The organism is Parasutterella sp. St.1A3 (assembly GCF_059728705.1).
The window spans coordinates 115344-173014 of sequence record NZ_BAAGFK010000002.1 but is presented as its reverse complement, the minus strand read 5'-3'; the positions used below and the strand labels follow the sequence as shown (position 1 = coordinate 173014).

Here is a 57671-nt window from a genome sequence, read left to right as displayed (position 1 = left end):
CCAGAACATCACAATGAGCCAAATCCAGCAGCCTTCGACGCTGGTCGGTTTGTACCACCAGAGCGCAAGAAGACCGATGATGTTGCAGATTGCCATGATTGTGGTGACGCGGCCGCCTCTGATCTTATCGGAGACTTTACCCGCTCCTACACGGGAGAGTGCGCCGATGACCGGGCCGAGCCAAGCTAGAGCGACTGCGCTCGGAGCACCTCCGATACCTGCGAATGTGTGGTTGCCGAGCAGGGCAAGCTGAGCGCCGAGGCCTGCGAAAGTCGCAAAGGTTCCGTAGTAGAAGAGGGTCATAAACCAAGTATGTTTATTGCCGAAAATCTTCCACTGATCTTTAAAGTCTGCGGTTACCGGGACGGAGCGCAGGCAGAACCAGGCAAGAATTGTCACGATTGCGACAAGCGGAATCCAAATCCATGCGGCGTTCTGCAGCCAATAAGTAACGGTCTTGCCATCAGCAAGATGCGCGACTTGACCGTTTCCAAGGACGGAGAGGGCGGAGAAGCCGATCACAAGAGGCGTCACGAACTGCACGAGACCGGTACCGAAATCGGAGAGGCCGCCTTGGACGCCGAGTGCGAATCCGCGCTTATCTTTAGGGAAGAAGTAATTGGTACTTGCCATGAGGCCCGAGAATGTACCGCCGCCGATACCGCTCAGCAGAGCGAATCCTAAAAGAACCCAGTAAGGGGTATCAATATTTTGCACGGCATAAACCCAGCAGAAAAGCGGTATGAGCAGTAAGCCGGACGAAAGGGTGACCAGATAGCGCGTGCCGATTATCGGAGGAAGGAAGGTCCACACGATACGAAGCGTACCGGCGGAGAGACCGACCATGGCAACAAGCCAATAGAGTTCCCTGTGCGTCAGGGAGAAGCCAATTTCATTAAGGCGCGGAGCGAGGGATGGTACTAAGAACCAAGCGCAAAAGCCGAAAGTCAGGCTGAATGTACTGATCCAAACTGTTGTCCATGCGAGCGTCTTGTTCCATTGGGCCGGATTTTCAGGATTCCAAACCTTGATATCTGGACGCATATTATTTCCTTATCAAATATTCTGTTCCCGGATGTTTTATTCGGGATTACTCTTAGAATTCTAAAAGCTGGTCGTCCTTTGTAACTTATTGTTGTATCAATTTGAGCAGATTTTGCGGATATACCCGTAGGTTTTTAGATAGGATCGACTCAATTGAATAGGACAAAAAAACATGACTCCTGAATTAAAAGCCCTTGGGTGCCTTCTGCTGTATCCGGATGCGAATCTCATAGAAAGCTTGGGAGAGATTCAAAACTACATTGAGCGCTCATCTCTTATTTCTGAAAAATGGAAGACAGCGTTATCAGTGCTGATGCGCAGCATGCAAAAGGTTCCGCTCTCGGATTTTCAGAAACAGTATGTCGCAACGTTTGATATCGGCAAGCGGGCGAGTTTGAATCTTTTTGAGCACATGCACGGAGATTCACGCGATCGCGGTGCGGCAATGCTGAATCTAAGGCGGCTCTACTCGGATCATGGTTTAGAGGTTTCAAGCAATGAGATGCCGGACTTTCTTCCGATGCTTTTAGAGTTTCTGTCGGGACTCAGTTCTGAGGAAGCGATGGTTTATTTAAAGAGCGCAGCAAAGCACATTGTCAAAATTGATCAGCAGCTGCAGAGAGAGGAATCTCCGTGGGAGGCGGTGACCGGTGCACTGCTTTCGTTAGCAGGTGAGGAACCAGACAGTGCTGAGATGACGCGAGAAGATCTTCTGCCGAGTCTGGAAGCCGAATCTTTTGATCAGCCGGTTAAGTTTGGATCATCAGCTGACCCGGTTCAGCAGGGCGTACATTTTAGGAAGTAACAGAGATTGAGTATGAATAAGCAGCTTCTCGGGATGGGGATGGCGGCACTTGCTGCCATATTTTGGGGAGCGATGGGGTCAGCAGGACAATATCTGCTTCAAAAATGCGGATTTGTGCCGCTGGATTTGATTTCTATCCGCATGCTTTTAGCGGGGTCTCTTTTTGTCGGGCTGGAGCTCTTTTTAAATAAAAGCAAAGTGTTTGCGCCGTTCCGCAGAGTTTCTTCTTTTGTACAGCTTTTAATTTATACCGCGACGATTATCGGGACGCAGCTCACTTACTTTGTGTGTATTCAGTACAGCAACGCGGCTGTCGCAGGAGTCCTGACGGCTACGGTTCCGCTTTGGGTGATGCTTTTTATGGTGGTGTTTCAGCACCAGAGACTTTCTCTTAAAGAGATTCTTTGCGGTGCGGCTGCCGTCATCGGTGTTTTTCTGATCGTCACGGGCGGCTCATTAAAGAGTCTGAATGTTTCGATGATGGGGCTGATAATGGGACTTGGTTCAGGACTTACTGGAGCGCTGTATGTCATTCTTCCACAGAAGCTGATCAAGCAGGTTGGGTCCGGCACGGCAACGAGCTGGGCGCTTTTGCTGACCGGTATCGTTGTGACGTTCTTCAATCACTTTTGGAATGAGTCGCTTAATTGGTCGTTCGGTGCGGTATTGGCTTATGCCTTTATTGTCATTTTTGGGACGATTGCGGCGTTTTGGCTTTTTCAGGCGGCTGCCGAACTGATTCCTTCCGACGTTGCGGGGATGATGGAGACGTTGGATCCGGTTTCAGCGACCGTTCTGGGTGTTCTGTTTCTTGGTTTGACAGTGAATATCTGTGAGCTGATCGGAGGCGTTTTGATTTTAGCGACAGTCGTCGTTTTGGCGATTCCTTCGAAACATCCAAGTCTGTATAAGCACAGACGGAATAAAGGCAGTTGACACTAGCTAGGAGCAATATTGCTTCTTCCGATGAAATCTATTAGTGAAAAAACTGATCTTGGTTTTACTCAGGTTAATCCCGTATTCATGTCATAAATAAAAGATGAAATTATTTAAAAACTAAAATAGTATCCATTATGTAAGGGTACAAATAAAATTAAACTAACAATTTATTTCTCTCTGTTAATTACTTAGTTTTCATCCATTATTTTAATAAATTATTCTAATTCAATAGGATGATATTTTCATACACCTATTGTCCTGTCATTCTGTGAAGTTATTGTAGTAATTGGTGAGAAAAATATTAATACCTAAAATGTGTGATGATAATGTTTTCATCATATCTGACAGAGGGTTTTTAGTTAAGTTGCATTGAGCTTCAGCTGATATAGAATCAAAGACATAAATAATACAAAACCTGAGGTAGAAAAATGCATAATCGCAATCGTGTTGCGAGCCAAGCGTCTGTGTGCATGCGCAGCGGATCGCATCTTCATAATTATATTCATCAACATTTTCTTTCATCTCACCTCCATGAAAAGCACGCGAGTGGATTAGAGAATTCTGTTCGTTCGTCTCGCCCGTCGGTTAATCGTCTTGCTTTAGCGGTATTTTCGGCTTTTGGTTTGCTTGTTGTGACTCCGGGGATAGCGGTTCCAATTTTTGCTGCAGATTGGGACGGCAGTCAAGAATCTGTACTCAAAATCGATGATCCCCAGCTTGGCGATGTTCACACTATATTTAAAGAAGCTACTTCTGGTGACCGTTTTGATTTGGACTCTGGTCAGCATAATTGGTTATGGACGACACAGAATACAGAAAAGCCGACACTCAAAATAACAGTCAACGGGATTGTGACGGGTACTCAAAGCGCGGGAGGGGGTAACTTCTCTGACCCTTGGAATAATACAAACGCTTTATGGCTTACTGCAAGCTTGAAAACAATTCTTACTGGTTCCTCCTACGGTAATGACAATTCTGCTTTGTTTCAGGCTTTGGCCAATGCAGTTACTGCCGGAGATAATTTCAGTTCAACAACAAATAATTCCAGCGTCATTCTTAATTTCGAATCCGGATCCGGTCTCTTGGCGAAAGTTTATGGCGCAAGAAATGACCTTGGCGGAGGTCTTTCTGTGGATAGTTATGATTCGAAAGCAGGAGAGGCCAATTACAACACTGTTGAAGTGAATATGGCAAGTGATTCGAAATTCTATGCGAAGCTTGTTTTTGGAGGTCGGTCCGCTCAGCTCGATGGAATAACAGTTCCCGTTCATGCAGGATTTGACACCAACTATAACACTGTAACCATCAACAATGGAATTGGGGATAAATCTGCTGAAGATCTTGATTGCGGGGATACTTTAATAACAGACTTAGGGGTTGTTGTTTCAAAAGGCATTTTTGGAGCGGAAGGCTATAGGACGAATAATAACAAAGTGGCGCTAACAGACGCAGTTATTGTTTCTGGTATGCCGACGGCAAGAAAACTTGGACTTGTTGGCGGGCGAGGTCTGTATTACTACAGAATTAACGCTGCATCCAATGATTTTGTTAATGGGACAGAAATATATAGTGATGGCAGTGGTAAGAAGGTTTCTGCGATTGCCAACAACAATGTCGTCTCAATCAAGAATAGCTATATCGGTTATTACATTTCCAAGAATGATAATGATTGGAATACTAACTGGGCGAATTCAACTTATCCGGAAGCAGATGCAGACCACTCATCCGTCGGATTTACAGTGTACGGAGGGTGGTCTACCGGCATTGCCTCAAATAACATTGTTGCTGTGGAAGACTCGGTTATCAATGGTAACGTCATTGGAGGTTTTGAGTTCCGAGATCAGTTGCAGGTTAACAAGGACAGTCTTAGAGATTTGAGTACGAATATCGTTTCCCTTAAGGATACAGTGCTGAAAAAGGGATCCTCGATATATGGAAGTGCGACGGCTGTAGGGACATCCTCATCCAAAGGGGAAAATTTCCTTCAGGAAGATTCCACAAAGTTGGTTAACCGTAGAAGGGGTGTGGCATATATTGCTGGTAAAGTTGCGGCAGATTCTGCTTATGTACGATATATCTCCTTTGGACAATATCTAGAACTTGACAAGTTAAATAATGAAGTTAGCTATACGGTTTCTCAAGGATATTACCCTACTGAAGGACAGGACGTAGAACTGGAAACTTCGCTGAATAGCTCATTAGAATCCGGTTCATTAGAATCCGTAACTAAGCACCTAACGGGAAAAGAGGAAAGAAGCATCCACCTTGGACAGCAAGTAGCGCAATCCTATCTGATTAATAGGAATGGCTACCACTCTAGCTTAGCCCCGTCTAGTACAGACAATGGAATTTCGCAGAGTGATGTGACAAAGGGACAGCACAATTTCTGGGTCGGGGCATATGCAAACTTGTCTGATTCTGTCAATGGGGATGGAACCTCCTTTGATACGAAAGTAAAACTGTTTAATGATGAGGAAAATGTTAATCATGGTTACGCGGGCGGCGAATTATCTCTTCTGACGCATGATGACGGCATGTGGTATGACTACACTTCCAGAGAACAGGATGGTAGTCTTGGGGCTGAAAATTCCAATCACAGACCGGCATTAATGCATCAGTTTAGATATCACTATCAGGGCCTCGTACTATATTTAGGTGTTAATGATGGAGAATCCGGTGAGCCTGTAGTTCAGATTTCTTTTGATGAAATTGCAAACTTCAGAAAAGAACAAAATCAAAATACTAATGCTTTTGGCAATACGTTTATTGGCATTATCAAAGATGGCACTGTTTACCAAAAGGGTTCAAATGAAGAGGGAAACAAGACTGTCGACGCGAGTCTTATGACTTTTGATGTTCCTGGTTTTGAAATCAACCAGGGCGGAGATCATGTCGCTGACGCAACTTATGCTTTCTATAAGTACATGCATTTCGATGGGCACGATGGAGAGTTTGAAGATGAAAATGCAGCTGGCGAAAAGATAAGCGTAAGCGGTAAGGTTTCAGATCCAGGAGAGGCCGGTGTTGGTATAAAGTACTGGCTTAAGAGTGTCAACATTCTTCCCGGGAAGCTGCTGGTTTTGAATGGTAAATTAGAAAATTCCGAGCTTTATGTTGAAGATTTCCAATCCGGAGATACCTCAAAACCCAAACAGGAGCTCTTTACTCTATCAGCAGAACTTACCGGCGCGGGCGGAGTCGCTATCGCAAAGAACTCAACGGTGATTATCGGTAGTCCGGATACTATCTACAATATCGATGTTGGCAAAACAAATACTGAGCCGAGCGTTTCCGGAAACGGACAAGCTCTTTATGAAGTCGTATCTAAAGCTCCCCAACCAAACTCCTATACAGGAAATACAGTAGTCGATGAAGGTGCGATGCTGGTTCTTGGAATTGACGGTGCTTTGGGAACTCAGGGAAAGAGTGATACAGAAGATAGGTACACCTCAATTCTCCATATAGGCTCTTTTGAAGCAGGCAGCAACCCCCCCCAGCAAGTGTATATCTGCAGGGGCATATCCAAACAGTAGGTGCGTTGAGAGTTGCGGAGGGTTCCGTGCTTGACTTTGACCAAGCGGCACCGATTTCATTTGAAGGGGACGACTCGGAGGAGTATCAAGCGAATATGGGTCCAACAGGCGGGGAACTTACCGTCAAGAATAAGAACCAGAATTCCGACTCAGATCAGCAGAAAAATGGAACATGGGTTGATGCTATTGACGGAAGCCTCAAAGGAAGTGTTTCTTCGAAGCTAATATTTATCGACAGAAAGCAAGCATCCATAAATTCTGATAACCCGAGTTTTTATGGCACAGTTGAGCTGAAAGCTTCCAATGTTTATCTCACATCTTCGGAAGCCCTGATTAGCGCAGTTGCTCATGTCGATAAGGATTCTTCTTTGTATTTTGATATTCAGAAGAATACATCTGCACAGATGAATAGTTTGCGAACAAGAGCGAATTCCGAAAGGGGGAACTACACAGCGGCCGTAAGAGGAATTCAAAACAATGGCTCCGTATATTTATCTCATCAGGTTAGCGGAGATATGTTGAACCGCAGCGCAGCGGCATCAGATGTCTCCTTAAATAAGGTTCATGTCGGCACTTACACGGGAGGAGCCGGGTCAAAACTTTTCTATCAAGGTTTTGTACAGGGAACAGGGAATTCTGATGTTGATGTTGTATATGCGGATACGGCTTCCGGAGAGTCAACAGTTTACTTTATCAATGAAAATGGCAAGTTTGGCGCTCTCTTGAATTCAAGAGGAGAGTACGTTGGCGCTGGTGATAAGAATGGCATTCTTGTTTTCGAAGTAGAGGATCCAGATGCGAAAGTGAAGCTTTCTCTCCCGGCAGAAGAGGGAGGAGTGCTCAGAGTAGTCGCCAAGGATAATGAGAAATATGTTTGGGAATACAGCCTTGCGCAACAAGGTGAAGATGGCAATGACTGGTATCTGGTGAATCGCAGCGAGGATCTGAAACCGGCTGAGTCGCCGGTGCCGCCGATGCCCGATGCAGATGATCTGCGCCCCGAGGGAGGAGCTTATATGGCCAACTCTCAGTCTTGGGCCAAGATGCATATGCGCCTGCATGATCGCTTCGGTCAGGCTTACTACATCGACCCGTTTGATGGAGAAGAAAAACGGGCGGCGGCTTGGGTTCGTCAAGTCGGAAGTCACTCGCACTTTAGATCTGACGGCGGGGCTAGCAAAACTCATGCTCGTACTGCTGTCTCTCAGATTGGCGCGGACCTGATTCGCAATGAGATCAACGAGGACTGGAAGTACATTGGCGGTGTCTTTGCCGGAGGCCTCTATCACAGAGCTAATACCAGAACGTTTGCTGAGGCCAAGTCGCGTTCCGACGGCTACGCGGTTGGTATCTACGGAACCCTCTATACAGGCAACAGCCCGGATGACGGTTTCTATGTAGATTCCTGGCTGCTGTACGGTCGCTATGACAATAAGCTGTGGGGCGGAATGACGCCGACGTTTGACTACAAGTCTCACGGCTGGGTTTGGTCGGTGGAAAGCGGATACACAATTCCTCTGGGCGAGTCCGGTACGAAGGATTTCAATAAGGTGATTTGGACCTTCCAGCCGGAGGTTCAGCTGGTGTGGGACGGAGTCAAAGCCAAGGACGGCTATGATGCAACCGATACTAAGTACAAGCAGCTTGGTAAGGACAATGTGTCGATAAGAGTTGGTGCCAGAGTTCACGGCAATTACATGAACAAAGGTCTTGGATTCATTGAAGGAAACTGGATCCACAATACTAAGAAGACCGGTGTCCAGATGGGCAGTGCGAAGACTTATATGGACGGAGGGCGCAATTTAGGCGAATTCCGCATGGGTCTAGAAGGCCATATCACGCGCAATACGCTGGGTTGGGCGACTGTCGGAGTTCAGGCCGGTAAAGCCGGATATCACAACGAAACTGCTCAAATCGGCATCAAGTACATGTTCTGATCTTCGGGAAACGAAGGAGGAGGGTTCCTCCTCCTTCTCCCGGAACACCAAACGGAATCCATATCATGAAAAAAGAAATCAAATTATTTGGAATGACCATTTTGTCAGCGGCTGTACTTGGTCTGAGCGCCTGTGCTTCCTATGATCATAAGGACTACCCGCGAGAGAGCTGGTTTGCGAAGCCGACTCAGGTCATCGAGGCGGATCACTTTAAAAAGGCTGAAGAACCTCTGAAAGTCTCTCTGGTTGTTAACTATCTCTGGGAAGGTCGTCCTATCGTGACAGAGCCCTTTGAAGAGCGTCCTGCTGATTGGCGTGAACAGTACGGATTGTGGTTCGCAGCAGAACGCTATTTAGAGGAAACCGGCCTCTTTAAGATCGTTAAGGAGGACGATAAGGAAAAACAGGGCGTGATGACGATTGACGTGACTCGCGCCATGAGTGAGAAGACGAAAGCGGCAGTTGCGGCTAAAAAAGCGGATCCGGATAACCATCCTGAGAAGATCGTCTACGAATACGACATGACGATGAAGATGGACCTCTCGCTTGCCGACGGCAAGAAGTTTGAAGCGATGCCTAAGACGGATCATATGTTTATCGGCCATGAAGATTCGAAGGAAAGAGAACTTGGTCAGGATCCGAAACGCTTTACGTTCTCGTACTTTAACAACATGGATTTCCATACAGAGTTTGTCCGTCGTTTCTACAAGCAGATGATCTTTGAAGGCGTAAAAGCCATGGAAGAAAAAGGTCTGTAATCTTATACACCCGTTCATATAGAAAGACGCCGAACGCAGAAATGTGGTCGGCGTCTTTTGCTGTCTATGCAGCGGAGAAAGTCCGACGAGCTTTGTTCCCGTGCGGATAAAGAGTGGTCTCGTTTCCTGTATGGGGAGGACGCCCAATGAACCGAGCTCCTCTATTAAGCTGCAGACGCCTACACAAAGACGAATTTCCGCTTGTGTGAACCTGTTCACAGGTTTTTCTTAGAGAGTTGGGAAGTTATGCAACTTGTTATTTATCCATGATTTGCCTCTGTCTCTTCAGATCCTTCTGTGCAGCGTTCATGTGCTCCGCATTACTTGGAGGTTTTCCCAAATCGGTAATCATTCCAAATTTCTTCAGCGCTCGGGAGCTTCCAGCCGTTTACGCCACGCTTTACAGTTTCTTTGAGTCTGGAAACCGTAGTGCCGCATGTCCATACCTTGTAATTGCGCATCTGTGTGCATAAACAGCACTTGGAGCTTTCCCTCTTTATGCCGCCTTCCTCCTGCGCTTCAAATTCTTTCAAATAAGGGCAGCACCCGCCGGAAAGCATATAGCCGTAAGACTCACAATTCGGGCGGATCTTTGCAGTGATAGCCGGGGAACTCTTCAGCATGCGCATAAGATAACCGGTGGGCGAAAGATGATTCACAACTACGTCTTCGTCTTTGGAGTCCAGATAAATCTCTTTTACTTGCTGAGGAAGACCGCTTTCCTGAGCAATCGTAAAGCGCGTGGCCACTTGTGCGCCTGCTGCTCCGCACTGTTCAATTAGATTAATGTCATCTTGTCCCGAAAATACTCCGCCCGCACCAAGAACTGGAATGTTAAGGCCGCTGTTTCTAACGTACTGAACGACATCTTTAACAATGTTTTCCAGTTTGTAGTTTCTCCAATCCTCTCCAAATCCTAAATGTCCTCCTGCAAGCGGGCCTTCCACAATAATGTAATCAAGCTTACGCCCTATCGAATTCGTACGTTTCAGAAAGAGATTTAGTGCCCGGGTGGAAGAGACAACAAGACCAAGAAGTGCATCCTTAAATCTTGGATTGTCCTGCATTAGTTTGAGACTGCTTAGATGAAGTCCTGCCGACATGGTGATTCCGTGAACGCCTGCGTTCAACGCACTGTTCAGTCGTGTTTTAAGTGTGCCAAGTTGGTCATTCATGGTGAGTTTCTCCATGCAGTTCACAAGGACCATTCCTTTTCCGCTTACTTTATCCATCACGCTTCTGAAATAACGGTCACTAACTTCAGCAAGTGCATCCAAGTCAAATTTCTCTAAGCTCTTATCGAAGGTGCCGCTGAATTTTTTTAAAAGAATTGTTTTTTGTTTAGTGAAGTCGGTGCCAAGCTCTTTATCTGCGACCACCGGAAGCATCGCATCGGATAAATGAGCGATGCCGCCAAGCTTTTCAATTGCGAGCACTAGATCTGACGTCGAAATGTTTGTGCCCATTCCGCCAACCATGAGCGGAAGAAACTCTCGGCCTTTTAAGGTCATGCGGTAATCGTCTAAACAGCTCATTCAATTTCTCCTTTTGATCGAATTGATTTATTTACTATAGAGCGGAGATTCATGAAGATAATTATTGATTTATCCAGGTATATCCCAGAAAATTCTGCCGTTTTACTCAGCTATTTAGGCGTATAAGGCGTGCGTATCGTTCATCGAGGATTTTTAAAGAGAGCGAAAAAAAGCAGCCGCCGATGTTTGTCGGAGACTGCTTAAGGAGGAGAACTAAGTTATGTTAACTTATGCAGGGTTCTTTGCTGCGTTGACACCGGCAATTCTTCCATATGTGAAGATGTCAGCCATAGCGTTTCCGCCGACACGGTTGGTACCGTGGATGCCGCCTGTAACTTCACCGGCAGCATAGAGACCCGGAATAACGTTGCCATGACGGTCAATAACCTGAGCGTCTTTGTTGATGATGACGCCGCCCATTGTATGGTGACGTTTCATTGTGACGCGGCCGGCATAGAACGGAGCTTTAATGATCTTGTTCACAAGAACGGTTTCAGCTCTGCCAAGAGGATCTTTCTTGGTGTCGACTGCCTTGTTGTAGGTGTCGATAGTTTCTTTCAATTCTTTAGCCGGAAGACCGGTCTTCTTCGCTAAGTCTTCAATTGTGTCTGCGTGATAAAGCGTACCGGCTTTAAGAGCAGCTTCATTTTCGGGGCCTTTAGAGTTTTTCTGCAGTTCAAAACCGTCGGCGTCAACGATCGTCCAGGCTATTGCCTTGGGCTGGTCAAGCATTGCGTCTCTCAGAACGTCTCTGCGGGCATCTTCTTTGATGAAGCGCTGACCGTCGAGATTGATGAAGAGGAAGCGGTCAACATGTGTGAAGAGGTTCGGCGGATATTTTTCTCCGGGAACGCCTCCGGGGATGCACTGGATGTAATCAAGACCGCGTGTGCCGGCACCGATGTCAATCAGATCGGTTAATACGTCGCCAGTTGCGCCGGGATGGTTCGTTGTTCCAAGTTTTTCCATTCTCGGGTCGGAAATACCTGTCAGTCTGTCGCTGGCCGCGAAACCGCCAGCAGCAGCAACGACTGCGTTGGTGGCGCGGATATACATTGTCTTGCCCTTCTGTTCAACCTTAACTCCGAGCACCCTGCCGCTTAAATTGCCTTCGCGGATAATTTCAACAACGCGGGTGTTGAACATGATAGGGATGTCTTCTTTCTTACAGACTTCAAGAAGCGCTTTAATGTATGCGCCGCCGCGAGGTCCGAGCGGGTTGCGGGCACGTTTGTAAAGGCCGCCGTAAATCTGATAGATGTGATCCTGGAACTTAACGCCGTGATCTTTGAGCCACTGAACGCTTTCTGGAGCCTTTTCTGTGAGCTGGTTGACGAGAACTGGATCACCTCTGCCGTCACCGGCGGCAAGAGTTTGTTCTGAGTGCAGTTTCGGAGAATCTTTAATGCCGGCTTTTTCATAATCAGCTTTGATCGCAGCGTTGAATCCGCCGCCGGCACGAATTGTGTTGCCGCCAGCGAACATCATCTTTTCAAGAACGACAACTTTCTTTGCGCCGGCTTCTTTTGCGGATACGGCTGCAGTAAGACCTGCACCGCCTGCACCGATGACGACGACATTGTATGTTTCATTCCACTTGATGGCAGCTTCTGCTGTTGTGGCAACTGTAGAGCCTAAAATGCCGACAGCGGCAGCTGCAGGAGCAGTTCCCAAAAAAAATCTGCGCGTTAAAGCCATGATATGTCTCCTTGGTATTTATTGAGATCAATGTGTTAAACGATGATCAAAGTTTAAGAAGTAGGGGCACACGCAAAAATAACTCCTGGTTTATTGACTTGATCTCATTAATGTGCTACGCATTTTTGAGAGCTTGTTCTGCGGCGATCATGCCGAAGGTAAATGCGTCCGCAAGTCCGTTGCCGCCGATTCTGTTTCTTCCGTGAATCCCCCCGGTAATTTCTCCGGCTGCAAAAAGCCCCGGTACAGGGCGTCCGCTGGAAAGGCACCGAGCCGATGAATCAATCACTAGACCGCCCATGGTGTAGTGCACACACATACCGACTCTTGCTGCCCAGAAAGGAGCTTTGGAGATGGGAAAGCGCTTATCCTTTTCATTGTCAGTTTTAATCGTGCGGTTTCTTTCTTCTATGGTCTGCCGCAGCACGGATGAATCAATGCCAAGCTTCTGTGCAAGCTCCTCAATGCTGTCCGCTTTAATGGCATCTCCCGTCTCGGCAGCTCGAATTGCGTCTCTCTGGACAATCAGATCTGCCATGGCTAAGGCTTCGTTATCAATAATGCAGAAGCAGCTCTTTTGCGGCGTGGAAAGTATTCTGTCAGTAAGTTCATCGCGTCGAGAGCGCTCATCTACAAAGCGTTTCCCCTCAGAATTGATAAGAATGAAGCGGCTGACATCGTTATGAAAGCGGACACGAATCCTGCCGGTAGGCAGAGGCCCCGGCAGACATTGAATCGCTCTTAGATCTACGGTCGAAATGCCGATTTGAACCGCAGAAAGAAGCATTTCTCCGGTAGATCCTGCTGTGCAGTTAGTTGGGAGCCCCACGAGCCTCTCGTCAAAGGACTCAACCATGCTCTGATTCGCGCCGAAGCCGCCCGCCGTTAGGATTCCGGCTTTATCCGCGCGTATGCGAACCATTTTATTCTTTTGCAAAGCTTCTGCACCAATGATGCGTCCATCACCGTTCTGAAGAAGTTTTTGTCCGGCCGTTGACTTCAGGATTTGGACTTTTCTCGACATTGCTTCAGCGCTGAGCGCTCGAACATAGCTTGTTCCATTGGGTAGAATAGGCTGATGGCACCGGGGAAAGTGGGAGCCGTATATTTCTATAACCTCATTGCGGAATTTAACGCCTTTATCCTCCAGCCAGCCGAGCATACGCTGACTCTCTTTAACAAGGGTGCGAATAAGTTCGGGATTTGCAATCTGACCGCCGTTAAGCCAAATATCGTTGAAATGCTGTTCTTCAGAATCGGCGATCCCAAGCGGAATTTGACGGATTGGATCTATGACGCCGAGAAAGCCGCCGGAAATTAAGGTATTTCCGCCGATAATCTCGCGCTTTTCGATCAGAATGACTCGAGCGCCGAGCTCACTTGCGCGCACTGCAGCTGACAATCCTGCGGCCCCTGCTCCGATTACCAATACATCGCAGTCATAATCCCAGTCGCTCTCCTGCGCAAGTGACGGGCAGGATAAGGCACAGGCTCCGGCAGAAATCATAAAGTCGCGTCTAAGCATCATGAGGCCTCAATAATGCCGATCTTGCGAAGAAAATTGTGAAGTTCAATCACATTGCGGCATTCCAATTTATGCAGGACGGCACTTCTCCAGTTTTTGACCGCTTGCTCCGATACTTCCATATCAAAGGCGATGACTTTGTTTAACTCTCCGTTAGCAATCCTCGGAGCAACTTTCTTTTCACTCGTGGTGAGCAGGCTGTACTTGGCCGTCATATGATCGATTTCTTCTTTACGAGCCCGATCCTCTATATTTTTTGCGACAGCCTTGGCGAGCGATGCTTTTAATCTTGCCGGATCAGGCGGCTTGATAAGAAAATCTGAGGCTCCGGTCAGAAGAGCTTTGACGGCCATATCCACATCTCCATGCCCGGTAAGAAACAAAATCGGAAGATCAATGTTTCTGTGGATCATTTCCTCCTGAAGCTGCAGCCCGCTCATCTCCGGCATTCGGATATCGAGTATCAGGCACCCGGGGAAGAGGGGGTCGTATTCATCCAGGAATGTGAGGGCGCTTTCGTAGGAAGCGGTTCGATAGCCCGCCATCTTCACTAGAAAAACCTCTGAGGCAAGGACCTTGGGGTCATCATCAACAATCCTGATGATTGGGTCTAGCTTTGAAGTTTTCATGAGTCAGCTCCTTTAAATGTCACGGAGATACTGATGCCTTGAGGCCTTAACTGCTGAATATTGATTTCGGCGCGATGCCGTTCAATGATGGCGTGCACAATCATAAGACCAAGCCCAAGACCATCGGTTTTAATTGAGGCCTGAAGCGCCCGCCTCATGCGTTCGACAACATCTCTTGTAACTGGTGGCCCGTTATCATTGACGTTTAGTGTGCATCCCGTTTCTGTCTGTTTTAATTCCACTTTGATCTGAGCGTCTGCACCTAAGGGCTCAACTGCGTCTGAGGCGTTGCGCAGAAGATTAAGAACTAGAATTTCAAGTTCCAGCGGGTCGCCAGCGACTACGCAGCTTTCCGGAATGTCGACAGTTAATTGGCACTGAGTGGAGACGTAAAGTCTAAAAGCGTTAATGGCCTTGTGTATCGCTTCCGAAAGGTCCGCGCTTCCTTCTGAAGAAACCGGCTGAGTTGATTTCGCATAACTTCTGACTCGATCTACGATTGCTGCGGCTTTTTGAGTTTCAGAAGAAATCGCCTCAATGCTTTCGCTGAGAATTGGGTCAAGTTGTATAGACTCTCCGTACATCTTCAGGCCGTTGCAGTAATTGGCCGCTGTGGATAAAGGCTGTTTCAGCTCATGAGCAAACATATTAGAGAGCTGCGAGAGAATGCCTTGTCTTTCCATGAGATTAAGGCGTTTCAGCGAAGCCCTTGCGATTTCTGCAACTCTGTCTCTTTGTTCAATGGCTTTACGAAGATCGGATGTTCTCTGCAGCACAAGTGAATTCGTTCGGAAGATATGGAAAATCAACCCTAAGAGTAGGGCGAGCGCAAGTATCGCTTCCGTTTTGTATTTGCTAACTAGCTGCAGTAAAGAAAAGGGCTGAGGTTTGTACGGTCCGATTTCGAGTTTTCTAAAAAGCTGCAGAACACTGCGGAAATCGTTAGCGATACCCCAAGAGCCGCCGTCAGGCATTTTAGGCATTGTCAAAAGGGCGACGGTGAAGTCTTTTACGATTTCCGGAGATGCGTGCGGAAACGAAGAGAAAACAAAATCCGGGTAAAGTGAAGAAGAAACTTTGCAGGCGAGCGTCGAAGTCTTTTCTCCGATGACCCGGTAATTTTCCTTGGAGACAAGGCCGCGCTCGATCAATGATTCAAGTTCGCATGCAGGGATAACGGCAACATCCGCTTCATCAGACTCTAGGTAAGAATAAACGTCAGGAAAACGATATTGAGTATTGATTAGCCTGCCATCAAGATCCTTTTTCGAAAGATGATCGCGAAGGACGCCTTTTGCACCGAGCCAGCCGCTCAGAGAGTTTGGATCTCGAATCACGATTCTTTTGCCTTGGATATCTTTCAGACTTGTAATATCAGATCGGTGCGCAGACGTAATGAGCACGGACGCCACGGATTCAGAGGCTGTACTCGCAAAAGGAGAGGTCCTTGCAGCAATTTGCCGCAGTCCTTCGGAAGTTGGATCAAAAGACGCGTAAACACCTGCCGAAGATATAAGAAAGCTGAATTCTTCGGTTTTGAGTTTATCAAGAGCCTGATGCTCTGTAATTTCCTGTGTTTTAATCCGATACTGAGGGAAGCGTCTTCTCAAAAAATCAATGGTCGGAGCAAAGGTATTGATGAAGAATAGCGGGTCCTCGGTGTACAAAACCGCGATTCTGATCTCCTGTTTCGCTTCTGAGGCGGCAGAACTAAAACAGAAGAAGGTTGAACAGATGAAGAAAATGAATTTAAGTCGCAGCACTCGAGGCCTCTTTTATCCGCAGGATATTGTTGTCTGTTCAGGCGAGTATTGCTATTGGTGATTATCCTGCGAATAATAAAACCTGAATTCCCAAAAACTAGATCATAAATATTACTAGTAGTTACACACAGTGCCCAAATTGCCCGTAAACCGGGCATTGGGCATTATTTTTAACTGATTTAATAGATTATAATTATATAATCTACCTGGAGGGATTCATATGCTTGCGAAGACCATTGAGCATGTCATCAAGGTAAATATCAAGGGCAAGGACTATCTGTACCAATTTCAGAATGCTTGGGATCCGATCAAACAGCGTTCTTATAGCAAACACCGAATTACCCTTGGGCGCCTGATTGACGGCAAGGTGGAATTGGGAAGGAAATTTCTTCGAGACAATCCTCAATACAAGGATGTTGAACTAACTTTTACCGATAACAAACTCTGTCCGGTTGGTATTGCAGAAGTCAGTCTTCCGGTGGCACAAATTGTTTTAAACCGGTCGGAAGCACTCAATGCCGGAGCCAGCTATGTATTAGAGCAAATTGCCAAGCAATCGGGAATAACTAAAGCCTTAAAGGTCGTCTTTCCTGAGCATTGGAAAGAGTTACTATCCTTAGCGATATTCTTAGTTATCCATCCTGACGCCACCGTCTCCAACTACGATGTAATAGCGCAAAACTCTCTCTATCCGACTGCCGCTATACCCTCTCAAAGAATCTCCGAAATATTTGAATCCATCGATTATCAACCCTCTGTCGAGCAATATCTGAAGCTGCGTCTTGCCTGATTTCTCTCAACGTGTCTTGTCCTGAAAAAAGTTGACTACTTAGGGAGTCAACAATGAAAGTTGAAGAACAGATATCTACACTAATGAAACAAGCAGAGGCAAGAAGGCTTGTTTCGGATTTGTACAATCAGGGGATGCCAATAAAAGAAATTGCAAAGCATGTGCCAGTTTGTTTGGCAACAGTTTATAGGTGGATAGATTTGCCAAAAAGAACGCCGGTTGTTGGGAAAGACCTTGATAGGAAGGGCCTTGATGGAAAACTCCTTAATGCAAGAGCCTGCCCTTCTTCAGATGAGGCTAAACCCGAGAATTTAGATTTGAATAAAGTAAGCGAAATCGCCTTATTGAAAGCTCAAATCAAAGAGCTCAAGGCGCAACTGCGAGCACAAAGCCTAAAAGCACAGGCCTATGAAACAATGGTCCAGCTAGCAGAAGAGCGCTTTGGCATACCTATAAGAAAAAAATCTGGCGCCAAACAATAGAAGTCCTGCAACAGCAGAGCTGTCCGTACGGAAGTGTAACGGCCCTGTGTAAGTTGTTTGGCGTCAGCAAGCAGGCGTACTACAAGGTTCAGAAAAGAGGCTCTTCAGAGGCAGAATCGAGGTATCTAACCGAGGAGATAATCATCGAGTACTGCAAAGAAGTACGCAGTGTTGACCCGAATATAGGCGGAAAAAAGCTGTGGGCGATGTACTCTCAAAACTTTCCCGGAAGATTGCATGTCGGACGAGACCGGTTCGCAGACATTCTTGCAGACAATCATTTAAAGCTGCGACAGAAGAAAAGAAAACCGAGGACAACCGATTCACAGCATAATCTGCCAACTTATCCAAACTTAATTAAGGACCTAATACCATATCGGGCGAACCAGATATGGGTTAGCGATATTACTTACGTACCAATTAAAGTAACGGATTGGGAATCGGAGTTTACATATTTAGCGCTAATCACAGATGCATACAGCCACGAGATTGTAGGCTGGAAACTAGGCTCTGACCTGAGCAATAGAACAGCAATCAGCGCACTAAAAATGGCACTCAGTCTATGCCAAGCAAGAGGGATAGATGTTAAAAAAGAAGGCTTGATCCACCACTCAGATCGGGGGGTTCAGTATGCAAGTAAAGAATATGTTGAATTGCTTCGAGCATCGGGCATATGTATAAGCATGACTGAAAACGGAGATCCAAAAGAAAACGCAATAGCTGAGCGAATCAATTCGACAATCAAAAATGAAATGTTGGGGAGTCGTAGGTTTGAAACCCACGAGCAATTAGAGCAAGCATTGTTTGAAGTGGTCTCTTTCTACAACGAGTGCCGACCGCATTTAAGCAATAACTTACTAACTCCGGCAAAGGCAGCAGCTTTAAGAGGGGAGTTAAAGAAGCATTGGAGATCACGTAGGGAGGAGTATCTAAGAGCTAGATAGTGAAGTAAAATTTGTTTATTCCTGCTTTCGGTTGCCAGTAGGCAACACCTCCTGGCAACCGAAAGCAGGAATAAGATCAACAAGAGGTAAACTAATTTCAGGGATTACTCTTTAAACAGTAAACTTTAACTAGGTTTAACAACATCAAGTAGTCAACCGATTTCAGGAAATGACACGATTCGAACGGTATTCTCAATGGTTCGAACGACGATTCTCAGCGTTCGAACGGAGCTAATTTTCAGTGTCGGCTGATGCGTCAACGTTGATAGGTAAATCAAATTCTCACAGGTTCGAACGCTCAGTTTTAACCGTTGGGCCGACCTGTAGTTTACAAGATTTTGTGATAGCTATTTTTATAGTTGTTTGCAGTGATTTTGCGAGCACGTACGGTGTCAAGCCAACGTGGGATAAGTTGTAACGGAGCGCCAGCGAGGTTACAGCATTATGCCGCGAAAGTGGCTTGACGCCGTTCTTCTTTAATACGCTGTACAAAGGCCGTTAAGCACACTGCTTAACGGCCTTAAAAACAGGCGGCGACAAGCGTTAAAACGCGTTTGGCCCTGCAATTAACTTCTTCTATTGACCTTTAGGATTTCTGCACGCCTCCATATTGTTCCATTTGCCTGACTGAGGCACCGTACATTTCGATTCTGTGGGAGACACTGACGAGTCTGTCCAGGATTGCGTCGGAGTAAGTCGGGTCGTTGATATATTCAGCCCATTTACTGACCGGCAGTACGCTTGTGACGATAGTACTTGCGTACATGTATCTTTCGTTTATTATTTCCAGCAGATCCTCTCTGGATCTGGCGTCTAACTGTCCGATGCCCCAGTCATCGAGGACTAGCAGATCAACATTTTTATACTCCTTGAGTTTTTTGAAGTATGTTTCGACGATCTGATGTGACGCAGACATTTGGTTAAGCAGCAGGGGTATTCTGACTACCCTTGCTGTTTTCCCTTTCATGCAGGCCTGATTAGTTAAGGCGCACGCAAGGAAGGTTTTACCGCATCCGGCAGCTCCGGTAATAATGATGTTTTGGTGCCTTTCCATCCACTGCATCGTGAGGAGCGCCTCTGCCTGATTTCTATCTAATCCTCTTTCAATGCTGAAGTCGATTGTGTCAGGACGAGCGTTTGGCAAGCAGATTTTTGCTTCTTTAAGACGACGGTTTAGTGCATTCGAGTCTCGCTTTTCAACCTCATATTCCAGCCCTTCGATGACGCAGTCAAGCAAAGGCATTTGACAGGCGTCAGGGTCAGTAAGAATCGCACTGAAGCGCTCATAAGCGGCACGCATTTTCAGCCTCTTGCACAACTCGCTGAGACGCAGAATTTTTTTATCATGAGTAGTTATTTCTGATGTTTTCATGTTCAACAGTCCTATAGTCCTGGTCTTTGTCGGAATTATCTAAGCCCATAAGCAGCTCTTTCTTTCGCATATTCACAAAGTTCTCGATAAAGCTGTAGCTCAGGAACTTTTGTTCGAGCGCAACGCCGAGGGCTTCATTGGCGAGCCGGATCGATCCTATTTTTGCAAGCCGCCTTAGGCAGGAGCAGAATCTGCGGGCGTTCATTTGATCGGATTCCCACTTGATCTCCAAGACGTTTACAACCGTACTTTCGTTGTAGCCGCAGTCGATCAGCTCTTGTGCCCATTCATCCTTACTGAGCCGTTGGTGCTTTTCCTTTGCCGTCAGATGCTCAGGCAGAATGTGCGTCTTCTGGCCTGAAGCTTCAAGCAATCTCTTGTGCTTGCCAATGCAGACGGCGGTCTCAATGTCGTAAATGAAGACATTTTCGGCTGTCTTCAGCACGGAGACTTTTTTACCTACGTGGCTGGCAGGAACGCTGTAACGATGACCACAGTCCTCAGTGAGCCTGATACAGTGCCCTTTGTCAACCTTTAAGTACTTCCAGCTGCCGACTTCAAAGGCAAGGATGGGAAGACTTGCCAGCGCTTTTTTCTCGTGCGCCGCAAATTCAATTTCGCGACTGCTTTGGCGATTCTTTGTGAACGGACGCTCGTTGAACTGACGTACCTTCTCAAGAATCTGCTCGTTCAGATCAGACAGATCAAACGCTCTTATCGGACCCTGCATCGACAGAGGCGCTATCACATGCCGATAGAAGTGTAAAACGCTGTTTTCTACGCGGTTCTTGCCCTTTGGACTTCGCGGCCGACAAGCAAAGGTGTTGATCCGGTAGTATTCGCACAGATTGGTCAGGATTGGAGAGTAATCGATTCTGCTTTGCTTATGCGACATGACAAGGCTCCTGGCGTTGTCGACTATAAGCGTCTTTGGAATGCCGCCGAAGAACTCCAAGGCTTTGACAATCCCTTGCATCCAGGAGTGCTGTTTTTCATCGTCAAAAGCGCAGGCAAACATCTTCTGACTAAATGTCATTGTGGCAACAAACAGTTTGGATTTGCGGCTTTTCCCATGCTTGTCGACCCAATTGATAAGCTCGCCGGCAAAATCGATTTCCATCGAGCCGCCGGGTACTCGCTCCAAGTTGGTATAAACCTCCTTCGGAGCTTTAGCTTTCATTGCCTTATCTATTTGACGGCAGAACGTCGGATACGAGCAGGCGCTGCTAGGGTCAGATGCCTTGTATGCTTCGTAAAGAAGCTGTCTGGTTGCATACTTGACGTTTGCAAGCTGAGTTATGACGTGATCTGTATCGATTTCTCGGTACTTTGCGTCAATGTGAGAACACAGCAGCTCTTCCAATACGGCTGAATCAGTCTTTTCGATCTCCGTGTACGTCAAGCCGGATGCTTTGATCTGGTTTGCGTATTTTGAGACAGTTGACTTCGATACGCTGACGGAAGCTGCAATTTTCGAATACGGTTGATTCAAGTTCAGCAGAGCTGCAATTTTCTTGATCTTTTCCATTGAAGATTGTTCCATAAATTGTCCCTAAAAAATTTAAGGACCTCAGACTACAATCCAACGGAAAAAACTGAAACATGCTAAGCGTTCGAACCAGTGAGAACACCGTACTCAACTGGCAGAACAATTAGCTAGCTACTATTATGAGAGGGGGCGTTCGAACACTTGAGAACACCGTTCGAATGGTTGAGAGAATTCATCTTGCCTTGTCATTTCCTGAAATCGGTTGACTACTTGATGTTGTTAAACCTAGTTAAAGTTTACTGTTTAAAGGGTAATCCCTGAAATTAGTTTACCTCTTGTTGATCTTATTCCTGCTTTCGGTTGCCAGGAGGTGTTGCCTACTGGCAACCGAAAGCAGGAATAAACAAATTTTACTTCACTATCTAGCTCTTAGATACTCCTCCCTACGTGATCTCCAATGCTTCTTTAACTCCCCTCTTAAAGCTGCTGCCTTTGCCGGAGTTAGTAAGTTATTGCTTAAATGCGGTCGGCACTCGTTGTAGAAAGAGACCACTTCAAACAATGCTTGCTCTAATTGCTCGTGGGTTTCAAACCTACGACTCCCCAACATTTCATTTTTGATTGTCGAATTGATTCGCTCAGCTATTGCGTTTTCTTTTGGATCTCCGTTTTCAGTCATGCTTATACATATGCCCGATGCTCGAAGCAATTCAACATATTCTTTACTTGCATACTGAACCCCCCGATCTGAGTGGTGGATCAAGCCTTCTTTTTTAACATCTATCCCTCTTGCTTGGCATAGACTGAGTGCCATTTTTAGTGCGCTGATTGCTGTTCTATTGCTCAGGTCAGAGCCTAGTTTCCAGCCTACAATCTCGTGGCTGTATGCATCTGTGATTAGCGCTAAATATGTAAACTCCGATTCCCAATCCGTTACTTTAATTGGTACGTAAGTAATATCGCTAACCCATATCTGGTTCGCCCGATATGGTATTAGGTCCTTAATTAAGTTTGGATAAGTTGGCAGATTATGCTGTGAATCGGTTGTCCTCGGTTTTCTTTTCTTCTGTCGCAGCTTTAAATGATTGTCTGCAAGAATGTCTGCGAACCGGTCTCGTCCGACATGCAATCTTCCGGGAAAGTTTTGAGAGTACATCGCCCACAGCTTTTTTCCGCCTATATTCGGGTCAACACTGCGTACTTCTTTGCAGTACTCGATGATTATCTCCTCGGTTAGATACCTCGATTCTGCCTCTGAAGAGCCTCTTTTCTGAACCTTGTAGTACGCCTGCTTGCTGACGCCAAACAACTTACACAGGGCCGTTACACTTCCGTACGGACAGCTCTGCTGTTGCAGGACTTCTATTGTTTGGCGCCAGATTTTTTTCTTATAGGTATGCCAAAGCGCTCTTCTGCTAGCTGGACCATTGTTTCATAGGCCTGTGCTTTTAGGCTTTGTGCTCGCAGTTGCGCCTTGAGCTCTTTGATTTGAGCTTTCAATAAGGCGATTTCGCTTACTTTATTCAAATCTAAATTCTCGGGTTTAGCCTCATCTGAAGAAGGGCAGGCTCTTGCATTAAGGAGTTTTCCATCAAGGCCCTTCCTATCAAGGTCTTTCCCAACAACCGGCGTTCTTTTTGGCAAATCTATCCACCTATAAACTGTTGCCAAACAAACTGGCACATGCTTTGCAATTTCTTTTATTGGCATCCCCTGATTGTACAAATCCGAAACAAGCCTTCTTGCCTCTGCTTGTTTCATTAGTGTAGATATCTGTTCTTCAACTTTCATTGTTGACTCCCTAAGTAGTCAACTTTTTTCAGGACAAGACAACAAGAAAATATGGCGCCGAACAGGACAAGTTGTTTATCCATATCTATTACAGCAAAGAAAGAGAAGCTGACTATGTCATGAATATGACTCAATTAGTCGAAAGTTTTAAGTTGCGTCTGAAAAATGGGAAAGTGCCTAACTCACCGTATTTCAAGCGATTCTTCAAACGCGGAAAAGGTGACGACGGCAAGGTCAAATATGATTTTAATGTTCCGGCTTGGGCTCAGTTCTGCCAGAGTTGTGGTTTCTTCTTTCTTGGTTCTGACAGAATTTCCTTACCGGATGAGGCTCTAAACATTTACCGTCAAAAGGACACCGTCGAAAAAGCGTTTAATAACTACAAAGATAGATGCGGCGGCAGAAGATTGAGGTGTTTGCAGAGAGCTTTAGATGGAAAGGTCTTTGTCACGTATTTAGCTCTGAGTTTAAGACTGATGCTGCATAAGCGGATGCAGGACGCCAACATTGACCCTGAGCAAGCTCCACGCCTGATAAGTGAACTTAATGCATTAACCGTCTATAAGTTCGCTCCTGAGGGCCAAGTCACATATCTCTGGCACGAGATCCCAAAGCGTTACAAGGAACTTATGCAGAAGTTGAAAATAAAAATCCCCGCCCCGATTTTTGTAATCTAGGAGCGGGAATTCAGGATAAAAAGCCGCCCAATAGGCGGCTTGATAAGCAGAATAATTGAATCGATTATTGGTCAAGACACAACCTAAAAGGAACGATCTCCTTCATGAGAAGTGTTGTCTCAATCTTTCTGATATAAGGAAGTGTTGATAATTGTGTGTCGTAGACCTGCTGGTAGTCGGAGAGGTCAGTCGTCGCGACTCGCAGCACATAATCCTGTTCTCCAAAAATTCTATGAGCGCTGGTGATTGCAGCAATGTTCATCAGGGCTCGCTCAAACTCGCTGATTTTCTCATTGGTTGCTTGCGCCAATGAAATGAAAACCAAAGCTTGGAAGCCTTTTCCAACAGCCTTCTCGTTTACCACCGCCTGATACTTACTGATAATGCCCGTTTCTTCCAGATTTTTAATTCTTCTCTGGCAGGACGAAACACTGAGATCAGTCATTTTGGAGAGCTCAGAAAGTTGAATCTTACCGTTTTCGACCAATATCGAAAGGATTTCACGATCGAATTTATCCATCCGGGTACCCCTTTAAAATACCTTGAGGAATTGTATCAATATAGGGACTGTGCGGGTGAAATTAAAACAGGACAGGGAGCTTTCAATGCTCACTCTTGAGTCCCGCTCCGCATAATGAGATTAAGGCGTCATGCGTTGGGCCGTAAAGCTCCTGATAGCAGTAGTAGGCGGCAAGCGCTGCGGCGGTCGTATGCTCAACATAAAATCCTTTTGCCGCCATTTGCCTGCGGCACTCGAGGATTTGTGCTTCGGGTGCTGTAACAACCCGAATTGAGTGCTTGCGTATCATTTCAAGTACTTCCGCACCTCTTGCGGGTTTACCAATCGCAATACCCTCGGCCAATGTGGGCTTCACATCGACACTGACTACGTGTTCGGCATTCTGCCTAACAGTTTCCATAAACGGCGCGCAGTTTTCGCTCTGAACTGCAATAAGGTTCGGTGCCTTATCGATAGCTTTAGAACGAAGCAGATGTTCGACGGCCAATACCGCGCCAATAAAGAGTGTGCCGTTGCCAAGCTCGATGAAAATATTTTCGGGCAGTCTGCCGAGCTGCTCAAACGTTTCGTAGATGTAGGACTTCGTCCCTTCATAGAAATATGGGTTGTAGACATGATTAGCGTAGTAAGCGCCTTCTTCTTCTACTTTGGATCTGCAGACGTCTGCGCAGTGGTCACGGCTTCCGGGAACAACAACGGCTTTGGCGCCGAAGCCTTCAATCATAGAGATTTTGTTGGGGCTGGTGCCTTCCGGAACATAGATCTCACATTCAATCCCGCATCGCGCACAGTAAGCGGCAACAGCAACTCCGGCATTGCCGCTGGAATCCTGCACGCATTTTTTAACACCGATGGCTTTCATGTGACTCACCAATGCTGCCGCGCCGCGATCCTTAAAGGATAGGGTAGGCATCATAAAATCCATCTTGAAGAGCACATCTTCGTTGAAAGGAACAATCGGAGTCATGCCTTCGCCCATTGAAACAAACTTCCATTCGTCTGCGTCGAGGTTCATAAAAGCGTGATAGCGGAAAAGACTCCATACTTTTTGATCAATAAGACTCTTATCCCATAAAGGCAAATGGTCCTGAGGCAGGGAGAAAAGTCCTCCGCATTCACAATGACAGGCCATTGTTGCGCTGTCGGCGGCTTTGCCGCATTGAGTGCAAATGAATTTCATGTCTTGTTTTCCTTAGATGTATTTGGCTGTAAAGCTATTCTAATGATCAACGAATGAAAGATAGATCATTTTGCTTGGATGTTCTGGCGGTTTTTGTTGCTTTCGGTCGAGAGATACGAGGTTGAGGTTCAATTCTGTTATTGTAAAGAGACTCGAAACTCAGTTATTTTGCTTTAATGACTAAGAGATTTTCTTCTGGATGTATGGCGGTTGTTTTTATTGCCTTGACGTTGTTTTTGCATCCGGCAAGGGCAATTGCGGAACCTACAATCCGAATTGGAGTTTCATCTGTTGTTGAAGTTGATCCGTTTGTTCGTCATACGCTTAAAGAATTGAGTGAAGCTATGTCAGACTATCCTCTCGTTTTCGAAGTGATGCCTCCAACTCAAGTTTTGTCAGCGTCGAAGAAAAGAGAGTTTGATTTTCTTATTGTAGGGCCTCAGACAATGGTTCTTTTGGATCAGCTAGGTCTTGCTCACGCTATTGCGAGCGAGAGGTCTTCTTTTTCCAACAAGGCTGATCACGCTTTGGCCTTAACAATAGTTAAACACAAGATAACGCCTGAGGCTGACATTGCAAGAGTCGGTCTGATCGGTCCCATTGACAGCGTTAAGGGCACGCTCATCAAAGAAGTGCTTTCCAGTAAACGGACATTGGCTGAGAAGGTTCAAGTTAATTATTTTGATTCTTTGAAAGAGCTTATAGATAGTTTTAAGACAGGTACTATTGATGCAATGGCATTGGAACCCTGTACTCTTGAAAAGAATCTGACATTGCTGAAGAATGTAATAGTGATTCGTGAAACGGTTACCGATATTGGTCAATGCTCGATTTCACAGGCTTCTTATCCGAAAACGCAGTTTGCCGCTTTAAACGGAGTTCCCGCCGACTTAACAGATACCGTTGCGGCGACACTGAAAACGATTTTTTATAACGGTCACTCGACTTGGGTTCCTTCTGTGTCCTTGCTCCCAATCAGGCACCTTTTGGAGAAGCACAAGGTGAAGGAATATTTAGCGGTTCAGCCGATGAGTATTCAGCATCTGTTGGATCGTTTCTTTTATTTCATCGTCACGATAGTTGGCGTTGTCCTCCTTTTCGTCATTCACAGTTTCTTGGCAGAAGTAACGGTAAGAAAACAAACAAATAAACTTCTGGAAATCCAGCATGCAAAGGAAGAGGCTGAACGAGATGCACGAGATAAGCAGTCAAAGATGGAAAGCTTGGAAAGGTTAAACATCGTTGGACAAATGTCTTCAATGATCGCTCATGAATTGAAGCAGCCCCTAACCTCTCTGGAGAATTATTTGAATGCGCTTAGCTTGTTAGTTCAAAAAGAACCTCAAGATAAATTAATGATGGAGTATTCCATTTCTAAAATGATTGAGTCGAATCGAAAAGCAGCAGAGATTATTGACCACGTTAGACAATATGCAAAATCCGCAAAAAGCATTCGAACTGTGATTAACGTTTCAACTTTAGCCGCTAAAATTTTTAGAGATTTTGAATTTCGTACAAAAATTGAAAAAAATTTATTGATTCAGTTTAGGGCCTCTATAGTTCCAAATATCTATGTTGAGGCAGATGAGCTGGAATTGTCGCTTGCTATATACAATGTTCTCAAGAATGCTCTCGATGCAGTGAAAAGTAAAGAGAATGCTCAAATTTCATTGGAAGTTCGTTCCGACGGTAGTAATTGTATGATCGTAGTTTCTGATAATGGGGAGAGCTTATCGAATGAACAAAAGGAAAATCTTTTCAACCCGTTACGAAGTAGCAAAGCCGATGGCATAGGTCTTGGAGTGGCAATTGTCAAGCGTATTATGGAAGCCCATGCTGGCAGATTAGAGTTCAATTTTGGTAGGGAAGGACTTAGTGCAATTCTAATTTTGCCTATGTGTTCACAGGTATAACGATGATTGATTTGCCCGTACTGCAGAGAAAATGTTTAATCCGAATTGTGGATGATGACCCCCAAGTTCGTGACTCTTTAAGTTTTCTCCTTAAAGTGAAAGGTTGGAAGGCTGTAACTTATGAAAGTGCTGAGGATTTTCTTGCAGAGGAGCGGTTCATTCAGCCAGGATGCTTAATTCTGGATATCAGGATGCTTTCCATGAGTGGTTTGGAACTTCAGCTTCATTTGGAGAGAAAAGGTTTTTGTCTTCCGATAATATTCATTACAGCGCATGGAGAAGTAGATTCAGCAGTACACACAATGAAACACGGAGCTGTAGATTTTCTTCAAAAACCTATTGATCATGGTCGACTAGATCTAGCAATTCGGAAGGCGTGCGAAAGAGATATAACCGCACATGAAGCAAGAGAAAGCGCAAAGTCTCTACTCCGTAACTACGATTCGCTGACCAAGCGTGAAAAAGAAGTTCTCAGTTTTGTGGCGCAAGAAAAAACAAGCAAGGAAATTGCCGTAATACTTGGTATATCTGAACGAACTGTTCATACCTATCGCTCAATTGGGATGGAAAAGCTTCAGGTGAAGACTGTTCTACAGTTAGCTACAGCCTTTCTGCGAATAAAAGAGGCAAGACTATGAGAGGGGGAGACTGTTTCCGGCAATTCTTCCGAAGACAATTGAGGCGAGCAGCTTATTGCCTCTGACGGCTCTTTTACCGTGTATCCCTCCGCATACACCGCCGGCGGCGTAAAGGCCGGGTATAGGCAAACCATCCCAGCCAATAACTTGGGATTTACTATTGATAGCGAGGCCGCCAAGGTAAGAAATTGGCTTTATCTCTACTTTCATTGTTTGAATTTTTCCTGGATCGGTTATTGGAATAAGCGAGTTTTTGGACCTTCCCTCACTAAGGTAATCACGACCGGCTGTAATGGATTTTCTGTATTCATTAAGAGTCGAGAGGACATTAGATCTAAATTCTGCCGATTGATTTGCAAAAAGGGAGTCAAGCTTCACTCCGGTGCTTACATAGGAATTAAAGCGGAGGCAGAACACCGGCAGTTCAGCGGAAATAATTTTTTCATAAAGCCGTCTTTTGGTGGAGTCCTCAGCAACGAACCTCTTTCCGTGTTTGTTAACTAGAATGTATTGTGTCGGGTTGACCAAAAATTGCGCTGTTTTTGTGTCAGCTGGGCCGTAGTTAATAAAGGATAGACCGGTGACAGCTGCGCCGATCTTCAGAAGGTGAGACAGAAAGCAGGGTTCATTCTCTTCTGTTAAATCCTTTATCGAGGTTTGGCCGCTTGCAATAACTATATTTTTGCAGATTAATTGTTCACCATTTCGGAAGTGTAATTCCCAGAGTCCATTGGCAAGCCGAAGAATACGGCATACTTCACTCTGTTCTGAGATCGTTAATCGGAGAAGCGATGCTCGGTCTAAAAGTGCCTGCGTAAGTCTTTTGTACGAAATGCTGTGAGTTCGAGGCCAAATGCCCTCAGGGATACGAATGACCCTTTTGGGCATATGCACCCCCAATTCCTCTAACCATTGCAATACACCGGGGCTGTTATAGCAAAGAAGTTTAACGAGGTTGGGAAAAGCGAGATTCTCGCCATAGGCCAGAGTTTGTTGATAGAACAGTTCCGTGGAATCTTGTATTTGCTGACTTTGCTGCCTAAAAGGATCAATCGCATTTAGGAAAACTATTGAATTGTTCCCCGGTTTTACTTGGCAACGGTCAAGCACTCTGACTTTAAGACCTCTTTGAGCGGCAGTAATTGCAGCTGTCATTCCAGCCGTTCCTGCGCCTACAACAGCTAACTCGCATATCGCCTTCATAAAAACTTATCTCCAAGAACTTTTCCGAACTCTCTGCCAAATACAATTGCTTCTGCAATTCCGTTCCCTCCGAGACGATTCGTCCCGTGAAGGCCGCTGGTTATTTCACCGCCCGCATAAAGTTTAGGGATTTTCTTTCCTTGGAAGTCTAAAACCTCGGTTCTCTCATTAATTCTCACACCCCCCACGCAATAGTGCCTGTTCATGACTTGAGGACAGGCGAAAAACGGTGGGGTATCAATATGCTGAAGAAGACGAAGTTTTCCGAATTCTTTGTCTGTACCCTCGTCAACCGCTTGGTTGTATTTCTTCACTGTTTCCACTGTCATTTCTGCGGGGATCAAAAGTTGTTTAGCAAGCTCAGTTATTGTGTCTGCGGTATAAGCTTCTCCTCGCTCAACACTTCGAACGATCCCATCCCGATGTTCTTTGTCGAGAAATTCGAATCCTCTTTTATCAACGAGCGCAAAACATGTTCGATCTGGCTGATTTAATAAAGCCTCTCGCAGAATGTCTCTTCGACTGTCCTCGGCAACGAATCGTTTACCTTCTCGATTTATCCAAATCATGTGCCCCACAAATAGATGAAGAACCGTTCTTTCTTTTTGACCGGGCAGTTTCCCGGGAATGCATTCAATATATTCAAGATTTTCTACAGCTGCTCCGGCGCGGATTGCAGCAACTAGCGCGTCTCCTGTTGCGAGCGGCTGATTTGTTGAGGGTAATCCTTCCAAACGAGGATCGCAGATTGTGCACATAATATTATTCTGAGCAAATCCGCCTGCACCGAGAAACAAAGCTTCTTTGATTCGTATCGTTCTTATGTGATTCTTTTCTTCAACAAGACAACCGCTGACTACACCAGTCTCTTTGTCTCTGAGAATATCCAGCATTCTTGAGTTTGTGCGAATTTCGATCCTATGATTTGTAATGTAATTATTTAGAGCTTTGATGTAACCCGTCCCGTGAGGTTCAACCGGAAGATGCGAGCGCGGGAACAGTGCACCGTACCCTTCATTGATTTCTGATTTGAAGGACATGCTCAATGACTCCAGCCACTTCATTGTCTCATAGGTCCTCGTACAAAATAATGAAACTAAAGAGGGGCGATTCTTGAAGTCTCCTTCGCGAAGGATTTGACTTTTAAAAAGCTCAAGGGAGTCATTAACTCCTGCGAGCTTTTGTCTTTCTGGATCAACCGAATTGAAGAGACCTGAAGATAGTAAGGTATTGCCTCCAATAGAGGGAGCCTTCTCGAGGACGAGGATACTCCTATATCCATGTTGGTGGCAGGAAACAGCTGCACTGAGGCCGGCACCTCCGGCCCCTACTATAAGTACGTCGACACTTTCGTCAGGGCATCCAATTTGTCCGTAGACATCAGAAAAAACAGGCATTGAAGCAGCTGACAGGCTTAACTGTAAAAAATCTCTTCTATTAAACATAAAAAAATATCATATATACCAAGTTTTTGTTAGTCATGGCTACGGATTTCATGAAGAGCGATGATCGTTATATTTCAGTTATGTCCTTTCTATCATCCTAAAGGAGAAGAAAATGAACCTCAAGAGAAGATCATTTATTTCAGCTCTAGCGGCTGTTTTTGGATCAGCTGTCGCGACTCAAGCACATGCCAATCTTTATACCCCGGTTCCTGAAAAATGGAATGAGTCTGTTGATGTATTGGTTATTGGTGCTGGCGGTGCAGGTTTTGCTGCGGCAGTCACCGCTAAAGAAGAAGGCGCGAAGAGCGTTCTGCTTGCAGAAAAACTCCCGTTTGTCGGTGGTAACACGATGATTTGTTCTGGACTAATGAATGCGGTTGATCCAGAGCGCCAAGAGAAAAAAGGCATCAAAGATTCCAAGGAATTGCATCTTAAACAGACGCTAGATGCTGGCGATAACCGGGCAAATCCCGAACTTGTCAAGATTCTTACAGATAATGCATTGGAAAGTGTTCATTGGCTTGAAGCTCACGGGATGAAATTTAAAGATGATGTTTATCAGGCTTATGGGGCACTGTATCCGAGAACACATGTGCCAGTCGAACCAAAGGGGCACGGTTATATCAAGGCTATGGTTGAATCGGCTAAAAAAGTCGGAGTAAACGTTCAAACAAATCTTAAGTTAATTTCTTTTGTCAGAGAGAAACCCCTTGAAGGGCGCGTCATGGGAGCCCTTTTTGAAAACGGTAAGAAAGAAAAGATTTACATTCGAGCAAAGGCAATTGTATTAGCGACTGGAGGATTTGCATCTAACCGGGAGCTGAGGTCAAAGCACGACCCGAGAATGTATGCACTGACTACAACCAATAATTCGGCTGCTTCTACTGGAGAAGGATTATTAGCAGCTAAGGACATCGGGGCATATTTGATCGGCATGGACTACATTCAGTGTAATCCCGGCACACCTCCGGGAAAGAAATATCGCGGAGTTCTCCATCTTGATGTAACTCGTTATATTTTTGTCGGTCCGGATGCAAAGCGTTTCGTTGCGGAAGATGAGAGACGTGATGTACTGAGAGACGCGATTTTGAATCTTCCGGAAAAATTTGGATATACCGTTGTTGATAACGATGGTTTCCTTCACAATGACTCAGCAGTTCAAGAATCTACTAAGAAAATGGTCAAAGAAGGAGAAGCTTGGACAGCAGACAGTATTGAGGACCTTGCGAAACAGATGGGGTTAGAACCCGCAGCGCTCAAGAAAACAGTAGATGAGTACAACAGCTACGTAGATTCGAAAAAGGATCCGCTAGGCAAGAATGAGCGCAACCTTGCTCATAAGATTATCAAACCTCCGTTCTGGGCATGCTACAGTGCGATGAGTGTCCATCATACGATGGGCGGCGTAAATATCAATACAAAGACTCAAGTTCTTGATGATCAAGGCAAAGTAATCCCAGGCCTCTATGCGGCAGGTGAAGTGGCCGGTGGTATTCATGGTTCCAACCGTGTTGGAGCAAATGCTGTCGCGGACATTTTCACTTTCGGTAGAATTGCTGGGAAAAACGCAGCGGCAGAGTCTAAAAGCTAGTTTCCGTTAAGATGTAACCAGAAAATGGCAGATTCCTTTTAAAGAAATCTGCCATTAACCTTTAGGAAGGGCATAGAAGTCGACAGATAATTGCTCTAATCCCTTTAAAATATTAGAAAAAGGTGAGTAATTATGGCTGATGTGATCGCAGCGATTGGGGTTTTCGACAAGACGCTTATTCCTAACTACATGCAGGCGCCGATCTTTAAACACTATAAATTTGACGGCGCTCAATTCTGGGCGGAAAACCGAAAAGAGGTACAAGCGCTTCGGGCCCAAGGACTTGATGTTAATGAGGACTCTTTCTACCTTAATCGGTTTCTTGAATTCAGGAAGGCGGAAAGTTTGAAGGACTGAATAACGATTTGCTCGTCCGATTCGGAAAAGAAATTGAGTTTTATGAAGGCGCGGTGGATTTATTTACTGCCGTCAATAAGCTCAACGATGAATCTCAGTATCGAGATGCCGGTATTACATTCGAGAACTATATCGTCAGCACCGGCCTGAAACGAATGATTTTAAGCTCTGCCATTTTTCCGCACGTAAAGCGTGTTTGGGGTGCAGAACTTGTTGCCGTTGAGGAGAACGGACTGCGTCATTTGGGCAAGATTGCATACAGTCTTGACAAAACATCTAAAACCTAGGCGATTTTTGAGATTAACAAAGGTGTTGGCGTAGTCCAAGAGGCGTCAATTGACGTGAATTCTAAAATTCCGGAAAGCGAAAGCCGTGTGCATTTCTGCAATAAGGCTTATGTTGCGGACGGCCCGAGCAACGTTCCGGCGTTTTCTTTGATTAACGAAAAAGGCGAAGCAACTTTGGCTGTTTATCCGAAGGGTAGCGATAAGGCTTTTGCCCAGGTGGATAAGCTGAGAAGAGACGACCGTGTTCAGATGATCGCAGATACCGCAAAGGCTCTACTGCCGTACTTTGGATCATGCGGCGCTAATGACAGGATGCACCAGCAATTGTCCTCCCTGTCCCGACTGCAATCAAATAAGAATAGAGGAACCTGCCTTAGAGACCTTGATGAATGTCGAGCAGTGGCAGTCGAATTATCTGATCTTGCAGGCAAGGCTTATGAGGCATTTGAACTTCAAAAAAGAGCCGACAAACTAACAGGTAAAATAGTAAAGTGATAAATGATATCCTGAACCAATTGAAGATTATGACCAAGATTGTTGAAAAATCTGAAAGCCGCAAGACTCAGAGGGAACTCTTGAAAGAAGGTTCGACACAAGAAACCATGAAGCGATTCAAAAAAAACTACTCTGAGTATCGCAAGGTTTTTAACTTTCTTAAAGACAAATGACTCAACCAATCACCATTGAGTCTTTAATACAGATTAACGAAATACTTACTCATCAGCCTTGTACCGAAGAGAGAAAGAGAAAAGTTAAAGGGTGTTTGAGTAGTTATTTTTATTACCAAACGCCTGAGGAGCAGGTCACAAGCATTGTTGTTAGTTTAATCAAGGGACATTTCTTTTTAGACGGGAACAAAAGAACGGCTTTATCTGCTTATCTTGATTTGGCCGAAAATAACAATTTACCATTGCTTGTGAACAAAGACGCTCTTGGGAAGCTTTTTATTGAGATTGCTTCAACTCACAAGAGCATCTCAGAATCCTCACAACTTCTCTTCCCTAATCAATAAAGAAACGTAATTTTCAACATTTTCACTTTACGTATGGCAGACAACCTTTATTAATGAAGTAATTAGTTACTTAATAAAAAGATCCGTCAATTATCGTTCCCTTGTTAATGAGAAGACCTCTTCTGCTCAGCTGATGTTTGAATATGCTTATTCAAGCCGGTTTTTTCGAGTAAATGACAGAAGCGCAGGATGTCTGTTTCATCCGGACATTTACAATCCATTGTCAGACTTAAAAACGTCAGAATGAAAAAGAGTCGCGAAGCGTCTCCTCACACATCGTTTCGCTTAAATTGTAGAGAGGCTGAGGAAAGTGAACGCGAATCATGATTTCCTGAGGCTGCATGTAGTAAGGACTAATCAGAGCATACAAATCCCGCCAAGAAATGACAGCGTCTTAGGTTTCAAGGGATTTGGTTCTTCCTGCACCGCCGAATTGCGTAGAGGTTTCTGCAAATAAGTCTGCTGGCGATGGGACTCTAAACTCCATAATCGCAACTTTGCATAGTGTACCAATCATTATCTATAACCCACCCTTTCACACAAAACCCAATATATTAAATCGGAAGAAATTTAGGGAAATGTCCAATAGACATTGATGTACACATATTTATTCTAATGTCAAGAAAAATTATGTAAAAAACTGAGGAACCCTTTTTATGAATACAATTAACCGTAATGTTTCTTTTCCCAAGAAAGAGAAGTGCTACTTCTCCCGACTTTAGGAGAATAGTTCTCTAAATTTTTTCGAGAACCTACGTGGTTCTTATTTTTTCACTTGTTTTTACTTTATTTCTATGTTATAATGTTGTAGTGATTTCTTTGTGAGGGACTACTATGTTTATCGGTATCGTTACCGGCGGCAAATATAAATACGTCAAGCTGCTTGAGGGATATAGAGATGAAAACGGCAAGACAAGAAATCGTGTTGTCAAAACATTTGGAAGACTCGATGTTCTTCTGAAAGAGGATCCGGAAGCAGTTAATAAACTCAAAGCCAAGTACAACGGTCAGCACAAAGAAAAACTCGAGCTGCAGCAAAAGCAGCGTCTAAAAGATCTTGAAGAAACATTAGCCTTCCAAGTGGACCAATCTCGTGTTCAAAGTCCTCTGCCGCTGCTTAATTACGGGCACTTTGCTGTCAAACAGATTTGGGAAGAAGACCTGGCTTTAGACCGAAAGTTCAAGTATGTGCAGCAAACAAGCAAGCTAAAGTTTGATCTGAACAGCCTGGTCCGTTACTTGGTGGCCGGAAAGATTCTTGAACCGGGCTCTATTGAGAAAACCTTTAGGCGAAAAGACGAGTACTTAGGCGACCCGATCAAAGACATAACTTTAGACAATTGTTATGACGCCTATACCTACCTGTTCGATCTCAAAGAAGAAATTATTAAGTGGGTCAATCGCCGGATGAATCAATCCTTCGGTACCGGAAGAACTCGTCTGCTCTTTTATGACGTAACGAACACTTATTTCGAAACCACCATGTCGGATAAAGAGAAGGACTATGAGAGGTCTGACTTTGCGGAGGTTTTAATCGATACGGTTAAGCAGGCTGTTATAAGCGAAGAGCTTCCAGTCGATTGTCTTGATCGAGAAGGAAATGTCATCGTCGAGAATCTTCCGGCAGCGTTCATTGAAAAGCTTACGGACGATAAGTATCGCTATTTCAGAATGCGGGGACCCTCAAAAGAACATCGCTTTGACTTACCGCTTGTCTCTATTGCTTTAGTCATTGATCAAAACGGCATTCCTCTGGATTTCCAGGTTTATGCCGGTAATGCCTCAGAGTTTGCAAAAATGCCGGAATCAATCCGCAAACTCAAAGAAAAATACGATGTTGAAGAAGCGGTAGTTGTAGCTGACAGAGGCCTGAACTCGGTTGAAAATTTAACGATGCTGAACGGGAACAATATGGGCTTTCTGATGGCTCAAAAAGTCACCAAGCTCGGTGAAACGCTAACGAAAAAGATGCTGGACCGGTCACGTTATCAGCCGCTAAACAGTGAAGTTCCAGATGACAATCTTTATCAAGTGGTCTCCGATTGGGAGAAATCGGGTGGGAACGGTTCAAAAATCAACTGTACATTAGTCTTTACGTTTAACAAAAAACGACAAAAGCGTGATCAGGCCATCTTGAAACTCTGGCAGGGAATCGTTCTTGCGAAGAAACAGGCGGGAGTCAAAATCGGGCCGAGAAAAACCGGTTGGGCCTGTTTGGCAAAAACAGAAAACGGCAAGGATCAGCCAATTCTTGGAATTGATGAAAAGGTCTTGCAAAACAAACTGGCTCTATGCGGTTATGCTGCCGTTGTGTATAAGGAATCGCCGATACAAGCAGACAAAGACGGAGTGGTCTCTGAAAGAAAAAATCCGATCCTCAAAGATGCCGAAATCGCCGGTATGTATCATCGTCTTAACTGCATTGAGGACTGCTTCAGGGTTATGAAGTCCAATCTCGGTCTGCGCCCGATGTATGTGTTTAACTCAAAGCACATCATTGCGCATTGTCTGCTGGTTTACCTTGCGCTTATCACTGTCCGGCTTATACAAAATCGTGCTGAAAAAAGTTCCGTACACGTGACAGCTGAGGAAATCTCCACTTGTCTTCGAGAGGCAAACGTTGCCCCACTACTGCTAAGTGAAGAAAGGTCAGTCTTTGCAACTGTAGAGCAATGCAGCAATCTCAGAAAAGGTCTTGAGCGGCAAAGCACTTCTGAACTTGTAGAAATGATTAAAAGCGGGAAGATAAAAACATCGAAGACACCGGAGATCTTAGAGGCTTGCGGATTAAAAATGCCAAATAGATTCTGTTCCTTACATGAGCTTGCCAGAAGTCTAAAGACAAAGTTCCCGGACTTTAACAGCGCTGTTCCGACTCTAAAGAGGTTGGATTTATTATGACGCAGGAATAATTCTTAAACTGCCCTCAACCTAAGTAACACAAGGGATGAGGGCTTTTTTATTTACGAGATTCTCCTAAAGTCGGGTATTAAATCGGAAGAAATTTAGGGAAATGTCCAATAGACATTGATGTACACATATTTATTCTAATGTCAAGAAAAATTATGTAAAAAACTAAGGAACCCTTTTTATGAATACAATTAACCGTAATGTTTCTTTTCCCAAGAAAGAGAAGTGCTACTTCTGCAAAAGAAGCAAGAAAGATCTTCTGCTTAATGCGGCTTTTCTGGGAGTGCTGGATTTAGTACTGTCGTCATCCTTCGTTTATGCTGCTGATGAAGAAAGGGGTGATGACATAGTATTTGACGCTACTGTTGCAGAGAATTACTCAGAATCAGATAAATCTTCAATTTCCGGTGCACTCAGTACCGGATTGTTTTTTGTACAATCGGGAAATAAGCAGGAAGTTACGCTTGAAAATATCTCTGAGCTAACAGCTTCCGGGTTATCTACCAGCACAGGTTCTTCATCAAGAGGCCTCTTTACTGCCAGGACAATTGCTTCAAATCCAAGTCCTTCTACGCAGATTATAAAGATCAGTTCAGATACGATTAATTCTTCCAATGGTAATGTTTTTGTCGCCATTGGTTTCGAGGGTTCTAAGCCTCGGGGGAAACAAACTGAACAATATATACACCTTAATGTTGACACCATCAATTCTGGGAAGGGAACGCTGATTTCCGGTTCTACCGGGAATCAGCAAGGATTTAGCTCAACTGGGGCATTTCTTGCATTCGATGCCAAACAACATATAACGGGAAAAGTTGAAAAAATTACAACAGATCAAGCCGCCCGTGGTATTGGCCTGCTTCTTTATAATTCAGCCAACTCTACAGCTCAGGATGCAGAACAATATTTTGAAGGAGAAATCGGACAAATTGGGTCCGAGGATAAGCCATTCAATATAGGAGTAAGAGCTTATAGAGGAGGGGACCAAGTAATTGACAAAATTGGTTCTATATACGGGACATTTGCAGGCATTGACTCAACTCTTAACGACGTTGGAAATGCTAAACAAATCATTAAAAGCGTGGATAGGGTGATTGCGTATAACACGCAAAAAAGCCCTAGTTGGTTTGCATATGGAATTAGAAACTGGTCAGACGTAGGAAATTGGGACTATGTCGGTTCCCAGTCAATTGGCGTAACTGAGAGTATATCTGCGTATTCAGGACTTGGGCAGGCTATTGCTATCTATAACCAGGGTGGCCGACAAGAGATACGCTCTTTATCTGAATTCAACGAGGAGAACGGCAATTTAGGTGTTACTGTATCCTCGGAAGCTGCTCAGCTGCCGATTGGCTTAAGAGTCAGGCCTCTGCTTTATGACAATAAACACTATACAGAGACGGTTACGATACTAGAGGGTCCTTTTCACTTTGTCGACAGCTCTCTTCAAGTGATGGCGCCAGTCGATGCAACGACGGCCAAACCTAGACCAGATTATGGGAATGCGGAACTTTGGTTAAAACCCAATAATTATGGTGCGGTTTTAACCCTTGCTGCGCAGCAAGGGATTGTTGTTCAGGCAGGGAATAACATAACGAGCGAAAATACAATAGCAAACACCCGATTGCGTTTAGGTAATGAACAGGGCGAACGCACAAAATTTTTAACAAAACATCCTTAACTCGTTAAAAAGTCGACAAAAACGGTTGACTTTTTTTGAAATATAGCATATAATATATATGTCTATAATTTAATAGGTGGCATGATGGCTGTCAGCAAGGAAATCCTCGACCTTATCCCGCAAGGCTGCAAGGTCAACTGGAACGAGAAACAACAACGCTTCTATGTTTATAAGTCCACTTATTACTACAGTAAGGAACACAAAAGATCTCGTGAACAGCGCACCCAGGTCGGTACGATCGTTAACGGCGTATTTACTTATGCCAAAAGCTACCTTCTCAAACAACAAATCAAGGACTTGAAGCAGGAGGTTAAGTCTTCAACTGCAGAAATCGTTAACAAAACCTCTGAAATTCTGTCCAATGAAGTCGTTGACCCTCGTCAGGCTGCGAAGGTTCAATATCCTTTGGCGTACGTGTATTTAGTCGCTTTGCTCAGCTCCTTGTCCGGGCAGACAAGTTGTGTGCAAATCGCAGATTATTGGAGCAACCATCGGGCAGCCCTGGAAACAGCATTTGAAGACTTTCCTAAGCAGGATATTTCTCACGATACCGTTCGGCGTCTTCTTATGCTGATAGATCCTGAACAATTCCAAAGCTTTTACGGCAGACTTGTAGAACCTCTGCTTCATAAATTTACTTCTCGAATTGTTGCAGTGGACGGTCAAGCGGTCAAAGCCTCCAGAAAAAGCGCAGAAAGAGCCGGTAAATACATCCTTACCTTCTATGACACTGAAAATGGAATTGCTTTAGGACAAAAGCTCATCGGGAGCAAGGAAAATGAGATCACGCACGCCGCCTCCATGGTTGAGGGACTCGATTTGGCAGGATGTATTGTTACGGCCGATGCACTCAATACGCAGGAAAAGTTTGCTTCAGCTTTAATCCAAAGAAAGGCAGACTACTGCCTTGCGGTGAAACAGAACCACAAATCGTTGTTTTATGACATGCAGTTAAGCTTCGTGGACCGCACCGAAACCCGTACGCTGGAGACCGAAAAAGTTGAACTCGGACATGGAAGAATCGAGACAAGAAAGATTTCGGTCCTTCCCGGAAGTTGCCTGCCCGCAGCCTTATTGAAGAAGTGGATAGGGCTGGATGAGGGCACGATCATTAAAGCTACAACAGAGAGCGTTAACAAGACAACCGGCGAGATCAGTTCTCTTGATCGCTACTACATTAGCTCCCTGAACTTCTTGAATGCCCATATCGCAGAACAATGTGCCAGAGCCGTTAGACGTCACTGGGGAATTGAAAATGACCTCCACTACGTCCTGGATGTTAACTTCTACCAAGATAGAACACAGTGCAAAAACGCCAACTATCTGCAAAACAGAGTCCTCTTGAATAAATGGGCGCTCGGGATGATCAGAAAACTTCAAAAAGAAGAGGAAACCGAAACCGGCAAAGAGGCTAAAAGCGTGAAGCGAATCATGGCTAAGCTGCAGTCTCCGACAGCAGCTCTGGAGGCGTTAACCTCACTAATTAACAAATAAATTCATGCGTACGCCCTGAGTACAAAATCGTATTGCGGAAGTCTTTGCTGAAGATAATGAAGAGTAGGGTTGAGCGTGTTTTGCTCAATGTTCATTTCCAAACCCTGAGCAAAGCCGACTCGAATAACAGGTCTTTCAGTTTCTGCGGCAGAAGCGAAAAACGCGAAAGCCAAGGCGAACATAAGGATCAACGCATAGATTTTTCGCTTCACCATACGATACCCCTGGCTTCTAAAATGAACTGAAGGGCGGATGCCCTGAAGCATCCGCCTGATAATAGTTACTTGTTGAGGAACTTGACTGCGCTTTCAGCTGCAAGCTTGCCGCTGGTCATAGCCCAAGCCATATTGCCTCCGGGTGGCGAGTCATCGCCCATAGCGCCGCCGACTAATTCACCCGCAGCAAAGAGACCTTTAATCGGCTTGTCCTGCTTGTTCACAACGTTTAGGGTCCTGTCGGTTACGACGCCGCCCATTGTTGTTGCGAAGCGAGGTTGCTGCTCAACGATGTAATAGGGACCTGTGAGCGATACCTGAGTCTTCATGAATTTAGCAGGACGATTAAACTCTTCGTCTTTTCCGTTTTGCACGAAGGTGTTGTAGCGGGCAACTGTTTTCTGAAGTTCGGCTCCGTTAACACCGGCTTTCTTAGCGACAGCCGGGATACTGTCTGCTTTCACGACAATCGGATAACCCTTACCATCCTGAGCCAGCCAGTTGTCCATATCACCTTTACTGATTCCAGTGATATTAAGTTTTGTGAGGAAGGCGTCATATGTCTTCTGATCCATGAGGATGAAGAGTTTTCCGCCTTGTTTCACTTCTTCGTTCTTGATATTGTGGTTTGTATCAAGCTCGCTGATGACACGCTTACCAGCTCTGTTGACCATAATGCCGGAGTTGTCTTCAAAGGCCGCCTTGTTGGACCAGATGGTGGACTTAGCGATGCCGGGAGCGACTTCCATGCCGTTCGGGTAGATCTTGCCGAGATCCATCATTTGCGTCTTGGCACCGATCTTCATGGCCATACGGTGTCCATCGCCGTTTGAACTCTTAACGCCATAGTAAAGAGCATTCTTAAGATTGCCGGTCAGCATGTCTTTATTGGCGCCGAATCCGCCCGTAGTCAGAATAACTGCAGGGGCCTTAATCGTGTAGAGGACGCCGTCATTGCCCTTAGCTTTTACGCCGGTAACTGCGCCATTGTTCAGCGTGATTTCTTCAACCGGGGTGCCAAGCATAACTTTAGCGCCGGATTTTTCGACAGAAGCTTTAAAGTTGCGGGTTGCGCCCTGAGCTCCGTCCACCCATCTCATAACACGCGGTTTGCTGTGTTCGGCTTCATTGGTGAATCCGGCTTTGGTGTTCAGCTGCATTCCGCCGTCGGTTGTTGCCCAGTCAATCATCGAGCCGACATTATGGACATAGAGGTCAAGCATGCGTTTGTCATTTAGACCGTGACCGTTCTTAATGTAGTCCTCAGTCATGATTTCAGGGCTGTCGTCTTTGACGCCGGCATCCTTCTGAATTTTAGAGCCCTGAATAACAACTGTACCGCCGTTTACAGCTGCCGCGCCGCCTGCGAACGGCATCTTTTCAAGGAGGATGACTTTCTTGCCAAGCTGAGAAGCGCGAATTGCGGCAGTTTGTCCTGCAGCGCCGGCACCGACAATTGCGATGTCAGCGTTAAGAGTCTTTTCTTCAGCTTTTTGGGCTTGCTTCTGTACTGTCGTCTGCAAAGCTTCCGGGTTAGCACCTGCCTTGCTGACGCAGGCTGCGATCGCTGCGAGAATTGCCTTGCTGGTAATCGAAGCGCCTGCTACAGCGTTAACAGCTAAAGACTGATTTTTAACAATTGCGGCCGGCACCTGTTCAATGGCCACCGATCCGATTCCCGGTGTTTCTTTGTTAGTGCCGACTTGAATTTTTTCAATCTTGTCCTTGGAGAATGTCACTGTTACCGGGACGTCCCCGCCGTTGCCTTTGGCTGCAGCGGTGTATGTACCGGGTGTGAACTCAACCGCCTGAGCTGCTGACATACTCATTGCCAGCAGAACGGAGACGCTGAGGAGATTTAGCTTTCTTTTCATATGATTTACCTGAAAAGGAGAGAGGCTTTTAAACCTCTCCGGTTAATGGTCCTATTTACCGTTTGGATACATAGCTTTATGGATGGAGTCAAGAATTGTCTTGGCTTCTTCGCTCGGGATCTGACCCGGTGCGGAAGGTTTACCGCCAACCATGCAGAAAGTAATGTCTGAGCCGGTGAATTCACCTGTCATTCTGCTCATTACACCATATTTACCCATTGCCATTGTAAGCATCGGCTTTCTGGAATAATAGTGACGAGTTTTCCATGTCGCATTCATCAGATCAAGTGCGTCGCCGGTGGTATGGGCCATGACCGCGATCTTCAGGATGTCGGAGCCGAGTTCTTCCTGCAGCAGCAGACGACGAATGATTTCAGCTTCAGAAGGAGTCCAGCCGAATTCATGGTCACTCATAACGACCTTAACGCCTTTTTGTTTCGCTTTAGCAACGATCTGTTTGCAGATGTCAGCGTTACGGAACATTTCAATATCGATGAGGTCGATCTTGCCGTTATCAAGAACGTCGAAATAGAAATCACGGTAGAACTCATCGGAAACATGACGGCCGCCGCCTTCAGTCTTGTCACGGAAGGTCATGAGAATCGGTTTGTTTTTGGCGATTTCATAAACTTCTTTTGTGAGCTTTGCAAATTCTTTGCCGGAGATTTCGCCGATGTAATCCGGACGCAGCTCGATCATATCGAGTTCCGGACGATTGTTGTAGTCCTTAACTAGGGCGATGAATGCTTCCGGAGTCTTAGCAGTAGTTGATGCGATGATCTTAGGACGGCCTTCGCCGATTCTGACACCTTTGATCTCCAGAACTTCAACAGGTCCTTTTTCCCAGCCCGGCTCACGATTGACACTGTCAACCGGCATCATTTTTTCGTCACCTTTCAGTTTGGTGCTGGCAAGAGCTGAGCCGGAGAATGCGGCCGCTAAACCTGAAATGCCGGACTGCATGAGGAATCGTCTTTTCATCTGCTTGTCTCCAAATGTTTTAAATGAATAAGTTCATTCTGAAGACAGCAGGCTTTGCTGAATACATCCTTGAGGATGTAAAAGATCAAGACTTAGGGGTTTGGGATGTAGGTAGAAACTCTAATATAAAACTCTGGATTTTGCATCACTTGGGACTAAAAGTTTGCTTCAGTGAAGAAGAACCGGTCTATCTATGGCTTTCGGGCAACCACGGCAAAATGTGTTGGCATTAATCGCTTATCGCGTGTTTCGACGGTTTTTAGGATTTCAGTACTGATGTTTACAAAACCCACTTTAGCGAGGACGGCTTTATCCCAGTCGGGACGGACATGACGGCTAAGGGGAAGATCTTCAGCGATTTCATCAATCACACTGGTTTTGACGCCCAATAGAATGTGCTTACTTTGTTCGGTCTGCGCTTTATGAATATCCGCATAGGTCTTGTCAAACAAATAACAGTAGTGATTCCCGTCAAAAACAAAAAGCCTTCCTCCCGGTTTCAGAACGCGAAACCATTCACGGTAGGCTGATTCCGGATTTTCCAGGTTCCAAACCAGATTCCGACTGACGACAGCATCAAAAGCGTCTGTATCAAAAGGAAGTTTTTGAGCGTCGGTTTGAAGAAATCGAACCTGAGCATCCGGGGTCTCTGAGAGAAGATTCTTTGCTTGCGTCAGCATCTCTTCCGAGTAGTCTGCCGCTGTAACTTTCATGGACAGTGACGACAGAAGTCTCGTGAAAAATCCCGGACCGCACCCGATATCCAGAACTTCAGAACCGACAGGAAGATCGCTGAAAAACGTTCTGTATTCCTCTTCCCGATGATTACGAATTTCTTCGTCAACCTGCATGCGATAGCCTTCAGAACGGCTGTCCCAATAGCGTCGTATTTCTTCAAGATGTTTCATAACGGTCTTATCGGAGTTAAAGTTGTGAGGCCTAAGCTGTTCTTTTCGATCAGACTCTCGATCTGATAGATCGGATCAATGACGGAAGAATGCAGCACGTTCTCCGGACGATCAAGCGCATGCACTTTACCGTCATGCAGAAAGAGAATGGAATCACTGTAGCGGGAGGCAAGCATTAAGTCATGAATAACAAAAAGCGCAATGGCGTCTTTTTCTTTGCAGTATTTAGCAACCGTGTCCATGACCACCAGCTGATGTCGGATATCCAGAGCGCTTGTCGGTTCATCCAGCAGTAAGATCTTTGGCTCCGATACAAAGGCCTGGGCAAGAAAGACGAGTTGTTTTTGTCCGCCGCTCAGACTTTTAACCGGGGTATCGGCTAAAGCTTCCAGTTTTAATTCTCGAATCACGTCGGAGACTTTTTGAAGCTGCTCCTGAGAAACTTTCCACGTGAGCTGTTTGGTTAGACCTAGAAGGATGGTTTCAAAGGCAGTCAGAGAGGACGTAATTTTTTCTAACTGAGGCAGATAAGCAATGTGCGAGCGATCTAAAACTTTTTCTTTGTCGGTGAGGCGAACTTTCCCGCAATAATCATGAAGACCTGCAATACAGCGGATGAGCGTTGTTTTTCCGGCACCGTTTCGACCAAGAATAGCGGTGAGGCGTCCGGAAGAAAACTCTGCATGAACACAGTTCAGGACCGGTTTGCCTTTATATGCGCATGAGAGACTATCAATTTGCAGCGTCGCCATAAGCTACTCCTTTGAGCGCATCAGAAGGAAAAACAGGAACGGTACACCGATTACCGATGTCACAATCCCGACAGGAAGTGTCGCTCCATCAGAGAGCAGCTTGGAAATGACAGATGCTGCCAGCATAAGAATGCTGCCCATGATCGAAGAGCTGATAATTAGAAATCTTTGATCATCTCCCAAAATCATTTTGGTGCAGTGCGGTGCGATTAAACCGACAAAAGCTACAGTGCCGATGAACGCGACAGCGGCAGAAACAAGAATGGAACTGACGAAAAAGACAAACATTCTCAGGCGGTTTGTATTGATTCCTAATCCGTTGGCCCGTTCCGCACCGTCTGCAAAAGCAGTAAGTTTCCACGCGTAAGTCAGAGAAATAAGCATCGCCGCTGTCCACGTGAACGCTGAAACTGAGGCGCTGATCCAGGAACTTCTCTGCAGATTGCCGAATGTCCAGCCTGAGATCACCTGAGCGATTTCCGGGGAAGCGCGATACTGCAGATACTGCTGAAGTGCCTGAAAGAAGAAATTCATGATCACGCCGACAAGGATCAGCGTCGTTGATGTAAGTGAGCGCCGATTACCGAGGTAAAAGATCAGAGTAGAGACGGAAAGCGCCATGACGAGCGCTGAAAGCGATGTGCCGATCCAAACCTGACCTAAAACAGCAAAGCTGAGCGTGATAGAGACCGCCGCACCAAAACTTGCTCCGGCAGTGACGCCAAGCGTGTAGGGGCTTGCTAAAGGGTTGTGCGTGATCGTTTGAATGAGAAGACCGGCTAGGCTGAGAGAAGCACCGACAAAAAGACACGTGAACGTCATCGGAAGGCGAATCTCCCAAATGATGAAGGCGGAAGATGAGCTGCCGTCGGGGCCGTCCAATATTGCCCGCAGAAGGGACGCCGAAGAGATATCTGAGGTCCCAACCTGGATATCAGCGAGTAAAAGAATCAGCATCAGAAGGATTAGCGCAAGCGAAATTAGTACTCGTTTACGGATCCTTCGGCGGTAACTGTCTATCGCAGAACCTGCTGCCATCATCACTTACTGCGCTTTATTCAAATGAATCATAAATGTGCCGTCGTATTTCAGTTCAGGCAGATATGTTTTATAGAAGTCATTCAGATTTTTTTCCGGATCGATGTCTTTGAAAGCTTCGGGATAAAGCGTCTTAGCCATAAACTGAGTAAATGTGTAGTCAGCCATGTTTCTCAGACTTCCGTGATCAACGGCATAAACCTGATTGTTTTTAACCGCGTCGAGCCGGTTCCAGCCCGGGCGCTGTGTGAAAGCAGCAAGCCGCTTCTGTGCATCATCCGCTTTTACGGTAAATCCCATTCTCATTTGATCGCCTTCGGATTTATTGCGCCAAATGCTGCCTCCGATAAAGATAATCTGTGGATTCTGAGAGATGACGTATTCCCTGTCGAGTGCCATATACGGCTGAGGAGAATTTTCTGCGAGATTGGCGGCTTCGATGTTTTTGAGGATAGCGCCCCACAGAACGTCTTTGTTGTAGGAGTTTCCATATCTGCCAACACCTTTACTGGCAGTCTCCATGTAGGCACGCTGGTTTTTCTTGTCCTGAGGCAGGTTCCTTATCGTTTGGTAAACGTGCTCTAGAGAATCCCTGTAGGTTTTATTCTGAGCTGCGGCAATGTCTTCTCGGTTCAGCATCTTGCCGAGGATTTCAGTACTTCTGGTGTGGTTCGCAGTGGTCATAGCGTGATAGTCAAGGACGACCACCTTGATGCCCGCATTTTCAAACGTCTTGATTCTCTGATTGTTTTCTGTGTATTGAGTGCGTCCGATTAGCAGTACATCCGGATGCAGACTCAGAATTTTCTCTGCATTAAGGATATCGTCATGGTAACCGCCGATACTCGGCAACTCTTTCATTTTCGGAAAGGACTGAGTAAAAACCTGGTACTCTCCGAAACGCGTTTCCTCCCAGCCGTCTTTTGTCAGGGCAATTACTTTGTCCAAGCTGGATTTCCCTCCCACCATCATGAAGTTTGCGATGTAATTTGCGACAACGAATGTATTGGGATGCTGATCAAAATGGATAGTCCTTCCTTCAACGTCTGTAATATCAAAACTTTCGGAAGCAACGACAGCAGAGAAAGAAACAGATAGCAGCAATATGGCCAGGATTTTTTTCATTATGTCGGTACTCCTTAATAGAGTTTATTAATGCCTAAAAAAAGGAAAAATAATTCGTATGAGATTTTATAAAATTATCATACAAATAAATTAAAAAACTAAGAATTGACTTAACAACTCAACGAGAAGCCCTATTTTGGTTTGTGTGCGTCTTGGTGTGCGTATCCCTTAGGAGCGGACCGGTTCAATAACTCATTCCGCAATCGGCGGCGTGTGACTTCTTAGCAGAAGTCGCTTCCGATTCGAGGAGAAGTAAAGGCGCTATTATCTGGCAGTTGGCTTAGTGATAATTTCGCTTCTTAAAATTTCTCGGATTTTTAAGATGGCTTGAGGCGTTTCCTGCACAGAATGACCCGAAACAACAACAGTTTCACTTGCAGCGCCGTCAAGGTGAGAACTCCAGTAAGGGACAATTCCGTCAGAAGATTCTTCGAGAGGTCCCTCGGGGTTTTCTCTGCCGATGATCGAGAAGTATTTTACATTTGGTGAGATTTTGAGCTGCTCTAAAATCTTAACGGTTGGGTCCTTAGCCGATAAATTATCAACGCCGGTCATCGAAATTTCTCTTGGAAGTTCTCGTCCGAAAATAGTCAATGCCATCTCGCCCACTGTATTCACGATAGAAAGGGGAAGCTTCACAAAAGAGGCTAAGTATTTCGCCCACGATGCATCCGCGTACGGCGTTCCGCGATGCGGTGCCGCTAAAAAGATTGCGTCGGAGACGCCGCGGAGCGGTTCGAATTTGATAATAGAGGAGAATTTACTGCTCTTCGCACTGAGCTTTGCTCCGGCCGCAGGATATTTTTTCTCAAGTGCATCCAAAAGAACATCTCCGGAGCTGGAAACTAAGAGCCTTGCCAAAATACCGCCCATACTATGACCGATCAGCGTAATGCCGCGGCTCGCAATGTTGGATCTGCTCGGATCGAAGTGGTCAATCGTCTTGTTAATTGCCTCAGCGATCTCATAGCGATTAATTAGGAGCGGTACATTTGTCGGGTAATAGACCTGCCAAATTTGGAAATGATCCCGAAGGATTTTGTCTCCCATAATTTCGTTTGCAGTGTTGACCCATGCTTCCGGGCTGCTGGCCAAGCCGTGAATGAGGATAATTGTCCTCAGGTTTTTCTGATAAGGCCGCATGAGAAAGACGGCCGGTCGATCAATGATCGTACCTCGTCCGAAAATACTCGTAAACGAAGTTACCGCAAAATCCGAGCTTGCTAGCCACAGTCCGTATGCGCCACTGAAATTCGCAGATAACGGAACTCTTGTTTTACCAATCGTGATGCTTCCTGTCGTTGAGGCATCATACGTGGTAATTAGCGCTTCATGAGTCTGAGTAATTTCGGAGAGATTTTTCCCGGGGAAAGAAATCATCGCAGTAATCGCGGAGTAAGGCATCAGGCGCCAAGGCTGATCTTTTTCCTCTTTACCCTCCTTTGCCGAAAGAACCATTCGCGCGCCAAGTCCGTCTTGACTGTATTGGTTCTTGAGACCTTTAAATGAAAGCACGGTATCCGGGATGATATCTGTGATGTGATCCGGTTGGCTGAGTTCCGGAGCGGAGAGTCCTGCAATAGAGATTTCCCAATTCTTTTCTCTGATTGGAAATTGAATGGGTTTGCCTTTAGCGGCAATGTAAAGCTGTTCAATAGCGTTTTGGACTGCAAAGTTATAGTAGTCCTTCACCTGAGTTTGACGGTCTTCGAGTGCTCGGCTACTAATAGTCCTGTCAGAGAAGAAAAGATAAGCGTACGCGTATCGAGCCGCCTCAAGATAATCATTTACCAGCTGAGAGACTAAATTCTCCTCATCAACAAACTCTCTGTTCTGCATCCGAATTTTTGCGTCTTTCTGAGTCTTCATGGCCTTAAAAAGCCACATCTCCGCCAGTGCAGAAAGCTTTTGATCCGTGCCGGTGATTTTGCTATTGGAGACCGTCTTCAGACAGGTGTCGATATTATTTTCGCAGTCGGATAATCCAAGAGCGGTCAGAACTGTGATGTTCTGTTCACTTAAATGTCCCTGAGAAATAACGTCACCGCGTCTTTGCTTCAGGTATTCCTGACTATCAATGCTCGATACCTGAACGGAGGCGCAGCCCGAGAGCAGTAAACAGAACAGAAGACAGATGAACGCTTTCATTTAACGTAGGAACAAGAGAATAGAGCGATTGTACCGAGCAAATCTCCTGGAGTTGCTATGTTCGGCTTTCTTTGTTTTCGTTTTGGGAATTATTGGAAATTTCTTTTGCTTCCGACAAACCCGAGAAAAATGACAGCCGCCAGAATCATTGACGCACCGATCAGCATCGGTGTATTCATCTTTTGTGAGAAAAGCAGCCATGACAAAAGAATAGCTGTCAGTGGTTCAACGGTTTCTAAAACACCAGTAATCGTCGGAAGAATCTTACCCGCACTAATGATGTACAGCATGTAGGCGACAATATGGCCCATGACGGCGACCCAAAAGACAGAGAGAACGGTTAAGAATGTCCAGTCCAGCTTCACCTGCCAGAACGGAAAATATATATTGCTGAGAACGGATGCAAACAACATCGCCCAAGCCATGGAAATCAGCGGTCCGACCTTCCTTACGAGTGCGCGGCTTTGAAGTGTGTAACCCGCACTGAACAAAGGCGCGCCCAAGCCGATTAGGACAGGAAGCCACCGTAAAGAAATCGCAGAAAAGTTTCCCTTCGTCGCCAATAGGGATACACCTGCAAGAGCCAGTCCGCAGCAAAGAATTTGAGAAACAGTAGGGCGGACAGAAGCAAATATCAGCAGTCCCATAATGCAAAACGGGCGTGTCGCAGCAATGACCGCTGCAGTTTCCGCGTTTGAGTATTTCACGCATACGTAGAAGCTGACCTCTGTGAGCAGTAAAAGCAAACCAAAAATCATCATCTGTCCGATATTCCACGGACTTTTAAGTACAGCAAAGGTTTCCTGCGGAGAACGAACCAAAGCAGCCGCAAAGAGAAGCACCGTGGATAGCAGCATTGTCAGCGAGATAAAGGGTGCCGGGGTCAGTTTCGCCGTATGCAGAAGATATTGAGAGGCAATGTCCATCGTGCCCCAAAAGAATCCTGATAAAACTCCGCAAATGACGCCGACTGTCCCGATATTCATTTTTACCTCCGCTTATGAATGGAGTTATAGGGCTCGCAGGACGATTAAAGGCACACGATTATTATTTTTTGGGTATAAAGTTTCTGTATATCTCTTAGGCCGAGAAGGCTTTTGGGCGCCTATCGGATGATTTATCGAATTAGGCGGTTGAGGATGAGAACAGAAGAAGCGGGCGCTGAATGCGCCCGCGATGTCAGGTTATCCCATCACCTGCTTCAGTCGACCGATATATTCACGGATTGGATTAACCGCTTCAGCTCCTTTTTCTTCCAGCAGCTGAAGCAGCGGAGCTCCGATGACAATTCCATCAGCAAACTGCAGAACCTCTTGAATCTGTTCCAACTCAAGCCCGTTTGCATCAATGCAGCAGGGGATTTGCGGGTTGGCATCCTTTGCTTCGCAAACCATTGCTTTGAGCTTTGAGCAGACATCCTCTTCAGAATTCGTCGCATCTGGTGCGGCAATACCGTAAAGGAATCCTTCAGCTTCGGAAGCAATCTTTGGGACTCTCTTTCCTGAGGAAGTCGAAAGCATTGAAATTAGTTCGACTCCGTATTTTCTGCAGAGCGGAGCAAAGTCATCCTTTTCCTCAAAAGGTACATCCGGAAGTAAGAGCCCTTTAATTCCGGTTTCCTGACATCTTTTTAAAAAGCGTTCTGTTCCATAGCCAAAAACCACATTAGCGTAAGTCATGATGACAAAGGGCGCTTTTATTTCGGACTGAAGTTTCTCAGCCATGCTGAACACTTTATCCGTGGTTACGCCGCCCTTAAGTGCCCGAGCGCTGGCTCTTTGGGCAATCGGAGGCTCTCCGGCCGGATCAGAAAAAGGAATACCAAGTTCAATAATGTCGGCCCCTGTCTGATCGACAGTCTTGATAACATCAGCTGTCACGGCTAAATCAGGATCTCCACACGTAATGTAAGGAATGAGAACTTTGCCGTTTTTAAAAGTCTGAGCAATATTATTCATGGATGTTTTCTCCTCTGTAGCGGGCGATAGCGGCGCAGTCCTTGTCTCCTCGTCCGGAAATGTTGATCACGATGATTTGGTCTTTGTTCATAGTCGGTGCAAGTTTGCGTGCGTAGGCGACCGCATGAGACGATTCAATTGCAGGAATGATGCCTTCACACTTGGATAAATACTCGAATGCGTCGACAGCCTCGTCATCTGTAATACCTACATACTGAGCTCTGCCGCTGTCGTAAAGATATGAGTGCTCAGGCCCGACGCCGGGATAGTCCAGTCCGGCAGAGATACAGTAAACAGGAGCAATCTGTCCGAATTCATCCTGACAGAAATAACTCTTCATCCCGTGGAAGATTCCGGTGCGTCCTGTACAAATGGTCGCAGCTGTCTCCGCTGTATCAACTCCTCTTCCTGCCCCTTCGACACCGATAAGCTGTACTTCTTTATCCTCGATGAAGTTATAGAAAGCGCCGATCGCGTTGCTTCCGCCGCCGACACAGGCAATAACCGCATCAGGGAGCCTGCCTTCTTTTTCTAGGATTTGCTCCTTAGTTTCCTTGGAAATTACTGCTTGAAAATCGCGAACCATGGTTGGGAACGGGTGAGGGCCGACAGCTGAACCCAAACAGTAATGGGTATCTTTCAAGCGGCAAGTCCATTCTCCCAGTGCCTCGTTGACCGCATCCTTCAGGGTGGCTGTTCCTGATGTCACGGCAATGACTTCTGCGCCGAGAAGCTTCATACGATAGACATTTAAAGCCTGACGTTCCGTGTCTTCTTTACCCATATAGACAACACATTCCATACCGAGTAAAGCTGCAGCGGTTGCTGTTGCCACGCCATGCTGACCCGCACCGGTTTCAGCTAGTAAACGGGTTTTGCCCATTTTCTTAGCAAGGAGCGCCTGACCTAAAACATTGTTGATTTTGTGCGCGCCCGTATGGTTTAAATCTTCGCGTTTAAGATAAATCTTTGCGCCGCCGAGATCCTCGGTCATTCGTTTTGCGAAATAAAGACGGGACGGTCTTCCCGCATATTCGTTCAGCAGCTCCTGCAGTTCTTTGTTGAATTCTGGATCATTTTTATAATGATCGTAAGCCTCCTCGAGCTCCTCAAGAGCGCTCATTAGAAGTTCCGGTACGTACTGTCCGCCGTGTATTCCAAATCGTCCTTTTTGCATTTTGAATTCCTTTTTTCTATCAGTAAGTTTGGTGATCATCTGCGTAAAACTCTTGCAGGAGAAGTCGTGGATAAAACCTCTTGCGGCAAAGGGTCACGACTGAAGACAAAGCAAGTACGGGTTAGGGCCGCTATTGCTTCTTTAGGGAATAGAGAATCTCTGGCGCGCTCACGGACGGAGCGGAAGGCTTCTCGGCACAGATTAGATCTAAATTTCAGCATCGATATTCACCTCGATTTATTCGAGGCGGATACGCAAAACCCGTCCTCGAATAAAAACTTTCGTTAAAAAACAAAACTCTTATTCAAGGACGGGCGTTGATTCGCTCGCGGTGCCACCTTGGATTCATCTGCTTCAAGCGTTACAAATACACTTTGGCAAATGCACTCTGCGAAGTACCATCATACTTCCGGCAACTCACGTATGCCTTACGTCGCAGAATACTCAGCTGTATGCAGCCTTTCCTTGCGCCCTCAGCGACCCATTATGCAAGTATGCGTCCTGCCCGTATCTCAGCTACACGGACTCTCTGTGAGTGCACTACAAGCTTTACTTTCGCTTCATAGGTTTAATTTCTATTTTTAGAATATCAAAGAAAATTTAGAAAAATAAAGTTCTGACAGAAATTTTTTTGGGTATGTAAAACCCCTAACGTTCAGCTTTTGCACCCGTGATTGCGGTAATACTTTGTTCCGGTCGATCCAAAACCGGTGAGTTCTTTGTCAGCCACTTGGCAAAAAGTTCCGGTATTAAAACATTTGTTTTTTTGACAACTTTTCCGCTGCCAAGCGCCTTATGTCCGTCTCCTCCGGATGCCAGAAAGGTGTTCAGTGCGACCGTGTACCTGCGATTGAGCTTTATCGGCACCCATCGTCCCTTCTGATTTTGAACCTCAACAGAGATGACACGTTTACCGACTTCAGCAGTAGGATCGTAAGAATATCTTAACCCCGCAGTTTGCAAAATTCTAGGACCTATGCCGCCCTCGTCTGAGACACCGCGCTCAACCGCTTCGAGAAGCTCTCGCCCGGTGTATTCTTTGATTTCCAATATGTCCTGAAAGGGCTGGAGGTTATCCAGATCTCCTTTTGTTACTGTCCCGACCGGTATTGATCCACGGAAACTTCCGCCGTTAATCAGTGCAATGGATGCTCCGTTCTTCTTTGCGTATTCAAGCATTGCACGCGTTACTAGAAAGGTAGAAAAACAGTCCCCGTGTCGGCATGCTTCTATTCCGTCGTTAGCTCTAACTCGGTTCTCACCGACAATAACGGAATTTTCTTTTTGAATTTTCTCAGCCGCCTCATCAATAATCTGTGTGATCTCTTTATCCCCGCCGGCTTTTCCCATCAGCATCGGACTGCCAGACCAAGAAATCGGCTTGCCGGTGTTATCGAATCTGACGGAAAGATTTCCAAGATACTTTGCTTCTCCGGACGTGGTCACGATCAAAACCGGGGCTCCGTTTGGAGACTTTTCAACAATGGGGTAGCCCCCTATTTTTGATCCCGGGCCGATGTAATCGTGAGTATGTCCGCCAACGATAATATCAATGTCTGCGACCTCTGAAGCCAGCTTTTTATCAAAAGGTAAGCCCATATGAGAAAGCACAATAATGACATGTACGCCGGCTTTTTGAATTTCCTGTACAGAAGAGCGGACGGCTTGTATCGGATTAATAAATTTCGTGTGTCTGCAGGCGATGGATTCGCTGACAACATCGGGATTTGCAATACCGATGATGCCAACCCTCTCTTTGTTGTATTCGGTAATGACGTACGGTTTGATGTTTGCTTTTCTAAGCGCACAGCCGTCTTCCGGCTTTAAGTTCGCTGCCAGAAACTGGTAATTAGCCGTGTTAATAAATGCCAGAAGCTTTTCGCAGCCTTCATCGAACTCATGGTTGCCCAGCGTTGCATAGTTAAACCCCATGAGATTATCGATCTTTCTAACGAACTGTGATTTTCCGTTCACGTAGAGTAATGAACCTTGAAACTGATCACCTGCATCTAAGAAAAGTGTTTCAGGGTCTTCTTTTTTAGCCTGTTTTACATAAGCCGCAATAGCGCCGTAACCGCCGGTACAGCCTTCTTCCCGAAGACAAGCATTGTCACTCTTGCTTCCGGCAAAATGCGAGTGCATATCGTTAGTATGGAGTATTTTTAATTCCGGTCCATTGTCGACTGAAGGATGAAGAGCGCAGCCTGAGAGAAAAAGCACAAAGAGAAGCAGAAGACAGGTTCGCTTATAGACGGCTGCTAATCCATGAGCGGAGTCTAAGTTAGTCAAAGTTTTATGCATTGAACGATCTGCTTTGGCGGAATCTTTGTGATGAAGCGTGCCAAATTTAAAACGATAATTTACCAAAAACCTGCGGTTTGGAGTAATTACTATTTTCTCGTTTACAACTAAATCCATTGAAGCCAGTTGCAAATTTGATAGCTGTTGTCGGAAGTTTGCGCTTGGAAATGCAGCCGCTTTGGCGTCCGAAGCTTTGAGAAAAAAGAGGTATGTTGATTCAAATGAATAACCCCAACTCGTCAGAGTATTAATAAAGTTAAATGGCAAAGAAAAATTAAAGGATTAGACGCTATGCCGAAGTTTGTGACCACAGCCGGATGAAGCAGACTACATTATCTTCCGTTATTTTTAACTCTTGGGTTGTTTCGGTTTGCGCTCTTATGGCGGACCATTTATCTCAATTTAACCTTCTGAATATTTTCAATAATCCTCTCTTCTCCTCTTCTATCGTAATTCGAAGTTGTGACGACGCTGGCGTGTCCCATCAAATCTCGTACAGCGACTAAGTCAACATTTTGCTTAATAAGCCGTGTTGCAAAAGTTCGTCTGAGATCATGCGGTGTCACTTTGTCTGTAATGCCGGCAAGAGCTGTATATTTTTGAACAATCAGTCCGACAGCTTCAGGTGTCAGCGGAGCCTTTGTATCGATGACGCCAAATCGTCTAATTCTGACAAAGATTGGTCCTTCTGTCTGACTGCCTCGAACATCGATCCATTGATCGAGCGCCTGTCTTACTTCATTCGGCATATAAACTTTTCTTTGCTTATCTCCTTTCGCGATAATTTTTAACGAGCCTTGCCGTCGGTCATATCCCTCAAAAGAGATTGAAGAAATTTCAGCGCGCCGTATTCCTGTTCCGATGAGGATGGCAAGAATTGCGTGATCTCGGATTTCTGAAATTTTGGGCCCTGAGCTATTGTCGAGCAATGCAGCAGTTTCTTCTAAACTTAGTTCACGTCCTACGGTTATACGTTTGGTTCTGAATTTTTTTATTTGTCTAATGCGCGCTGTTTCTTCCTGTGTCATTAGCCCAAGGGACCATGCAGCCTCGCTGATTCCCCGAATGGCAGAAATATATGAGTTCAGAGAGGAGCTCGTATAAATCTGACCTCCGTTTTCATTTTTCAGCTCACTCATGATCTGAATGAGTTTTCTGAAATGGATCAGCCGAAGTGATCCCCAAGGTACTTCATGACAATTGTTAAAACCAATCAAGTTAGCCATGACATTGAGTCGGCTTTCTAAACAGCGTATTGAGTTTACTGATCGAAATCCTGCCAGATAAAAAGCAGCCACATCAATCGTTTCAGCAGGTTCGGGAACGCTGATTCCAAAATTATTCTTGTCTCCGATAACTAGAAGGGATTTTTCCATAGAGGCCCCGAATATTTATCTTTACTTCTTATAAGTAATATTATATGAAATAGAGTAATAAATCGATAATTTGTAAATTTTTGGAAAATAGGGAGGTTGTTTTAGTAACCAGGCCTCGAACTCGGAAGCGTCGTCACTAATCAAATTCTCATAGAGAGCACCAAGTAAGTTTTATAAGGAAGCCGTTTCAACAATATCTTCAGCAATGAAGTTCGTGACTGTGATAAAGGAGTGGTAAATGCTCTACAGATCAATACGGTCATTTGAGCTACCGAAAGCGTACATACAGCACAGGGAAATACATCAGTCGGCCCAGTTCAATTCATGCAACAATGAAGATTCGGTCTATCTTAAATTTCAATAATTAATATCTAACTTCGGTTAACTGTATACATCATTTAATTGATAATGATTTTTCTAAATAAGAAATTTAATAAAGATGACGATAGTTAACAAAAGATGATGAGATATTACTGTCAATTAGTTGGGATAGTTAGAAATTAGAGCACTGACAGTGAATTATCTTATACGTCAGTCACTCCGTCACTCATCCTTTCATGACATTCTTGTATGAAAGAACCAGACCGGCTCGATCTAAAGTAAAATCGTTATCAGACACTTACAAAAAGAGGTTCAATAACTCATTAGATAGAGACTAGCCGTTAATCAACCCACAAATGCACAAAAATAGGGAAGAAAATAGTGAACCGCAACTCTCAAGGCATAAGAACCTCGATCAAGGCTCTTTTATCATCGTTGTTTACAACCTTTATTGTTACCTTAGGTTTCCAATCGTCACTTTGTGCCACGGAACAAAATCAAAAAACGGTCACGCTTGGGATAAGTGAGTTTGCATCCCATAATATTAATGAGCTTATTATTGAAGATACTATCAAAACACTTCAAAAAGCGCTTAAAAACAACAAACTTGTTGTTAAAAGGCTAAATCTTATTGGTATTACGAATGCGGTAAAGAGCAAAGAATTGGACCTTGTATTGACGTCTGCTGGCGCTTTTCGGCGACTCGTTATCGAGAGAACAGGCTTGAGGGATTTAGCAACCGTAGCTTCCGATCTGGCACCTAATCCTAACTATGCTGACGGCTCTGTGTTTTTTGTCAGAAGAGATCGCGAAGACATTAAAACCATTGCAGATTTAAAAGGTAGGGTTGCTTCAGCTAACTATCCATATGCTTTCTCGGGCTGGCAAATAGCAATGGGTGAGCTTCTAAAACAAGGGTTCGCTCCGGATAATTTCTTTAAGAAAACCCTTTTTCTTGGTCATGACGCATATCCTGCCATACAGGCTGTCTTAGATAAAAAAGCAGACGTTGGCATCGCCAGAGCCTGCTTCTTGGAATACTCCGGCCTACTTGAGCAAAATCAGCTGAAAATTATTGGAGCAAAGCCAAGCGGAGAGGAGTTCCCATGTCTTCACTCTACAGACCTTTATCCAAATTGGACACTGTCTACGACGCCAAATACGCCACCTGAGATCAGCAGGGTTGTTTCAGCAGCGCTATTGGATATGCCGCCCATTGCCCATAACCTTCACTGGAGCGTGGCAACTGATTTCACAAAGGTCGATAAGCTTTTTCTGGACCTAAAGGTCGGTCCTTATGAATACTTACGGAAATTTGATCTGACACGTTTCATCCGAGAATACCGCCATTATTTTATATTCGCTGCTCTCTTGTTCTTCGGCTTGCTCCTGCACGTTGTTCGCGTAAATGTCTTGGTTATCAAACGAACTAGTCAGCTTACTTACTCTCTTAAACGTGAAAAGGAGCTCGCTAAGGAAGCCAATGTGATTCGGCAGCGTCTTAATAAAATACAGACTTCAGGCGTTGTGGGACAGATGGGAACAATGATAGCCC

General features: G+C 45.4%; 47 protein-coding genes (2 of these 47 cut by a window edge). 20 read left to right on the top strand and 27 right to left on the bottom strand.

Going from position 1 to position 57671, the window contains the following annotated elements; translation table 11 throughout:
* On the bottom strand, window positions 1-1044 hold the 5' portion of the coding sequence (locus AC6I1F_RS12690) for an MFS transporter (protein ID WP_251570609.1). 252 nt of this gene lie to the left of the window's left edge; 1044 of the gene's 1296 nt are visible here — the first part of the coding sequence; the start codon lies at window positions 1042-1044; the stop codon falls past the left edge of the window.
* A 172-nt stretch (window positions 1045-1216) separates the two neighbouring features.
* Here AC6I1F_RS12690 and narJ point away from each other — a divergent pair, with 172 nt between their 5' ends.
* The 5 genes from narJ to AC6I1F_RS12665 all read left to right on the top strand — a co-directional run bounded on the left by narJ (window position 1217) and on the right by AC6I1F_RS12665 (window position 9016).
* Window positions 1217-1849 carry a nitrate reductase molybdenum cofactor assembly chaperone gene (gene narJ / locus AC6I1F_RS12685; RefSeq protein WP_289163486.1) on the top strand — a complete coding sequence of 211 codons (633 nt, stop codon included), beginning with the start codon at window positions 1217-1219 and terminating at the stop codon, window positions 1847-1849.
* 12 nt (window positions 1850-1861) lie between these two features.
* Window positions 1862-2785 (top strand): DMT family transporter, encoded by a 924-nt coding sequence (locus AC6I1F_RS12680; RefSeq protein WP_289163485.1) that lies wholly within the window; start codon window positions 1862-1864, stop codon window positions 2783-2785.
* 431 nt (window positions 2786-3216) lie between these two features.
* Window positions 3217-6321, top strand: coding sequence for a hypothetical protein (locus AC6I1F_RS12675; RefSeq protein ID WP_497801810.1), 3105 nt, complete (start codon window positions 3217-3219; stop codon window positions 6319-6321).
* Window positions 6322-6347: 26 nt separating this feature from the next.
* A complete protein-coding gene (locus tag AC6I1F_RS12670; protein ID WP_290173174.1) occupies window positions 6348-8258 on the top strand; it encodes an autotransporter family protein in 1911 nt (636 codons plus the stop codon).
* A 65-nt stretch (window positions 8259-8323) separates the two neighbouring features.
* Window positions 8324-9016, top strand: a complete 693-nt coding sequence (locus AC6I1F_RS12665; RefSeq protein WP_289163481.1) for a hypothetical protein — start codon at window positions 8324-8326, stop codon at window positions 9014-9016.
* 320 nt (window positions 9017-9336) lie between these two features.
* Here the strand turns inward: AC6I1F_RS12665 and AC6I1F_RS12660 are convergent, their stop codons facing one another.
* The 5 genes from AC6I1F_RS12660 to AC6I1F_RS12640 all read right to left on the bottom strand — a co-directional run bounded on the left by AC6I1F_RS12660 (window position 9337) and on the right by AC6I1F_RS12640 (window position 16166).
* Window positions 9337-10551 carry a nitronate monooxygenase gene (locus AC6I1F_RS12660; RefSeq protein ID WP_289163479.1) on the bottom strand — a complete coding sequence of 405 codons (1215 nt, stop codon included), beginning with the start codon at window positions 10549-10551 and terminating at the stop codon, window positions 9337-9339.
* Window positions 10552-10779: 228 nt separating this feature from the next.
* The gene (locus tag AC6I1F_RS12655; protein ID WP_497801819.1) at window positions 10780-12252 is read right to left on the bottom strand and encodes an FAD-dependent oxidoreductase; all 1473 of its coding nucleotides are present in this window, start codon (window positions 12250-12252) and stop codon (window positions 10780-10782) included.
* 112 nt (window positions 12253-12364) lie between these two features.
* Complete coding sequence (locus AC6I1F_RS12650; protein ID WP_497801809.1) at window positions 12365-13777, bottom strand: FAD-dependent oxidoreductase; 1413 nt, start codon at window positions 13775-13777, stop codon at window positions 12365-12367.
* Entirely contained in the window at window positions 13774-14403 is a 630-nt protein-coding gene (locus AC6I1F_RS12645; RefSeq protein ID WP_289163473.1) for a response regulator transcription factor, read from the bottom strand. The genes AC6I1F_RS12650 and AC6I1F_RS12645 overlap by 4 nt, the downstream gene beginning before the upstream one ends.
* The gene (locus AC6I1F_RS12640; protein WP_289163471.1) at window positions 14400-16166 is read right to left on the bottom strand and encodes a sensor histidine kinase; all 1767 of its coding nucleotides are present in this window, start codon (window positions 16164-16166) and stop codon (window positions 14400-14402) included. Before AC6I1F_RS12640 ends, AC6I1F_RS12645 begins: the two co-directional genes overlap by 4 nt.
* A gap of 220 nt (window positions 16167-16386) precedes the next feature.
* Here AC6I1F_RS12640 and AC6I1F_RS12635 point away from each other — a divergent pair, with 220 nt between their 5' ends.
* Genes AC6I1F_RS12635 through AC6I1F_RS12625 form a run of 3 tightly spaced genes read left to right on the top strand, consistent with a single transcriptional unit; the run spans window position 16387 to window position 18382 of the window.
* Window positions 16387-16956 (top strand): hypothetical protein, encoded by a 570-nt coding sequence (locus AC6I1F_RS12635; protein WP_497801808.1) that lies wholly within the window; start codon window positions 16387-16389, stop codon window positions 16954-16956.
* Between the two features lie 53 nt (window positions 16957-17009).
* Window positions 17010-17438, top strand: a complete 429-nt coding sequence (locus AC6I1F_RS12630) for a helix-turn-helix domain-containing protein (RefSeq protein WP_160336441.1) — start codon at window positions 17010-17012, stop codon at window positions 17436-17438.
* A complete protein-coding gene (locus AC6I1F_RS12625) occupies window positions 17420-18382 on the top strand; it encodes an IS3 family transposase (protein WP_353653788.1) in 963 nt (320 codons plus the stop codon). Before AC6I1F_RS12630 ends, AC6I1F_RS12625 begins: the two co-directional genes overlap by 19 nt.
* 586 nt (window positions 18383-18968) lie before the next feature.
* On the opposite strand, the gene istB is transcribed toward AC6I1F_RS12625, so the two are convergent.
* The 4 genes from istB to AC6I1F_RS12605 form a co-directional block, all read right to left on the bottom strand.
* Window positions 18969-19754, bottom strand: coding sequence for an IS21-like element helper ATPase IstB (gene istB, locus AC6I1F_RS12620; RefSeq protein WP_281523620.1), 786 nt, complete (start codon window positions 19752-19754; stop codon window positions 18969-18971).
* On the bottom strand, window positions 19726-21297 hold the full coding sequence (gene istA / locus AC6I1F_RS12615; RefSeq protein WP_497801770.1) for an IS21 family transposase: 1572 nt from the start codon (window positions 21295-21297) through the stop codon (window positions 19726-19728). The genes istB and istA overlap by 29 nt, the downstream gene beginning before the upstream one ends.
* A gap of 364 nt (window positions 21298-21661) precedes the next feature.
* Complete coding sequence (locus tag AC6I1F_RS12610; protein WP_289170403.1) at window positions 21662-22600, bottom strand: IS3 family transposase; 939 nt, start codon at window positions 22598-22600, stop codon at window positions 21662-21664.
* 5 nt (window positions 22601-22605) lie between these two features.
* Complete coding sequence (locus tag AC6I1F_RS12605; protein WP_160336441.1) at window positions 22606-23034, bottom strand: helix-turn-helix domain-containing protein; 429 nt, start codon at window positions 23032-23034, stop codon at window positions 22606-22608.
* A gap of 71 nt (window positions 23035-23105) precedes the next feature.
* Here AC6I1F_RS12605 and AC6I1F_RS12600 point away from each other — a divergent pair, with 71 nt between their 5' ends.
* On the top strand, window positions 23106-23711 hold the full coding sequence (locus tag AC6I1F_RS12600; protein WP_497801807.1) for a hypothetical protein: 606 nt from the start codon (window positions 23106-23108) through the stop codon (window positions 23709-23711).
* A gap of 64 nt (window positions 23712-23775) precedes the next feature.
* On the opposite strand, the gene AC6I1F_RS12595 is transcribed toward AC6I1F_RS12600, so the two are convergent.
* Entirely contained in the window at window positions 23776-24231 is a 456-nt protein-coding gene (locus AC6I1F_RS12595) for an Lrp/AsnC family transcriptional regulator (protein WP_290432529.1), read from the bottom strand.
* An 82-nt stretch (window positions 24232-24313) separates the two neighbouring features.
* Window positions 24314-25411, bottom strand: a complete 1098-nt coding sequence (locus AC6I1F_RS12590; RefSeq protein WP_290144498.1) for a threonine synthase — start codon at window positions 25409-25411, stop codon at window positions 24314-24316.
* Window positions 25412-25614: 203 nt separating this feature from the next.
* On the opposite strand from AC6I1F_RS12590, the gene AC6I1F_RS12585 reads away from it, so the two are divergent.
* Together AC6I1F_RS12585 and AC6I1F_RS12580 are read left to right on the top strand one after the other, a co-directional pair.
* Window positions 25615-27324: a sensor histidine kinase gene (locus AC6I1F_RS12585; RefSeq protein ID WP_160336062.1), complete on the top strand. Its 1710-nt coding sequence runs from the start codon at window positions 25615-25617 to the stop codon at window positions 27322-27324.
* Between the two features lie 2 nt (window positions 27325-27326).
* Window positions 27327-27962: a response regulator transcription factor gene (locus AC6I1F_RS12580; RefSeq protein ID WP_160336063.1), complete on the top strand. Its 636-nt coding sequence runs from the start codon at window positions 27327-27329 to the stop codon at window positions 27960-27962.
* Here AC6I1F_RS12580 and AC6I1F_RS12575 read toward each other — a convergent pair.
* A complete protein-coding gene (locus AC6I1F_RS12575) occupies window positions 27957-29165 on the bottom strand; it encodes an FAD-dependent oxidoreductase (protein WP_160336064.1) in 1209 nt (402 codons plus the stop codon). The two genes, AC6I1F_RS12580 and AC6I1F_RS12575, sit on opposite strands and share 6 nt — an antisense overlap.
* Window positions 29162-30562, bottom strand: coding sequence for an FAD-dependent oxidoreductase (locus tag AC6I1F_RS12570; protein ID WP_497801806.1), 1401 nt, complete (start codon window positions 30560-30562; stop codon window positions 29162-29164). Before AC6I1F_RS12570 ends, AC6I1F_RS12575 begins: the two co-directional genes overlap by 4 nt.
* A 160-nt stretch (window positions 30563-30722) precedes the next feature.
* On the opposite strand from AC6I1F_RS12570, the gene AC6I1F_RS12565 reads away from it, so the two are divergent.
* The 8 genes from AC6I1F_RS12565 to AC6I1F_RS12530 all read left to right on the top strand — a co-directional run bounded on the left by AC6I1F_RS12565 (window position 30723) and on the right by AC6I1F_RS12530 (window position 39942).
* Window positions 30723-32201, top strand: coding sequence for an FAD-dependent oxidoreductase (locus tag AC6I1F_RS12565; protein WP_160336066.1), 1479 nt, complete (start codon window positions 30723-30725; stop codon window positions 32199-32201).
* Between the two features lie 132 nt (window positions 32202-32333).
* On the top strand, window positions 32334-32558 hold the full coding sequence (locus AC6I1F_RS12560; protein WP_160336067.1) for a hypothetical protein: 225 nt from the start codon (window positions 32334-32336) through the stop codon (window positions 32556-32558).
* Window positions 32559-32566: 8 nt separating this feature from the next.
* Window positions 32567-32845 carry a hypothetical protein gene (locus tag AC6I1F_RS12555; RefSeq protein ID WP_160336068.1) on the top strand — a complete coding sequence of 93 codons (279 nt, stop codon included), beginning with the start codon at window positions 32567-32569 and terminating at the stop codon, window positions 32843-32845.
* 54 nt (window positions 32846-32899) lie between these two features.
* A complete protein-coding gene (locus AC6I1F_RS12550) occupies window positions 32900-33340 on the top strand; it encodes a hypothetical protein (RefSeq protein WP_160336069.1) in 441 nt (146 codons plus the stop codon).
* Between the two features lie 169 nt (window positions 33341-33509).
* Complete coding sequence (locus AC6I1F_RS12545) at window positions 33510-33857, top strand: type II toxin-antitoxin system death-on-curing family toxin (protein ID WP_160336070.1); 348 nt, start codon at window positions 33510-33512, stop codon at window positions 33855-33857.
* A gap of 834 nt (window positions 33858-34691) precedes the next feature.
* Window positions 34692-36758, top strand: a complete 2067-nt coding sequence (locus AC6I1F_RS12540) for an IS1634 family transposase (RefSeq protein ID WP_289185511.1) — start codon at window positions 34692-34694, stop codon at window positions 36756-36758.
* 190 nt (window positions 36759-36948) lie between these two features.
* Window positions 36949-38448 carry a hypothetical protein gene (locus tag AC6I1F_RS12535; RefSeq protein ID WP_497801805.1) on the top strand — a complete coding sequence of 500 codons (1500 nt, stop codon included), beginning with the start codon at window positions 36949-36951 and terminating at the stop codon, window positions 38446-38448.
* An 81-nt stretch (window positions 38449-38529) separates the two neighbouring features.
* The gene (locus tag AC6I1F_RS12530) at window positions 38530-39942 is read left to right on the top strand and encodes an ISAs1 family transposase (RefSeq protein WP_497801576.1); all 1413 of its coding nucleotides are present in this window, start codon (window positions 38530-38532) and stop codon (window positions 39940-39942) included.
* A 2-nt stretch (window positions 39943-39944) separates the two neighbouring features.
* On the opposite strand, the gene AC6I1F_RS12525 is transcribed toward AC6I1F_RS12530, so the two are convergent.
* The 13 genes from AC6I1F_RS12525 to AC6I1F_RS12465 all read right to left on the bottom strand — a co-directional run bounded on the left by AC6I1F_RS12525 (window position 39945) and on the right by AC6I1F_RS12465 (window position 55795).
* Window positions 39945-40157, bottom strand: coding sequence for a hypothetical protein (locus tag AC6I1F_RS12525; RefSeq protein ID WP_289163421.1), 213 nt, complete (start codon window positions 40155-40157; stop codon window positions 39945-39947).
* A gap of 65 nt (window positions 40158-40222) precedes the next feature.
* Entirely contained in the window at window positions 40223-42031 is a 1809-nt protein-coding gene (locus tag AC6I1F_RS12520) for an FAD-dependent oxidoreductase (protein ID WP_160335544.1), read from the bottom strand.
* Window positions 42032-42082: 51 nt separating this feature from the next.
* Window positions 42083-43012, bottom strand: coding sequence for a type I 3-dehydroquinate dehydratase (gene aroD / locus AC6I1F_RS12515; RefSeq protein ID WP_160335545.1), 930 nt, complete (start codon window positions 43010-43012; stop codon window positions 42083-42085).
* Between the two features lie 191 nt (window positions 43013-43203).
* The gene (locus tag AC6I1F_RS12510; protein ID WP_251570330.1) at window positions 43204-43920 is read right to left on the bottom strand and encodes a class I SAM-dependent methyltransferase; all 717 of its coding nucleotides are present in this window, start codon (window positions 43918-43920) and stop codon (window positions 43204-43206) included.
* Window positions 43917-44672: an ABC transporter ATP-binding protein gene (locus AC6I1F_RS12505; RefSeq protein ID WP_160335547.1), complete on the bottom strand. Its 756-nt coding sequence runs from the start codon at window positions 44670-44672 to the stop codon at window positions 43917-43919. The genes AC6I1F_RS12510 and AC6I1F_RS12505 overlap by 4 nt, the downstream gene beginning before the upstream one ends.
* 3 nt (window positions 44673-44675) lie before the next feature.
* The gene (locus tag AC6I1F_RS12500; RefSeq protein WP_160335548.1) at window positions 44676-45710 is read right to left on the bottom strand and encodes a FecCD family ABC transporter permease; all 1035 of its coding nucleotides are present in this window, start codon (window positions 45708-45710) and stop codon (window positions 44676-44678) included.
* A 6-nt stretch (window positions 45711-45716) separates the two neighbouring features.
* Window positions 45717-46835 carry an ABC transporter substrate-binding protein gene (locus AC6I1F_RS12495; RefSeq protein WP_202074586.1) on the bottom strand — a complete coding sequence of 373 codons (1119 nt, stop codon included), beginning with the start codon at window positions 46833-46835 and terminating at the stop codon, window positions 45717-45719.
* A 264-nt stretch (window positions 46836-47099) separates the two neighbouring features.
* The gene (locus tag AC6I1F_RS12490; RefSeq protein WP_160335549.1) at window positions 47100-48983 is read right to left on the bottom strand and encodes a lipase family alpha/beta hydrolase; all 1884 of its coding nucleotides are present in this window, start codon (window positions 48981-48983) and stop codon (window positions 47100-47102) included.
* An 89-nt stretch (window positions 48984-49072) separates the two neighbouring features.
* A complete protein-coding gene (locus AC6I1F_RS12485; protein WP_160335550.1) occupies window positions 49073-49969 on the bottom strand; it encodes a DMT family transporter in 897 nt (298 codons plus the stop codon).
* A gap of 198 nt (window positions 49970-50167) precedes the next feature.
* Window positions 50168-50941: a tryptophan synthase subunit alpha gene (gene trpA / locus AC6I1F_RS12480; RefSeq protein ID WP_160335551.1), complete on the bottom strand. Its 774-nt coding sequence runs from the start codon at window positions 50939-50941 to the stop codon at window positions 50168-50170.
* Complete coding sequence (trpB, locus tag AC6I1F_RS12475; RefSeq protein WP_160335552.1) at window positions 50934-52118, bottom strand: tryptophan synthase subunit beta; 1185 nt, start codon at window positions 52116-52118, stop codon at window positions 50934-50936. The genes trpA and trpB overlap by 8 nt, the downstream gene beginning before the upstream one ends.
* Before the next feature lie 648 nt (window positions 52119-52766).
* A complete protein-coding gene (locus tag AC6I1F_RS12470; protein WP_160335553.1) occupies window positions 52767-54419 on the bottom strand; it encodes a bifunctional metallophosphatase/5'-nucleotidase in 1653 nt (550 codons plus the stop codon).
* Window positions 54420-54811: 392 nt separating this feature from the next.
* A complete protein-coding gene (locus AC6I1F_RS12465; protein ID WP_160335554.1) occupies window positions 54812-55795 on the bottom strand; it encodes a tyrosine-type recombinase/integrase in 984 nt (327 codons plus the stop codon).
* A 702-nt stretch (window positions 55796-56497) separates the two neighbouring features.
* On the opposite strand from AC6I1F_RS12465, the gene AC6I1F_RS12460 reads away from it, so the two are divergent.
* On the top strand, window positions 56498-57671 hold the 5' portion of the coding sequence (locus AC6I1F_RS12460) for a sensor histidine kinase (protein ID WP_160335555.1). 647 nt of this gene lie beyond the right edge of the window; only the first 1174 of its 1821 coding nucleotides appear in the window; it begins with the start codon at window positions 56498-56500; its stop codon lies beyond the right edge, outside the window.

Bases quoted from the DNA above. Each gene is read 5' to 3' on its own strand.
- istA (WP_497801770.1), bottom strand. From the start codon at position 21,297: ATGGAACAATCTTCAATGGAAAAGATCAAGAAAATTGCAGCTCTGCTG.
- AC6I1F_RS12570 (WP_497801806.1), bottom strand. From the start codon at position 30,562: ATGCCTGTTTTTTCTGATGTCTACGGACAAATTGGATGCCCTGACGAA.
- trpA (WP_160335551.1), bottom strand. From the start codon at position 50,941: ATGAATAATATTGCTCAGACTTTTAAAAACGGCAAAGTTCTCATTCCT.
- AC6I1F_RS12665 (WP_289163481.1), top strand. From the start codon at position 8,324: ATGAAAAAAGAAATCAAATTATTTGGAATGACCATTTTGTCAGCGGCT.
- AC6I1F_RS12510 (WP_251570330.1), bottom strand. From the start codon at position 43,920: ATGAAACATCTTGAAGAAATACGACGCTATTGGGACAGCCGTTCTGAA.
- AC6I1F_RS12530 (WP_497801576.1), top strand. From the start codon at position 38,530: ATGATGGCTGTCAGCAAGGAAATCCTCGACCTTATCCCGCAAGGCTGC.
- AC6I1F_RS12630 (WP_160336441.1), top strand. From the start codon at position 17,010: ATGAAAGTTGAAGAACAGATATCTACACTAATGAAACAAGCAGAGGCA.
- AC6I1F_RS12575 (WP_160336064.1), bottom strand. From the start codon at position 29,165: ATGAAGGCGATATGCGAGTTAGCTGTTGTAGGCGCAGGAACGGCTGGA.
- AC6I1F_RS12495 (WP_202074586.1), bottom strand. From the start codon at position 46,835: ATGAAAAAAATCCTGGCCATATTGCTGCTATCTGTTTCTTTCTCTGCT.
- AC6I1F_RS12560 (WP_160336067.1), top strand. From the start codon at position 32,334: ATGGCTGATGTGATCGCAGCGATTGGGGTTTTCGACAAGACGCTTATT.
- AC6I1F_RS12540 (WP_289185511.1), top strand. From the start codon at position 34,692: ATGTTTATCGGTATCGTTACCGGCGGCAAATATAAATACGTCAAGCTG.
- AC6I1F_RS12650 (WP_497801809.1), bottom strand. From the start codon at position 13,777: ATGATGCTTAGACGCGACTTTATGATTTCTGCCGGAGCCTGTGCCTTA.
- AC6I1F_RS12545 (WP_160336070.1), top strand. From the start codon at position 33,510: ATGACTCAACCAATCACCATTGAGTCTTTAATACAGATTAACGAAATA.
- AC6I1F_RS12565 (WP_160336066.1), top strand. From the start codon at position 30,723: ATGAACCTCAAGAGAAGATCATTTATTTCAGCTCTAGCGGCTGTTTTT.
- AC6I1F_RS12680 (WP_289163485.1), top strand. From the start codon at position 1,862: ATGAATAAGCAGCTTCTCGGGATGGGGATGGCGGCACTTGCTGCCATA.
- AC6I1F_RS12635 (WP_497801808.1), top strand. From the start codon at position 16,387: ATGCTTGCGAAGACCATTGAGCATGTCATCAAGGTAAATATCAAGGGC.
- AC6I1F_RS12470 (WP_160335553.1), bottom strand. From the start codon at position 54,419: ATGCATAAAACTTTGACTAACTTAGACTCCGCTCATGGATTAGCAGCC.
- AC6I1F_RS12490 (WP_160335549.1), bottom strand. From the start codon at position 48,983: ATGAAAGCGTTCATCTGTCTTCTGTTCTGTTTACTGCTCTCGGGCTGC.
- AC6I1F_RS12520 (WP_160335544.1), bottom strand. From the start codon at position 42,031: ATGAAAAGAAAGCTAAATCTCCTCAGCGTCTCCGTTCTGCTGGCAATG.
- AC6I1F_RS12585 (WP_160336062.1), top strand. From the start codon at position 25,615: ATGGCGGTTGTTTTTATTGCCTTGACGTTGTTTTTGCATCCGGCAAGG.
- AC6I1F_RS12525 (WP_289163421.1), bottom strand. From the start codon at position 40,157: ATGGTGAAGCGAAAAATCTATGCGTTGATCCTTATGTTCGCCTTGGCT.
- AC6I1F_RS12505 (WP_160335547.1), bottom strand. From the start codon at position 44,672: ATGGCGACGCTGCAAATTGATAGTCTCTCATGCGCATATAAAGGCAAA.
- AC6I1F_RS12485 (WP_160335550.1), bottom strand. From the start codon at position 49,969: ATGAATATCGGGACAGTCGGCGTCATTTGCGGAGTTTTATCAGGATTC.
- narJ (WP_289163486.1), top strand. From the start codon at position 1,217: ATGACTCCTGAATTAAAAGCCCTTGGGTGCCTTCTGCTGTATCCGGAT.
- AC6I1F_RS12605 (WP_160336441.1), bottom strand. From the start codon at position 23,034: ATGAAAGTTGAAGAACAGATATCTACACTAATGAAACAAGCAGAGGCA.
- istB (WP_281523620.1), bottom strand. From the start codon at position 19,754: ATGAAAACATCAGAAATAACTACTCATGATAAAAAAATTCTGCGTCTC.
- aroD (WP_160335545.1), bottom strand. From the start codon at position 43,012: ATGAAAAGACGATTCCTCATGCAGTCCGGCATTTCAGGTTTAGCGGCC.
- AC6I1F_RS12675 (WP_497801810.1), top strand. From the start codon at position 3,217: ATGCATAATCGCAATCGTGTTGCGAGCCAAGCGTCTGTGTGCATGCGC.
- AC6I1F_RS12580 (WP_160336063.1), top strand. From the start codon at position 27,327: ATGATTGATTTGCCCGTACTGCAGAGAAAATGTTTAATCCGAATTGTG.
- AC6I1F_RS12465 (WP_160335554.1), bottom strand. From the start codon at position 55,795: ATGGAAAAATCCCTTCTAGTTATCGGAGACAAGAATAATTTTGGAATC.
- AC6I1F_RS12645 (WP_289163473.1), bottom strand. From the start codon at position 14,403: ATGAAAACTTCAAAGCTAGACCCAATCATCAGGATTGTTGATGATGAC.
- AC6I1F_RS12535 (WP_497801805.1), top strand. From the start codon at position 36,949: ATGAATACAATTAACCGTAATGTTTCTTTTCCCAAGAAAGAGAAGTGC.
- AC6I1F_RS12595 (WP_290432529.1), bottom strand. From the start codon at position 24,231: ATGGATAAATTCGATCGTGAAATCCTTTCGATATTGGTCGAAAACGGT.
- AC6I1F_RS12590 (WP_290144498.1), bottom strand. From the start codon at position 25,411: ATGAAATTCATTTGCACTCAATGCGGCAAAGCCGCCGACAGCGCAACA.
- AC6I1F_RS12500 (WP_160335548.1), bottom strand. From the start codon at position 45,710: ATGGCAGCAGGTTCTGCGATAGACAGTTACCGCCGAAGGATCCGTAAA.
- trpB (WP_160335552.1), bottom strand. From the start codon at position 52,118: ATGCAAAAAGGACGATTTGGAATACACGGCGGACAGTACGTACCGGAA.
- AC6I1F_RS12660 (WP_289163479.1), bottom strand. From the start codon at position 10,551: ATGAGCTGTTTAGACGATTACCGCATGACCTTAAAAGGCCGAGAGTTT.